The sequence below is a fragment of the Colwellia sp. Arc7-D genome, from assembly GCF_003061515.1.
GTDB lineage: Bacteria > Pseudomonadota > Gammaproteobacteria > Enterobacterales > Alteromonadaceae > Cognaticolwellia.
Genome location: NZ_CP028924.1, coordinates 1,672,471 through 1,730,141, shown reverse-complemented (window position 1 = coordinate 1,730,141; position 57,671 = coordinate 1,672,471). Strand labels below are relative to the sequence as shown.

Sequence of the window (57,671 nt, the reverse complement as noted above, 5' to 3'; positions counted from 1 at the left end):
ATTTCACCTTTAGATTTTGCTTCTTCACGCATAGCATCGACTTCTTCAGCCGTGCTATAACAACGATAAGCATTACCTGAGGCTAATAACTGCTCAATAACTTCTTTATAACGGTCAAAGCGCTGTGTTTGAAAATAAGGCCCGTGAGTCCATGGTAAATCTAACCACTTCATGCCATCCATAATCGCATCAACAGAAGCTTGTGTTGAACGTTCTATGTCGGTGTCTTCTATTCTAAGAATAAAGTCGCCACCATTTTTTTGTGCATAGAGCCAGCTATATAAAGCAGTACGAGCACCACCAACATGTAAATATCCCGTTGGGCTAGGAGCAAATCGAGTTGTTAAAGTCATAAAAGTCTCAATGAAATATGTCTATTTGTTTAAAGGAAAAACTTAAACAAAGGTTTTTAATAAAGTTGCCAGTATTTTATCAGTCAAGCGCAGGAAATACACCTTTTAGCGCGTTAAATTTAATAGTGTTATACGATGACGAATAAAAATAAAGTACACAAAACCACCAGTCTGTCGAAATTTAAAGCGTTCAAGCTAAATAGTTAAAAAAAATATAAAATTTTAATGAGTTTAGGTTGACAGCTTTTTCGATCTCCCTATAATACGCCCCCACAGAGAAGGACGATTAGCTCAGTTGGGAGAGCACCGCCCTTACAAGGCGGGGGTCACTGGTTCAAGCCCAGTATCGTCCACCATATCTTCTCTGAAAGCAGTATTTAATATCGGACGATTAGCTCAGTTGGGAGAGCACCGCCCTTACAAGGCGGGGGTCACTGGTTCAAGCCCAGTATCGTCCACCACTTATTTAAAAGTGACGAAGACAATTTAGTGTGGGAAAGAAATAAGGTCATCACCTTCTACTTTTTATCACCCGCGCCGAATCACTGATTTAAACTCAGTATCGTCCACCACTTCTTTTCCATTAAAGAAGTATAAAATAAAAAATGGACGATTAGCTCAGTTGGGAGAGCACCGCCCTTACAAGGCGGGGGTCACTGGTTCAAGCCCAGTATCGTCCACCACTTCTTTTACCATTAAAAGAAGTATAAAATAAAAAATGGACGATTAGCTCAGTTGGGAGAGCACCGCCCTTACAAGGCGGGGTCACTGGTTCAAGCCCAGTATCGTCCACCACTTTTATTTAAAACCCTTAAAATCTTTAAAATCTTTAAAATCTTTAAAATCTTTAAAATCTTTAAAATCTTAAAATAACAAGTTAAAGCACCTTCTGCTCTTTATCACCCGCGCCGACTCACTAGTTCAATCTCTGTATCGTCCAACACTTTTTATTTAAAATCCTTAAAACCTTTAAAACCTTTAAAAGCAGAGCGTATGAGCGATTGGAAACGCTACCAAATAATTGAACGCGGCAATGCCCGTATGATCACAGATGGTCAATGGAAACTCGTGCGTTATTACAAAAAAGACGCTAGCCCCATTGGTCATTGGTCATTGGTCATTGGTACGATTTAACCCATCCAATGAAAGAGCGGTATATTACTGAACCTCCACGCCAGCAATTCAATTGAAGATGGTATCTGAGTTGGAAGATTTCTTCGAAAAATATAGTGTGCCCGCTCACTCGGGTAAGAATCTTTGGCAGCAAGAGCGACCTAATTTAAATAGTGAAAATCTGATAAACCAATCCTTGTGGCAATAACTTTATCTATAATGCGTCATATTAATAGCGACTAAGGCGTAGCTTCACCCTCCTAGATACGGTTCAGATAAGTCTTTAATTAAAATACTAAATTAAATTATAAATTTGAATTACGCTAAAGTACTGATTTAATTTTAAATAAGCAGTATCTATTATCAATTTTTTCTCAAATGTTCAGGTTGATTAACATACGGCATTGTCACTTTATATTTATTATCAATCATAAAAAACAAAACCTTATGACCATAATATTCAACGCTTTTGGAATTAAAATCAGCAAGTACTGAGATATTGTATTCAGCAAACACGACAGCGCTAACTAACTCAGTTATAATCATTTTTTATTTCAATTTTTTAAAGATCACCATGACCGACACTATTCAAAACATTGATGTTTCAATACAACCCATCGAACTTTGTAAGCTATTAAAAATTGCCAATATGGTTAGTGGCGGTGGTGAAGCTAAAATAGTAATCAGTGAAGGTTACGTGCTTCTGAATAATGAAGTCGAATTTCAAAAGCGAAAAAAAGTCTATCATGACGATATTGTAGAATTTAATGGTGAGGTTATTCAGGTTAATGTCGTTAAACTTGATAAAGAAGATTTGCCTGTAACAACAAAAAAACAAACCGAAAACACCCTTAAAAAGCAGAATACGTTTAAGAAAACTAAGCATAAAAAAACCAAAACTGATAACCAGCCCCAAGCTTTACAAGCACCTGATGCTCCACGCTCAAAGCGTAGACCTATCTCTTTTTAGTTCAACTATTTGCTGATAGATTACTTTAATCATTTTACACCCTACCGCTATAGCTAAAGTGTATTTATGCAAATTGACAGTCTAAAGCCCGACCTACAATTAATGCCTTAAATTTATTAATATTGAAGAATTTATTGTGATAATTTTCGATCTATAGCTAATATGATTCTTTTAAATTTACGCCAAGGCTCAACGCATAAGGTATTTATGGGTCGTAAATATTTCAACTGCTTACTTTCCGAGATGTTTGATGGCTTCTAATGTAGATCAGTGTTTACGACGAAAAGTAGTTAGAGAATTAAGTAAAGAATTAAGTAGAGAATTTACAGTTAGCAAAAATTTAATATCATGAACTTATACGCCTAAATATACTAAACGATTCGACATGTTAACATTCAGCGATTTAACTAATGACTACTTTGCTGTATTACGCCCAAACATGTGAGTACTTTGGGTTTTCTGCATTTACAAAATTTCCATTATATATGTTCTGTACCTCCGCTATATATTCTGTACTTCCACTACAATATCAACTATTTAAATTCTACTATTTATAAATAAAAAAAAACGATAACACCTAAGTATTATCGCTTTTATTATAAATCAGCGTTGTAAAAAGCCAACTTTGTTAACAGATTAGAACTTTACGTTAACGCCTGCGAATGCTCTACGGCCAACTAGGTCGTATATCGCATTAGCTGTGTAACCTGGTGCTAACTTGTCTGTTAAGTTTCTGATACCAGCACTTACTGAAACATTATCATTTACTAGGTAATTAAATGATACGTCGTGTGTTGTTACAGAACCAATATAGGCAGGAGATGTATCTTCTGCTGTATCGCCAGTTGGAGAGATATCTAACGTAAAGCTACGATCGATAAAACGCGTTGAAAAGCTTACTACTAAGTCATCTATTTCATAGTCTAAACCGAAACGAAGTTGAAGACTTGGATCACCAACCTCACCATCTTCAACGTTAATTTCGTCTGGACGGTCTTGGAATTCAAATTGCTCTAGTTCTAGTAATTTACTTACCATTAGGTTAGTTCTTAGCTCACCTGGAAGATCAAAAGAACTTAGGTCTGTCTTGTATCTAAATACAGCTTCAACACCTTTAGTGTTTAACGCTGCAGCATTTAAATAACCAGAACGAACAAGTTCAATGTCGTTAGTAGTTGGATTACGATCGACTTGACTACAGAAACCTTGATCTGGACTACCCGTTGCATCTACACAGTTATCAGCAACATTTTGTGCAGAAACAAATGTAATGGCGTCTGTAATTTCAATATCATAGTAATCAACGGTTACAGAGAAATCCTCAACAAACGAAGGAGTCCAAACAAAACCAACCGTCATTGACTCTGAGTCTTCAGATTGTAAATCAGGGTTACCGCCTGAAAGAAGATCTACAGATACGTTATCGTTTGCTTGAAAGTCTGCAGGAATACCTAATGCAGCACAGTTAGCAGCGCGATCTGGATCGTCTGAAACGTTATCAGCGTCACATGGATCGCTTACGCGGGCAAAACCAGGAGAAACAGGGTCAAATGCTTCTGCAATATTTGGTGCACGTACCGCTTCACCAATCGTACCGCGAATACGTAAATCTTCGAATGGTGCATACATTAAACCAACTTTCCATGCTTCTGCTTTACCTGCATGAGAGTAGTCAGCTGTACGGAATGCTGCATCAACAGTTAGTTCATGTGCAAATTCCATATTGGCAAGTAAAGGTAAGCTTACTTCTACGAAAAACTCAGTAACATCGTATTCGCCGTATGAATCAGGTGAAGCGGCACTGGTTAAGAAACCACGCTTAGTAAATTCATCAGTAATTGACTCTGAAGACTCTTCACGGTATTCAAAACCCGCAGCAAAACCGATGCCACCACCTTGTAATTCCATAAATTCTTTAGTATCAAATGAGATTACACCACCGACAAATTCTTGTTTAATGCTATCTTCACGTGTTACATCTGCAGATACATAGTCACGAGCTTCTTGCGAAGAACTTTGACCAAATGGGTTGAACGCAACACAGTTATTACCATTAACAGAAGCTGGGTCTTGGTAATCATCACCTTGGGCACTAGGCACTTGGCTACGACATGCTGCTTGTCCTGTATTAGGGTCAATTACAGAGTCAACAGCGGCAACGAAGTTATCAGGTATTAAGTCATTAAGTGTTTTACGTTCGTTCGTTGTTTCACCGTTAACGTAATACAATTCCCAATCCATAGCGGTGTCGCTTACTGAAAACTGACCTTCAAAACCTGCCGTATATCTGAATAAATCACGACGGTTAGCCGCTGATCTGTTACCAAGTTCGTCGAAAAATTTAGCCATGCTTACATTAGTTTGGCCAGCATTTAACAATGTTTGACGTAAACCTGCATCTAAAAATGCATTTTCTTCTACATCAATGGCAATGTTACCGAATCTGAATGATGGTTGGAATTGTTGTACAACGTCTGAACGAACGTATTTAAAATCACTGGTGAACGTGATGTTATCGGTAAGGTCAAAGCTTAATGTTGAACCAACGTTAATTTTTTTAACGCCTGGTGAATAGTTTTCGTAATCTTCACCATTGAAACAATACTGACAACCGTCAGGAAAGTTACCAAAAGCAAAACTGTTGGTAAATTCACGATCGGTTTGCACTACAGGGTTGCCTGAAGCGTCAAACACGTAACGACCGGCAGCGCCGCCAAATGGGTTAATAACACCATTTGCATGGATCATTTCTGATGATACATTTCGCTTTCTTAAACGATCAGGAATACCGTCATCTTCGCCCGTATCAGCTGGATTTACTACTGTTCCCCAACCTTCAAATTGGCGAATATCTGCAGACATTACTTCACCCGTACGTTCAACACCGGTAAAAAATGTTACGTTACCTCTACCATCAGCAAAGTCTGTACCTGCTAAAATGTTAAAAGTGTGGTTACGTTCATTAACGCCTTCAGTAGACTTAGTGCCGGTTAAGTTTGCAGTAAAACCTTCAAAGTCTTTTTTCAATATAACGTTAATTACACCCGAAACAGCGTCTGAACCGTAAATAGCAGAAGCACCACCAGTGATAATTTCAACGCGTTCAATTAGTGCGGCAGGAATGGTTGATAAATCAACGGTTGATTCCCCAGGCGTACCAGCTACATGGCGTTTACCATCGATTAGCACAAGTGTTCTAGCTGAACCTAAACGACGTAAATCTGCAGAACTTGTACCTGCTGCAGCATTACTATTATTGTTACCAATTAAGGTGTCTGTTGAACCAATAGCTGGCAATTCACTTAAAATACTACCTAAATCTGGAGAGCCAAACTTCGCAATATCTTTAGCATCAAGTACGATAACTGGCGTTGGTTGTGAAAGTTCTGTACGAGCAATACGTGAACCGGTTACTGAAATGCGCTCTACTTCACTGGTTTCTTGTTCTTCAAAAGCTAAAGCTGGCATAGTAATTATGCTGCCAAACATAGCTAGTGAGATAGCTTTTTTTATTTTTGTAAATTCTCTCATTATTCTCTCTTTTTGTTATGAAATTGATATTGAATTTATTAGTTTATCGAAATAAAACATTACTATAAATCAGCATAAAACTGATGACGAAAATTTAATTTTCAATCGATACTAACATCGACTTTTACAATTTTGAACCAATTTGTAACACAACTGCAACATATAAACAAAGATAATTGTAAACAAAACAATCCATCTTGTTTTTATAAAATAAATTTAACTATTTTGTCTATATATCAGACTAATACTATAAAGCAGGCGCATGTAATTTAAGATAATGGTAAAAATTCATTAGAAAATAATAGCTAGAAAAACGCTTTAACTGGCACATTTTGATGATAATTTGGTAGCTAGATGCCTTAACAATTACTTAAATGTTAATTAGTACAAGCTAGAACCATGATCACTTTATTTCATGGTACGATTGCAATTAAACTTAAATTAATTTTATGAGTCATCAATGCCAACACGACTAACTCTTCTCTTGTTTGCCTTATGTTTTTATCTTTCGACGACAACGCTGAAAGTATTCGCCAATGCTAATCCGCTTAGCGAATTACCGCATGCCGTAAGCAATAATGCTGTTGCACATGTAATGATTAAAAACCAAAACTACTTAATTTCGTTTTCTGGACTTGCAAGTGGTAAAGGCTATCAAGATGTTCATAATCGCACTTATGTTTACAATGTTGCTGAAAATAAATGGTCTGAAAAAACAGCGGTACCAATCGAAAAGCCTATCAATGGTTTAACAGGTCGCCTAGCGAGTGTTGCCACTGCTATAAATGATATTGCCTATGTGTTTGGTGGTTATACTGTTGCCAAAAATCACAGTGAAGTGTCAGTACCAGACGTTTACGCCTATGATGTTTTACAAGATAAATTTCAAGCACTAACTCCCATGCCAGTGCCGGTAGATGACAGTATTGCTTTGGCTTATAAAAGCCGTTACATCTATTTAATTAGTGGTTGGCACAATGACGGCAACGTTAATTTAGTACAACTATACGATACTCACACTGACCAATGGCAACAAGCGTCACCATTTCCTGGAAAAGCAGTATTCGGTCATGCCGGAGGCATAGTTGATAACAAAATGCTTATTTGTGATGGCGTTCGTGTTGATGTTCACCTTAATCAACGTAGAAGTTACGCTGCTGAAGCTGCCTGCTATCGCGGCGTTATTAATCCAACCATGCCCAGTAAAATTTCATGGTTTAAAGTCAAACATCCAACGGGTGAATCACGTTATCGAATGGCCGCTAAAGGACTTAAAAACATGACGTTAAATACAAATGAAATCGTGTTTATTGGTGGTAGCAACAATCCGTATAATTATAACGGCATAGGGTATAACGGCGAACCTTCTTTACCAAGTAATGAAATTTGGCGCTATAACATCGATACTAACATCTGGAAAATAACGCAGAGTAAAACAGCTACTATGGATCATCGAGGCCTATTAGAGCTTGATGGAGATTTGATCACGCTAGGTGGAATGGGCGAAAATCAACAGGTATTAAAGCGTATCAACCATTATTAATATCTCTTTAAGCAATTATTTTTTACTTAATGGGCAATTTAAACCTTTTGTGGCTGAAATTGCCCTGTTAGAATAAGCGCCATATTTTATGCTCGTTTACTAATGGAATTTTTTCTCAATGCGTACAAGCCAATATTTACTTTCAACCTTGAAAGAAACCCCTGCTAGCGCTGAAGTTATCAGTCATCAATTAATGTTACGTGCTGGTTTAGTACGTAATGTAGCGTCAGGTTTATATACTTGGTTACCGACAGGTTTAAAAGTACTACGCAAAGTTGAAAACATTGTTCGTGAAGAGATGGAACGAGCTGGCGCATTAGAAGTATTAATGCCGATGGTTCAGCCTGCTGATTTGTGGGAAGAGTCTGGTCGTTGGGAAGATTATGGTCCTGAATTATTACGTTTAAATGATCGCCACGACCGTGCTTTCGTTTTAGGCCCAACGCATGAAGAAGTCATTACAAAATTAGTTGCTAATGAAATTAACAGCTATAAGCAACTACCATTGAATGTTTTTCAAATTCAAACAAAATTCCGCGATGAAATTCGCCCTCGTTTCGGTGTAATGCGCGGACGTGAATTTTTAATGAAAGATGCTTACTCTTTTCACTTAGGTGAAGAGTGTTTGAAAAAAACTTATCAAGCAATGTTTGACGCTTATTGTCGTATATTCGATCGTTTAGGTTTAGATTATCGCCCTGTTATTGCTGATACTGGTTCTATTGGTGGTGAAGCGTCACATGAATTCCACGTATTAGCTGATTCTGGTGAAGACGACATTGCCTTTAGTGATGGTTCTGATTTTGCTGCTAACGTTGAAAAAGCAGAAGCTTTAGCACCTAAAGGCGAACGCCCTGCACCAACACAAGCCATGACTGAAGTTGCCACACCTAAAGCACGTACGATTGACGATGTTGCTAAATTATTGTCGATTGATGCAACAACCACAGTGAAAACATTGTTGGTGTTAGGTACCGCAACAAAAGAGAACGACGCACCAATTGTTGCGTTAGTATTACGTGGCGATCATCAATTAAATGAAGTTAAAGCTGAAAATTTATCACAAATTGCCTCACCATTAACGTTTGCAACTGACGAACAGTTAACTGCAGCTGCAGGTTGTAACGCTGGCTCAATTGGCCCAGTCGGTTTAACAATTGACGTTATTGTTGATCGAAGCGCAGCACACTTAGCTGACTTTGTTTGTGGTGCAAATAAAAATGACATCCATTTAACGGGCGTAAACTGGGACCGTGATACAACAAACTACAGCGTTGCTGATTTACGTAATGTTGTCGCAGGTGATCCTAGCCCATGTGGCCAAGGTAACATTGAGATTAAACGCGGTATCGAAGTCGGTCATATTTTCCAACTAGGTGATAAATATGCACAGGCAATGAACTGTGGCGTGTTAACTGAAGCGGGTAAAAATCAAATTTTAACTATGGGTTGTTACGGTATTGGCGTATCACGTATTGTTGCTGCTGCTATTGAACAAAACCATGATAAATACGGCATTAAATGGCCTGCAGCTATTGCACCTTATCAAGTAGCAGTAGTACCTATGAATATGGCGAAGTCAGCACGCGTTAAAGAAACCGCTGAAGCATTATACGAGCAGCTTCAAAACGCTGGCATTGAAGTGATATTTGACGATCGTAAAGAACGTCCAGGTGTTATGTTTGCCGATCATGAATTAATCGGTACGCCATTATTGTTAGTGATTGGTGAACGTAACTTAGACAATCAAGAAATTGAAGTGAAAAACCGTATTACTGGTGAAAAGTCTATGTTAGCCATAAGCGATGTCATGTCTTTATTCGCCTAAAGGCAATGAAATAATTTATTGTAATCGTTCTGTTGTTACAGTTAAGGTTATATTTAAATAGTGAAAACGGCTTTGCATATTCTGCAAGGCCGTTTTTATTTGCGCTTAGAAGCCTTAATTTTACTCTTCTTTAACTCTATAAGATCTTTGTCTGAAAAAAGCTTAAACACAATCTACATATCACTAACAGTCAGATAAATCCCAATAGATAACCCGATCAAAAAGTTGGGCAATATTTAGCGATAATGCTTTAAACGTAGTAATACTCTTATTGTTAGTTTGGAAGCACTGCCATATAAATTGGTGGCAGTTATTATCAAATAAGTGATAACTAATAACTTGATATAATTGATCAATAGCTTTTTGTGCGGCTAGTTCACTCACTAATGGCTGACCTAACGAGTCACAGGCAATAAAAATTTTATTTCCTGAACGGCTCTGAGTAAAGCGTTGTGGGGATACCGCTTTCACTAAGCCATTACCATCGACTTCAACAATAGTGTTATCGCCAATCCAAATACCACTATGCTCTAAAACACCACCAATACCACAACAAACTATCGCGCCTATTTCCGGCTTAACCTTTTGTTCGGTATCAAAAACATCAGTTGGATAAGTAGCAATTGGTGATTCATATTGTTCAAGATCAGCAAGGGTTTGAGCACGGTAGCGTTTAAATCGTTTAGTATGTTGAATTTTTCTATCGTCGGCTAATGCTTTTACCGCTAATACTGAAGCAGCAGCTCCTAACCATAATAAAGGTACAGGCATTGTTATCATCCTCATCAGTGTGATATTAAGGGGCATATACAACTGAAAAATTAATCTTAATAACAAGATGTCGTAATTATTTATCATTTGCTATAAAAAAGTTGCAAGTAACTGTTTCAAAGTTAGCCAATATTCGCAACAATGGAGGTAAGGAAGAAATTAAAAATTACGTACATTCAATGACTATCAGTTTTTCTTTAGCTTCATTTTCTGTTTCATATTAACGAACGCAATAACGTTAATTCACTTTTTATCATTTATAAGACCGCCATTATGAAAATTATCAAAAAATCTTCAAAATTAAAAAACGTATGTTACGAAATTCGTGGACAAATTGCCGGTGAGGCCAAACGTTTAGAAGATGAGGGGCATAAAATTTTAAAGCTTAATATTGGCAACCCTGCTCCATTTGGCTTTGAAGCACCTGATGATATTTTAAAAGATGTAATTCGTAATTTACCAACTGCTCAAGGTTATTGTGAGTCAAAAGGCATATATCCTGCACGGGTAGCAGTTATGCAGTACTTTCAACAAAATGGCATTTTAGATGTCAGTGTTGACGATATTTACATTGGTAATGGTGTTAGCGAACTTATTGTTATGGCTATGCAAGGCTTGTTGAATGATGAAGATGAAGTATTAATTCCTGCACCTGACTACCCGTTATGGACAGCTGCAGTTGCCTTGTCGGGCGGTGAACCAATTCATTATCACTGTGATGATGAAAACCAATGGTTTCCTGACCTAGAAGATATGGCGAATAAAATAACACCTAAAACCAAAGCCATTGTTTTAATTAACCCGAATAATCCAACGGGCGCGGTTTATAGTGAAGAAATTCTACAAGGTATTATCTCACTCGCCCGTGAACACAACTTGATCATATTCAGTGACGAAATTTACGACAAAATTCTTTATGATCAAGCCAAACATATTCCTACCGCAAGTTTAGCTAATGACGTGTTAATCATTACTATGGGTGGTTTATCTAAAAATTACCGTATTGCAGGCTTTCGTGCTGGTTGGATGGTGGTTTCTGGTCCTAAATCACATGCTGAAGATTATTTAGAAGGCTTGAATATACTGTCTTCTATGCGCTTATGTGCCAATGTACCGTGTCAGCATGCTATTCAGACCGCACTAGGCGGTTATCAAAGTATTAATGAATTAATACATGCTGATGGTCGTTTACTTAAGCAACGTAATTTAGCGCACAAAATGATTAACGAGATTGATGGCCTTTCATGTAACCCAGCCATGGGCGCATTATACTTATTCGTAAAGGTAGATCAGGAGAAGTTTAATATTAGTAATGATGAAAAAATGATCTTAGATTTACTCAAACAAGAAAAAATATTGTTAGTGCACGGTAGCGCTTTTAATATTTCCCAAAAAAATTATTTTCGCCTAGTGTTTTTACCACACGTAGACGAATTAAAACAAGCAATGGAAAGGCTCGCTAACTTTTTTAGCACCTATCGCCAATAGTCGCTAATTCTTATTTAAGGTTTTACTTAAGGTTTCAATATGCAAAGTACTTTTCTCGCTTGGATGTTCAGAATGCCGCTTATCAAACGATGGGCATTAATGTTTTGTGTTAAACCAGAAAATGTTGCAGAACATTCTCATCAAGTGGCTATCGTTGCCCACTTATTAGCTGTTATTAGAAATGAAAAATTTTCAGGTAATATAAATGCCGATAAAGTTGCAACGGTTGCGCTTTATCACGAAGCCAGCGAAACAAGATTCGGTGATATTGTTAGCCCAACAAAATATGCTAACCCTGAAATTGCACGAGAGTTTAAAAAGATAGAATACATCGCTGAAAAGCAATGTCTTGAATCTTTACCAGAGGAGTTTCAAGCAATATTTTCCGATATCATAGTGCAAGACAATGTTGATGAGCAGTATAAAAAAATAGTCAAAGCGGCCGATATTTTAGTCGCTTATATCAAAGCACTTGATGAATTGAACCATCAAAACCATGAATTTGACCACGTAAAAGAACGCTTAGAATTAAAATTAACTACGCTCAAGCAACAAATGCCTGAAGTAGAATACTTTATGTCGGTTTTTCTAAAGTCATGCTCAGCAACCGTAGATAAACTGACTGAAGTGCAGATTAAAAAATAGTAACAGCGTGGTTTAAATAATATGATTACAATAATAAATTAGGAATACGTGCAAACATTATGATTAAAAAACATCTAGGTTTTTTGTTTAATCTTATCGCTATTGCGCTTTTTATTCCTGGCGTATTGTTACCTATGTTTTCACTAAACATGGCGATGACAGCCAATGTAAGTGGCGCAAAAATCACCAATACTTTAATTGATAAAAACCTTTCTTTATTACAAACAATACAAGAACTTTGGCAAGATGAACGCTTATTGGTTGCCGCTTTAATTTTTTCTTTTTCAATATGTATTCCTGTGGTGAAATTCATTTTACTCACCATCGCTTACATAAAAAAACATTCAAAATTAGAAGTCACTGTATACAAAATAATAAGTAAAATTGGCAAGTGGTCAATGGCTGATGTTTTTGTTGTGGCAATTTTTCTTGCTGTGTTATCAACAAATCATGCTGAGACGGCAACACAACAGAAAATGGTAATATTCGGCTTTAAATTAGACTTTATTGTTAGCAGTGAAACGTTATCTGCTTTAGGCCCCGGTTTTTACTACTTTACATCTTATTGCTTGTTATCTTTATTGGGCACCGCTATTAGTAGCAGCAGTATTAGTACTGAAACTAAAGTATCGGCAAATCCCCCTATAGCGGTTAAAGCTATAGATTAATGAAAACAGTGCAAGTGAGCGTGAATGTGAATGTGAATATGTTAAAAATCAGATAACTAAAGTCACTCAATAAACACCTAGTATTTAGTTTTTAGTTTTTAACAATAAAAAATTCATCAGCACGCTTTACGGTTAAATAAGCATGATTATACTCGCTGAATATGCAAATTGGTCGGCGATGTAATGAACAATATACGTTGCCATCAGCATTAAGTTTGTCATCAGTAATATCAGCACCTTGATGTGGACACCGTGCAGAAACCGTACGATATTCTGTTTCACCATTTGCCAATAATTGTTGATAAATCACCACAGGCTTTTCTACACTGGCTGATGGTAACTTTGCCATAGCAATTAAAACATCATCACGCTGAGTTGACTTAACGTCAATAATTTTAATCTCATGCTCTACTCGTCCACCCGCTGGATAGTATGTATCTAGTGTTAACAAAATTATTCCTAAAAAATTAAAAAACTTGACTGCATTTTTGGACGTTCAATGACTAATTTAATCAATAAATTACTGATTATAGAGAAGGGAAATAGATGTAGAAGTAATAAATTATTTTAAATTTCCGATGTGTTAAGTGCTATATCATAAAGAAATTGAGGTTGAGAAATAGTAAACCCTTGTGAATCTAGCCATACTATTGCGGCATTAACATTATCAAACACACAGCGCTCATAACCAACATCAGTCGTTGGGACCATTTTTTCAAGTTGCATGCTTTTCAGCCTATTACGGCTATAAACATGACAATCTTTAATACAGCCATGTTGTTTAAACCACTGACAAAGTTCAATCACATGATGCTCTATTTCTGGTATACCCAACTCCCACTGTTCAAAAACAGAGATTATGGCCCAATCATCATTAATTAAAGGTGTTACCGCAGCTTTAAATTCTTTGATATAAGTAATTACAGCTTCTTCGTTCCATGAGTCTGCAAATAACTGCATAACAACTTTATCTTCAACTTTTATTTTCCAACGTCCATGTATAGGTAACATGTGAAGTCCATACAAATTAAAAACTATTGGTATAATATACAAATAAAGCACTTTGTGCTAACGCTGTTTATATCTAGAGTGTCGTAACGGTTGTCAAAAAATAAAAAAGGTGACTATACTCTTTTGAAGATCAATAATTTAACTTGGTATTTTTCACATTGAAAAAGCACTTTTATATTTCAGCTTTTATTCTTTTAGCTATAGCAATGACTCATAATTTGTCGTTTGCAGGTGATCAGCGACTCAGTTTCAGCGTTCCACCTTTCTCACCTTTCAATGGGTTTGATGAACAATCTCAATGTAAGGGGATTGGTGTCTTAGCCATTGAAAAAGTGACGAATACTCTTAACACCCCGCTTAAGTTAGCCGCTTTCCCATACGCAAGAATTTTAAATTCGTTAAAAAATGGCGAGCTTGATTTAGCGCTACTATTTAAAAATAACACGGTAACTGAAGACGTTGAGTATATTGGCCCACTATCACTAGAAAAAATTTTTATACTGACTCAACCTGACACCACAATTAAACAATATAAAGATTTATATCAACTTACTAGGATTGCCGTTATTAGAAGTGCGCAATTTAATAAAAAATTTGATCAAGATAAACGATTAAATAAAATTAGCGTGAATAGCTACAATCAAGCTATTCGGTTATTAAAATTAAATCGTATAAATGCAGTGATTGGCTCTAAAGTTGGGCTTGAGTATGCTCTCTACCAAGAAAAATTGGATGAAGACATTATGGCTAATGCCTTTTACCTAGGTACAAAAGAGTTGGGGTTGCATCTAGCGAAAAAGTCGCCTTTTATATCAATGAAACCACTTTTAGAAGAAGCGGTTAAAGAAGCTTACCAAGATGACCTTTTAGAACAACTTTATAGACAACAAATGCAATATTGCGCAAACTTATGATCACAAGCAACATATCACTCAGTATGCTGACAACCACCTGTTTCAATTTGTAAGACGCTGGTTTTAATATCAAATTGTTCTTTTAAAACACGCTCAACTTGAAAACGACAAACTTCATCGTGTTTCTCCAATGTACATTGATGTTTTAAAACAATATGAGCACCAACAACAACTTCGCCGTTGTCACTTTTTACAATTAAATTATGTACATTGTCAATATGCTCAACACTTTGTAATGCCGCTTCAATTTTCTTCAGTGCAGGTAAACGAACACCGTTGAAAAACAAGCCTTTAATACATTTAAAAAGTAACTTAGAGCCCGTAAGCAATACAAATACTGAAATAAGCACACTCGACAAAGAGTCGACCACAGTCCAGCCTGTAGCGTGAATAATAATACTGGTGGCAAAGGTAACTATCGTTGAGAGTAAGTCAAAAAAGGTATGTAAAAATACGGCATAAACATTAACACTATCTTTGCGGCCCTTATATAACACATAGGCCGATGCGCCATGAAATAAAAAGCCTAAAGAGGCAACTGACGACATAACAAAGGTATTTATTTCATGTTCATCGTGATGTTCATGACCAAATAATCTATCCGCACCTTGTAGCAAAATCCAGCAACTAATTAATATATATAAAGTACCATTAATTAATCCACCTGAGAGTTCTAATCGGCGATAACCATCACTAAAGGTTTGACCAAACTTTATGGCAAGCGTTGAGGCAATTAAAGCAATAAATAGAGAGCTGTTATGAACAAACAAATGCCCTGCATCAGCATATACCGCTAAAGAGTTAGCATAGAAGGCACCTACTAACTGTAACAACATAAATACACTGGTAATAGCCAATGCAATAAGTAAACGTCGTTGAGATGATTTATGTGTAGTTAAAGTAGTCATGCAAAAATTTAGCTCGGTTTGGGGATTGGTTTACATTGCTGTGCATTGTGTCGTAAAAATGCGCAGCCATTGTAATCTTATTTGATTTAATAAAATAGTGATTACCACACTGCACATCACAGACCTGTTTTTAATTAAAACCGGCCTTTTACCTATTGAGCCCAATAAGCTTGGTCTAAGCTGTCTTCACGTTCAGGTAAACCACGCGACAAACGTGGAGAATGTTGAACTAACACCTCATAACTTGCTCTATTAGCATATTTGCTCATTTGCGATAACGACGAATAAGTTAGTGCGGGTTGTTCGTGCTTACTAGAGTTTGCCACGGTATTTTTATGATAAACATTTGCGCTTAAATCATGCAATATTGCAGCAAGAGCTGCATCGCCGGCACCGTTGGTATTTTTAATGCTTTCAGGGCCACCCATATAAGGGGCTGAGTGCGTATAAATTCGAATAGGATTTTTACAATCTTTTAAGAACATTGGACGAGAATATTCATAACGATTAAATTCGTGAATTTCACCAGAAAGCAATGGGTATTCGCTTTCTCGCTTAAACACATCATCTACATAACCTGCCATGTATAAACCATCTTTACCGGCAGTGCATATAACCATATCGACCCAATCCAGGCATTTATTAGCAGCAAGAAGTGGATCTTCAATATCAGTAATCGCTAAAGCTTCTTCTTCATTCATCGTGAGTATGTTGACATACTTTTCAACAAAATCACGCCAAAACTCAGGCTCTTCTTCTATTAAAAACTTAGTACCTAGAGTAAGTACAACCGGTACACCTGCAGCGTTAGCACACTTCACTGCTTTTACAGCCGCTTCAGTCATGGTGTCGCCAGGTTGAGTACGCATTAAGTACGAACTAATAACCAATGCAGAAGCGCCAGCGATTAATGCTTCATCTATAGAGTCAGGATGTAAGCGGTTAATTAAACCTGCATTAATACCAAATGTTCGTTCGCCTGTATCATCAATCAAAGTAAAACAGCGACCAATAGGGCCATCTACCGGTTGAAGGTAATTAAGATCAACGCGTGAAGAGGTATTACTGATAAAACGATAAGCATAATCGCCAACATGAATATTTTCAGACATTACGCCAAGTAACACTGAGCGATCATCGGCAAGTACCGAATAATTGTGCATTGTGTTGCCTATTGTACCGCCAGCAAATTCATAATTAATAAGCGACTCATCTTTTAAACGCTTATAAAGACGTTGAGTAACTTCATCTGAAATAACTTGTGACATACCGCGCTGAAGATCAAACTCATCTAAAAAAGCCTGATCAACTTTAGCTTCAATATCGACCAAAACTTGATCGATACCGACAATATAATTTTGCTTAGCATTCGAGCGAGGGTCTACTTGGTTTGTTAACGGGTTTTTATTATCGACAGGGAAATAATGTCTATGTTGACGTCGTCCAGGAAACTTCATGAAGCAATACACGGTTAATGGCAAAAAACGAATTATACCGTAATGCTATTTGGTTTGACCAGAGCACATTAGCTGAAATAGCACAGAAATGCCTATAAGTTTGTACTAAAAGCAAAATAGTAATTCTATTGGCGATTAAAATTGACTAACGAGCGCATAAACAACAAAAACATCCATAATTAGCGCTCGATAATAATTCAATAGTGAAAATATCAATGCGTGACATAATCATCATAAGAAGCGATTTCTCGTTGTGCTCTCTTTTGTTCTTTTAACGCCTCAATTTCACGCCATTTACGTTTGACCTGCTTACTATTTTTTTTATGCTGATACTCAACATAATCATCAAGTTCATCTTGGTTTTCTTCTTTATATTGCTTAAATTGCATAACAAATACTCCTATTGATAATTTGTTTTAAATTAATCAATTTATATGACAGTTATTTGAATGAAAGATGACAATTTAAAGAATTAAGCTAAATTTAGAGAAATGGAATGCTACGTTATAATTGCTCAAAATAATTTATAAAAACAATTAAGTTGAAGCCTAAATATAATAATTTAAACTTAAATTCGATAAGCCCTAATTATTCTATTAAAATTATGCTTAAATGAACAATATAGTGATTAATAACAATAAAATTACATCTATTGGAGAAATAAATGTCGGATAATAAAAAATACCGCTTAGTCACTCGAAGTGATTTCGATGGTTTAGTTTGTGCTATTTTACTTAAACATATTAACCTAGTTAACGATATTCTCTTTGTACACCCCAAAGATATGCAAGACGGTGTTATTGCCGTTGGAGCTGACGACATTTCGACAAACCTTCCTTTTGTTGAAGGTGTACACATCGCATTTGACCATCATCACAGTGAAACAATACGTAACGAAAAACGTGACAACCATGTTATTGACCCCGATGCACCATCTGCTGCACGTGTAGTTTACGACTACTACGGCGGCGCTGAAACTTTCCCAGCTAGCTGGCAAGATATGATGGAAGCTGTTGATAAAGGTGACTCTGCACAATTTAATATGGATGAAGTGCTTCATGCTAAAGGTTGGGAGTTACTTAATTTCATCATGGACTCTCGTACAGGCTTAGGACGTTTTAGAGATTTTAGGATTTCTAACTATGAACTCATGATGGATTTAATCGAGTTTGGTAAAGACCACAGTATTGAAGAGCTACTAGCCCTGCCAGATGTTAAAGAACGCACTGATCTATACTTTGAACACGAAGAAAAATTTAAAGCACAAATTAAACGCTGTGCCACCGTACATGGCAATTTAGTTGTGCTGGATTTAAGAGAAGAAGAGATTATTTATTCAGGTAATCGCTTTGTAATTTATGCTCTATATCCACAATGTAATATTTCAATCCATATTATGTGGGGACTTAAGAAACAAAACACAGTTTTTGCCACCGGAAAATCTATTTTTGATCGTAGTTCAAAAACTAATGTTGGCGAGTTAATGCTGAAATTTAATGGTGGTGGTCATAACGCTGCCGGTACATGTCAGGTGCCTCATGAGCAAAATGAAGCTTGTCTTGCAGAACTTATTGCCACGATTAATGCTGACGGTTAAACGTTTTTAACTACATTTAACACCTTATAAATGCCCCTGTAAGAAAAGCTGTCTGGCTTTACCTTCTTGGGGCATTTTTTATTATTTGCTTATCCAAAAGCAAAATACATTTTTATTATCTTGATCAGCACTTTTGTTAGCAACACCAATGAATGTAAAAAGTATCGCTTAGACAATAATAAAGAAGTGTGAATTAAGCACCAAGCCCTACTTACTCTCTCTCGCAGCGTTTCACACGACACAATATAAAAATATTTTAATTTATGATATACATAACTATATAAAAAATCTTTTGCACTAAACAAGGAACTTTATGCCAGAGTCCCAGTGTTCATCTTGTCAACATATCGTAAAATCAATCGTTCGAAATTGTCCTATGTGTAATGGTGGGATGAAAACGATTGAGAAATCTCAGCTAAAATCATGCCCTCGCTGCGCAGTGCCATTAGATGAATACCTTTATAGAAATCATGAGCTAGATAAATGTGAACAGTGTGAGGGAATTTGGTTACAGCCTGATGAGTTTTCAGTGTTAACGTCTGAGTTTGATGTATATCGTGACGATGAAAGTAATCCATTGTATTTACGACCAGGACTTCCTTCAGCTGAAAACTACCTGCCCTGCGCAAATTGTCAGAAAATGATGTCTCGTCGAAATTTCAAATCAATTTCAGGCGTTTTAATTGACTCTTGCCTACATTGTGGAATTTGGCTAGATAAAGGCGAATTAGCATTTATCAGAAGCTTTATCGCCAGTGGTGGATTAGATAAATCACAAGACCATACGTTAGTAAAACATGAGCTAAAAATAGAAGCACTTGATGACCGTATTTCAGATGTTGAGTTGATGGAGAAGATGCTAAATAAATATAGCTTGAAAAGAATATTCTTTCGGGGTTTTTAATATAATCGTTCAACTATACATAAACTTAGTAGCGTCGCGCTCTACTGCATAGATACAGGAGTTAGAGTAACGCCATTTGTCTTAAAGTGAAGACACAGATTTCGCCCTTGCAGCTAGCACTGTGCCCTACTCAGCTAAAACATTAACAATTTAAGCTTCAATTCCCCAACCGTCAGTATGACCTTTAAACTGAGTTACTACTTTTTCAAAACGAGCTTCTAGCACAATAATGGCATCATAAAGCGGGAGTACTGTTATTGAACAATCTAAAGCCCACACTTTTGGATTTTCATCAATATGAACATCACATGCAATATCAGGTGATACTTCAGCAAGATGATCTGCCATAGCCTGCGCTTGCTCTTGTGTTTCAAATAAGTGGAAAAAAACAACCGTATGCTTCACGGTTAAATCGATACCTGCTTTTTGCATTTCAAACAGTACTTTACCTGTTTCATCTTTTGGGAAGTTCATATTACTCATCATGGCTATAAAATTAATGGCGGTATTATAAACGGCAATGTTTTAAATGAATAGAAAACAAAATATATTTAATGGTTATAGTCATACCTCGATGCTAACAAGTTAGCTGACTCCAAAGGCTAAGTTAATGTAAGTAGACTCTAGTTTAATAAATTGAACAGCTTGGAGTTTAATTTATCTGCTTGGCGTCGCGGTGGCGACAACACGCAAGGGGGAGATAGACACAGATCTCCCCCTTGCATCCCCCACTGTGCCCTGCACAGCAAAACACTCCAACTGAATTTAGGCACGAAGTTTATTCCTGCCGAAAATCGTCCCTTCACACGGCAGTCTACGCCATCGACATGCATGGACGCACTAATGCCGTGAAGGCATGGATGCCTAGGAACGGCCATGGCTCCGATAAACATCGCACTTATCTAAATTCAGTTTCCGTTGCTGTGATGGGATCGGGAGTTTGCTTAACTTGTATTGCCCCATATAAAATCAGGTTCTTAGTTAATGATAAACAACAAACGTGAAAAAACGACAAGTCTGCTTCATTAAACTCCGGAATGATGGCCAATATTCACGTATCACTGGCATGGATGCCAGTGAAAGCGCTGTAGTACATGGATGTACGTTCAGCGCTGGTACGTCGAAGAATATTGGACGTCATGGAGGAAACAAGTTTAATGTAGCAGCGCCGAGGGAGTCCAGAGGGAGGCCGGCGCTAGCCTCCCTTTGGGTGTCGTCGCCACCGCGACAACGGTAGATAAGCGTGCATTAAGCCTTAATGTGTATCTGACCCTACTTAATATTTAACTGAAAAATCAAGTGTATCTGACCCCATTGATTTTTATGGTGTAGTTCTTTAGCAAATCGGTTTATTGAGATATTAAAGAATAAACTCTACAGATAAACCAAACTCCAAGTCTGCTTCATTAAACTCCGGAATGATGGCCAATATTCACGTATCACTGGCATGGATGCCAATGAAAGCGCTGTAGTACATGGATGTACGTTCAGCGCTGGTACGTCGAAGAATATTGGGCGTTATGGAGGAAACAAGTTTAATGTAGTAGCGCCGAGGGAGTCCAGAGGGAGGCCGGCGTCAGCCTCCCTTTGGGTGTCGTCGCCACCGCGACAACGGTAGATAAGGGGGGATATAGACATGATATTATTTAAATGAAAAATCAAATGTACCTGACCCATTTGATTTCTAGAGAGAGTGTCCGTCTAATATTGTCTATGAAAAGTGATTATGAATAGCTTTATAAGCTTATAAAGCTATAAACGAATGAAATAAAAGGTTTACAGCAATCAAATGGAATATATTATAGTCTTTATTCGAAGTATTAAATAAATGGAATTATATGCCTCATTCAGAAAAATCACTATTTCAGCTACTTTCATTCCATATTGCATTATGGGCACCTATAACCATAGCTATTCTGTTTTCGATATATATTTTAAATACTAGTAATTTGATTTTTAAAAGTGGATTTTCTGGATTAAATAATGCGTGGGATATTTTTAAAGTACCTTTAGCTATTTTTTCATTAGCATTCCCAAGTGTAGCTTTAATAACCGCTAATCATAGATCTATTCAAAGTAAAAATCAGATAGAGCTCACTGTTAAGCAAAATATGCTTAAAAATTATTACGACTCCATTGATGATTTTGAACAGTATGTAGAATCATTTACTTTTAAAAGTAATTTAATATATCGGAATAAAAGAGTTTTATATAGAAAAATATTCCCTCTAAATACTCCTAAATCAGTAACGACTACTGTTGATAAAAATACATTGATTGAAATTAAAATATATTATAAAAATGCCGTTCACAATATTTTAAAGGACATTGAAAACCGTATTTATCTTCAAAAAAATCAGATTGAATACGCTGACATTATAGTGATAGTTGCCGAGTTATATAAAAAATTAAAATTGAATTGGTTAATTAATTTTGGAGTCGGGATTGATGAGAGTAGATTTAAAGAGAGTGATTCCGTGATAGAAACTATCCATAACCTTACTAACGAATTTTACTCTCTACTGAGTTATTGCATAGAATATAGTATGACTGAAAACGGTTTTGTAATATCTGAACACCAATCTTTTTTAAATTCAGAGTCGTGGCTAGAGTTTCAACGTAAAATTAAATCAAAATCTACATTCAGTTTAACTCAGATCGACTTAGGGACTATTAATATACCTCCCAAAGAGAATATTAATTTAGTATAAAAAAACCCGCTAAAAGCGGGTTTTTTATTAAGAATTACAAGCTGTAAGCGAATCGCTTACCAACCTGTTTTCTCTTTAAGTGCTTTACCGATGTCCGCTAAAGAACGTACAGTTTTAACACCAGCCGCTTCAAGAGCAGCGAATTTCTCATCAGCTGTACCTTTACCACCAGCGATAATCGCGCCAGCGTGACCCATACGCTTACCTTCTGGTGCAGTAACACCAGCAATGTAAGATACTACAGGTTTAGTAACGTGTGCTTTGATGTATTCCGCAGCTTCTTCTTCAGCAGTACCACCAATTTCACCAATCATTACGATTGCTTCAGTTTGTGGATCGTTTTGGAACATTTCCAATACGTCGATGAAGTTAGTACCTGGGATAGGGTCACCACCAATACCTACACAAGTAGATTGGCCAAAACCAGCATCAGTCGTTTGTTTAACGGCTTCGTACGTAAGCGTACCAGAACGTGAAACAATACCTACTTTACCAGGCTTGTGAATGTGACCAGGCATGATACCAATCTTAGTTTCGCCAGGAGTAATAACACCTGGACAGTTAGGACCGATCATACGAACGCCAGATTGATCAAGCTTAGCTTTAACGTCAACCATATCTAAAGTTGGAATACCTTCAGTGATAGTAACGATAAGCTCGATGCCTGCATCAATAGCTTCTAAAATTGCATCTTTACAAAATGGTGCAGGAACATAGATAACTGTTGCTGTTGCGCCAGTTGCTTCTACTGCTTCACGTACTGTATTAAATACTGGAAGGCCTAAATGCGTTTGACCGCCTTTACCTGGGCTTACGCCACCAACCATTTGTGTACCGTACTCAAGTGCTTGTTCTGAATGGAATGTACCTTGACCACCAGTGAAACCTTGACAGATTACTTTAGTATCTTTGTTAATTAAGACAGACATTATTTGCCCTCCGCAGCTGCTACAACTTTAGTTGCTGCATCAGTTAATGACTCAGCAGCAATGATGTCTAAGCCAGATTTTTTAAGTACTTCACGACCTTCTTCAGCGTTTGTACCTTCTAAACGTACAACTACAGGCACTTGAACGCCTACATCTTTAACTGCAGCGATAATACCTTCAGCAATCATGTCACAACGTACAATGCCACCAAAGATGTTAACTAAAACAGCTTTAACGTTATCGTCAGAAAGGATGATTTTGAATGCTTCAGAAACACGCTCTTTAGTCGCCCCGCCGCCAACATCTAAGAAGTTAGCTGGCTTGCCGCCGTGTAAGTTAACGATATCCATAGTACCCATTGCTAGGCCTGCACCGTTAACCATACAACCAACATTGCCGTCTAATGCAACGTAGTTTAATTCAAAACGTGCTGCATGTGCTTCACGCTCATCTTCTTGAGATGGATCGTGGAATGCGCGCATTTTAGGTTGACGGTATAAAGCATTACCATCGATACCAATTTTGCCATCTAGACAATGAAGATTACCTTCGTCAGTGATAACTAACGGGTTGATTTCTAATAAAGCGAAATCGAAATCTTCAAACATTTGTGCAAGACCTAAAAAGATCTTAACAAATTGCTTCATTTGCGTTGGGTTTAAACCTAACTTGAAGCCTAATTCACGTGCTTGGTAAGGTTGAGCGCCAACAAGTGGATCGATTTCAGCTTGGTGAATTAACTCAGGAGTCTCTTCAGCAATCTTCTCGATGTCAACACCGCCTTCAGTAGAAGCCATGAATACTACTTTACGACTTGCACGGTCTACAACAGCACCAAGATACAATTCGTTAGCAATATCTGTACAGCTTTCTACTAAAATTTTAGCAACTGGCTGTCCATGCTCATCTGTTTGGTATGTAACTAGGTTTTTACCTAACCAGTTTTGAGCGAAATCTTTGATTTCTTGCTTGGTTTTAACTAGCTTAACACCGCCAGCTTTACCACGGCCACCCGCGTGTACTTGAGTTTTAACAACCCACATATCGCCGCCAATTTTATCGGCAGCTTCGGCAGCTTCTTGAGCGGTATCGCAAGCGAAACCTTCAGAAACTGGTAAACCATATTCAGCGAATAATTGTTTCGCTTGATATTCATGCAAATTCATGGTGTTTTATCCATTTATCTGTAGATGAAAATGGCAATAATTATAATTACTACCATCGAAAAGAGTCGACCGATTATAGTATAAAAGCTCTAAAGAACATAGTCCTTAGAGCCTACTACTATAGTCTAAATCAAACCAAAAAATTCAATATTACTACTTACTTGATGTTTAACTATATATTAAGTAACAAGCGTGTTGGATCTTCCAACAACTCTTTAATTGTTACTAAAAATCCAACTGATTCTTTACCATCAACTAAACGATGATCATAAGAAAGAGCTAGGTACATCATAGGTAAAATTTCAACTTTTCCATTAACTGCCATTGGGCGATCTTGGATTTTATGCATTCCTAAGATTGCCGCTTGTGGCAAGTTAAGAATAGGCGTTGAAATTAATGAACCAAAAACGCCGCCATTAGTGATAGTAAAGTTACCACCTTGCATTTCGTCCATGGTTAATTTTCCGTCACGACCTTTAATCGCTAATGAACGGATACCGTTTTCGATACCTGCCATGCTTAGCTGATCTGCATCACGTAGTACTGGTGTAACTAAACCACGTGGTGTAGATACCGCAATCGAAATGTCAAAAAAGTTATGATAAACAATATCATCACCGTCAATTGACGCGTTAATTGCTGGGTAGCGTTTAAGCGCTTCGGTTACCGCTTTAACGTAGAAAGACATGAAACCTAAACGGGTATCATGTGTTTTCTCGAACACGTCTTTATATTGGTTACGAAGATCCATAATTGGCTTCATGTTAACTTCGTTAAACGTGGTTAACATGGCCGTAGAATTTTTCGCTTCTAATAAACGTGTCGCGATTGTTTTACGTAAACGCGTCATAGGTACACGTTTTTGTGTACGCTCACCTAATGCTGCAGAAGCTTGTGCTGCTGGCGCTGGCGCCGCTGCTTTTGCTGGAGCTGCTTTAGGCTTGTTAGCTGCTGCTTCAACATCTTCTTTAGAAATACGACCGCCTTTACCAGTACCAACAACATCGTTAGCTGTAAGGCCTTTTTCTTTCATTAAACGACGTACTGATGGACCAGCAAGTTCGTCTGAACTAATCGCTTCTTCTGCTGAAGCTGCAGGTGCTGCGCTTGCTGCTGCACCAACATTAAGTTCACCAAGTTTTTGGTCGCCTAATACTGTCTCGCCTTCAGCGTGAATTATTTTACCAATTATGCCATCAGCTTGTGCAACAACTTCTAAAACCACTTTGTCAGTTTCAATATCAACTAAGTTTTGGTCAACAGTTACGGTATCGCCTGCAGCAACATGCCATGCAGCTACAGTCGCATCAGCAACTGACTCTGGTAATACTGGTACAACGATATCGATAACTTTAGCATTGCCTGCTGGAGCTTTCGCTTCAGCTTTACTTGCTGGAGCAGCATCGCTTTTAGCTTCAGGTGCAGCTGTTTCAGCCTCACCTTCTGATAAAATAGCAATAACTTGCTCGCCAAGTACCGTAGCACCTTCAGCTTGAGATATATCAGTAATTACGCCATCAGACGTTGCTGGTACTTCAAGAACCACTTTATCAGTTTCAATATCAACTAATACTTGATCACGAGACACTTTATCACCAACTTGTACATGCCAAGTCGCTATAGTTGCATCTGCAACTGATTCAGGTAAAACGGGAACCTTAATTTCGGTTGTCATTTATAATATTCCTTACACACTCTTAATTAATCTCTTTATAAAAAAGAGGGTCTATTCTACATTAAGCGCGTCTTGAACTAGCGCCTGTTGCTCTTTAACATGAACTGACATATAACCTACAGCAGGTGCTGCCGAAGCATTACGTCCTGCATATGTCAAATAAGTATCTGCCGGTATCGCCGCTCTAAAATGATGCTGAGAACAATACCAAGCACCTTGATTTTGCGGTTCTTCCTGACACCAAACGAATTGCTTAACATGCTGATATTTTGCAATTTCAGCTTTAAGCTCAACTTCTGGGAATGGATATAGCTGCTCAACACGAATGATTGCAACATTGGTTTGCTCATTCTTACGACGTTGATCAAGTAGTTCGTAGTAAACTTTACCACTACAAAAAACTACGCGTTCAACTTTGTCAGCATCTAATTCATCAACTTCACCGATAACATTGTGGAATACACCCGTAGAAAGTTCTTCTAATGACGATACTGCCATTGGGTGACGTAACAATGATTTAGGTGACATAACAACCAATGGACGACGCATAGGACGAACCACTTGGCGACGCAGCATATTAAATACTTGCGCAGGTGTTGATGGTACACAAACTTGCATGTTGTGATCAGCACAAAGTTGCAAAAAGCGTTCTAGGCGAGCAGATGAATGCTCAGGCCCTTGACCTTCATAACCATGCGGCAACAACATAGTTAAGCCACATAAGCGACCCCACTTTTGTTCGCCTGAGCTAATGAATTGGTCAAATACAACCTGTGCACAGTTAGCAAAATCACCAAACTGCGCTTCCCAAATAGTTAAACCACTTGGTTCAGCTGTTGTATAGCCATATTCAAAAGCTAATACTGACACTTCAGATAACACTGAATCATGTACGTCAAACGGACCTTGACCTTCACGAATATTTTGTAAAGGTAAATAGCGGCTTGCATCGTCTTGATTATGCAAAACAGCATGACGATGGAAGAAAGTACCACGACCAGAGTCTTGCCCTGTTATACGAACACGCTTACCGATATCAACAATAGAGGCATATGCTAAATTTTCAGCCATACCCCAATCAAGTAACTTTTCACCACTGGCCATTTTTTCACGATCGTCATAAATTTTCTTTACGCGATTGTGAACATGATGTTCAGCAGGAATAGTTGAAATTTTGCCGGCAAGTTCTTTCAACTTATCAAGCGATATTTCTTTATCGTAATCGTCATCCCACTCGTGACCAATATAAGGTGTCCAATCAACAGAATGCTCTGTCATTGGTCGCCACTGTTCAACAGTACATTGACCTTCATCAAGCAATTTACGGTAATAAGCAGTTAACTCATCCGTTTTAGCTTTATTGAGTGAGCCTTCGGCATTAAGTTTATCTGCATAAAGTTGACGAGGCGTAGGATGCTTTTTAACTTTTTTATACATAAGTGGCTGTGTAGCACTTGGCTCATCAGCTTCATTATGTCCGTGACGTCGATAACAGACTAAATCAATAACTACATCACGTTTAAATTCGTTTCGGTAATCTAAGGCAATTTGCGTTGCCAAAATAACCGCTTCTGGATCATCACCATTCACATGTAGAATTGGCGCTGATACCATTTTAGCAATTTCAGTACAATATTCACCGCTGCGAGTATCTTCTGAACTTGACGTTGTAAAACCGACTTGGTTATTCACCACAATACGGATAGTACCGCCAACTTTAAAGGCACGCGCTTGTGACATGTTGAAGGTTTCTTGTACAACACCTTGACCCGCAATTGCCGAGTCACCATGAATAGTAATAGGTAATACTAAATCACCTTCATTACAATCACGTCTGTCTAGTCTTGCACGCACTGAACCGATAACAACAGGGTTAACAATTTCTAGATGCGATGGGTTAAAGGCTAACGCTAAATGAACGTTACCGCCCGGTGTTACGAAGTCAGATGAATAACCTTGGTGATATTTAACATCACCAGAAGATAATATTTCATCATGCTTGCCACCGAATTCATCAAATAACTTAGATGGATTTTTCCCCATCACGTTAACGAGAACATTTAAACGACCACGATGAGCCATGCCCATAACAACTTCTTTAGCGCCTTGTGTACCGGCACGTGTAATAAGTTGTTTCAACATAGGTACTAATGCATCGCCACCTTCAAGAGAGAAACGTTTTGCACCTGGGAACTTAGCTCCTAGGTATTTTTCAAGTCCGTCAGCCGCAACTAAGTCTTTGAAAATTTCTTGTTTCTCTTCAACGGTTAATACTGCTTGTGATTGCACCGACTCTAAGCGTTGTTGTAACCAACGTTTTTCGTCAGTGCTGGTAATATGCATATATTCAGCACCAATAGAACCACAATAAGTAGTTTTAAGGGCTTTATATAGATCACCAAGTTTCATTGAGTCTTGGCCAATTGCCAATGAACCAATGTTAAACTCACGATCAAAATCATTTTCTGATAGATCATGGTGAGACAATTGCAAATCACGTACTTTATCACGTTGCCATAACCCTAGAGGGTCAAGGTTAGCATTTTGATGTCCGCGAAAACGAAAAGCATTGATCAGCTGTAAAACTTTAACTTGCTTAGCGTCACTGCCACCCGAAACAACTACGGTTTTTTGTGTTTGTTGGGCTAGGTCTTTAAATTCATTGCGGATTTCAGAATGCCGATATTCAACGTCAGCACCTTCAATTTTAGGAAGTTGTTGGAATATAGCTCGCCACTCTGCAGTTACAGATTGTGAGTTATCCAGATAAGATTCGTATAATTCTTCAATATAAGCAGCGTTCGCGCCACTTAAATGGGAAGACTCTATCCAAGTCTTCATAGCACCTTCGGGCATTGCCTGTTCCTTTATGGGATAAAAGCAATCAAAAGATATGTCTAAAATAAATTATCCGAGCACACGTTTATTGAGTGCTCGGACGTTTAAATTAAACCGCTCTGGTTAGCAACATTGACTTAATATGGCCAATGGCTTTTGTTGGGTTTAATCCTTTCGGACAAACATCAACACAGTTCATAATACCGTGACAACGGAATACGCTGTAGGCATCTTGTAAATCATCTAGTCGCTCTTCTGTTGCAGTATCGCGGCTATCGATAAGAAAACGATAAGCGTGCAATAAACCTGCTGGCCCGATAAATTTATCAGGATTCCACCAGAAAGAAGGACAAGATGTTGAACAACAAGCACATAATATACATTCGTATAAACCATCTAATTTTTCACGTTCTTCGATAGTTTGTAAATGTTCGCGTGCAGGTTGTTCTTTACCATCATTAATCAGGTAAGGTCTGATTTTTTCATATTGATTGTAAAACTGTGTCATATCAATAATCAAATCACGTACTACTGGCAAACCTGGTAATGGACGTAACACAATTTTATTTGCTGGAACAGCAGATAAAGGCGTGATACATGCCAAACCGTTTTTACCATTCATATTCAAACCGTCAGAGCCACAAACACCTTCACGACATGAACGACGGAATGAAAGACTAGAATCTTGCTCTTTTAGCAAAATTAAGGCGTCTAATACCATCATGTCTGAGCCTTCTGGAATTTCCAGCTCATAATCTTTCATGTAAGGTTTGTTATCAACATCAGGGTTGTAACGGTAAATTGAAAAAATTTGTTTCATCACAACGCTCCTAGTAAGTTCTTGCTTTCGGTGGGAAAGCTTCACGGTGAACCGGGCTCATGTTAACAGAGCGTTTGCTCATGTCTTCTGAACCTGGTGTGTAAATAGAGTGACATAACCAATTTTCGTCATCACGTACTTGGAAATCTTCGCGAGCATGTGCGCCACGAGACTCAGTACGGAAGTTAGCTGCTTTAGCTGTACAAAAAGCGGTTTCCATTAAGTTGTCTAATTCTAAACACTCAATTCTGTGAGTGTTAAACTCAGAAGACTTATCATCTAAATGGGCATTTTGTAGGCGTTCACGAATTTCAGTTAATTCTTTCATGCCCTGTGCCATTGCATCACCTTCACGGAATACCGAGAAGTTAAATTGCATACATTTTTGTAAATCTTTACGAATTTGAACTGGATCTTCACCACTCGTTGATGATTCCCAACGCTTAGTACGCGCTAACGAAACTTCTATATCAGATTCAGAAGCATCTTTACCGGCTTGAGTCTCACTTAAGTAAGTACCTAAGAAGTTACCCGCAGCACGACCAAATACCACTAAATCAAGTAATGAGTTGCCACCTAAACGGTTAGCACCATGTACTGATACGTTCGCAATTTCACCAACGGCAAATAAGCCTTCAATAATTTTTTCTTCGCCCGTTTCTGGGTTGAAGTTAATTGCTTGACCATTAACATTACAAGGCACACCGCCCATCTGATAATGACAAGTTGGTATAACAGGAATAGGCTCAACAGCAGGATCAACGTGAGCAAAAGTTTTTGATAAATCACAAACTCCTGGTAAACGTTTTTCTAGTGTTTCACGACCTAAATGATCAAGTTTAAGTTTAAGATGTGGACCTAAAGGACCGTCGAAACCGCGACCTTCGCGTATTTCAGTCATCATAGAACGAGCAACAACATCACGACCGGCTAAATCTTTAGCATTCGGTGCATAACGTTCCATGAAACGTTCGCCGTCTTTGTTAAGAAGGTAACCACCTTCTCCACGACAACCTTCAGTTACTAATGTGCCCGCACCCGCAATACCTGTTGGGTGGAACTGCCACATTTCCATATCTTGCATTTGTACGCCAGCACGAAGTGACATACCAACACCGTCACCGGTATTAATGTGAGCATTAGTGGTAGAAGCAAAAATACGACCCGCGCCACCTGTTGCTAAAACAGTAGCACGTGCTTTGAAGTAAACAATTTCACCAGTTTCAATGCAAATTGCGGTAGTACCAACAACAGCACCGTCACTATTTTTAACTAAATCTAATGCATACCACTCAGAATAAACGTTAGTTTTGTTTTTAACATTCTGTTGGTATAAACAATGTAGTAATGCATGACCTGTTCTGTCCGCTGCAGCAGCTGTACGTGCCGCTTGTTCACCACCAAAGTTTTTAGATTGTCCACCGAACGGACGTTGGTAAATTTTACCTTCTTCCGTACGAGAAAAAGGTAAACCCATTTTCTCTAGTTCGATGATAGATTCTGGACCCGTTTTACACATATATTCGATTGCGTCTTGGTCACCGATATAATCAGAACCTTTAACCGTATCGTACATGTGTTGTTCCCAATGATCTTCATGAGCATTACCCAAGGCAACAGTAATACCGCCTTGTGCAGATACCGTATGAGAACGAGTAGGGAAAACTTTTGAAATCAAAGCACAAGATTTGCCTGATTCCGATATTGCTAGGGCAGCGCGCATACCTGCACCACCAGCGCCAATGACAATGGCGTCGAATTCACGAATTGGAACGCTCACTTACACACCCCACACAGTTAATAGGCCTGCTGCAAAGTATACGAGCAACAAAACAGAAAAGAAAAATTGTAAACCACCGCGTAAAAGCGCAGGTTTAATGTAATCAGAAAGTACTTGCCAAACACCAATCCAAGCGTGAATTAACAACGCTACAATGGCTAGAATGGTAAATATTTTAGTGCAGATACTACCAAAGAATGCCTGCCAAACTTCAAACGTAACATCAGATGTTATAACGAAAAAGCCAACAAGATAAAAGGTGTAAAGTGCTAAAATAATGGCACTAGCACGAAGAAGAATGAAATCATGTACGCCACTACGGCCTACTGTTGCTGCATTATTTACCATAATCGAACTCCTACTACTACAGTAAGCACCAACCAAAGTGCAATGATAAGTTTAGCCGTAGCATTACCTGACGCTAGTTCTTCAAAATGACCTAAATCCATAAATAAATGACGGATACCGCCAAGTAAGTGGTAGATAAGTGCAGAAAGCGTACCGAGCATAATTATTTTGAAGAATAAGCCGCTAAGTAATGATTCTACTTGCGCGAAACCTTCAGCAGAAGATAGAGATAAAGAAAGCGTCCACAATAAAATACCAATAGCAAATACCATAATTACACCTGAAACACGGTGCAATATAGAAGCATTAGCTGCTGCATGCATTTTAATTGTTGACAAATCTAGGTTTACAGGACGTTGTTTTTTCACGATTGTTGCCTAAGGAGCTCTTAGAGCCTTCAACTTATTTTTTTTACGTCATCCAACCAATATATTAAGTTAGATAACCCCTCTCCGATGTAAATTAAATTTTTGCACTTGATTGATGAATGCTAAAAAAGAATTCAGATCGGCTTGATTATATAGGTGAAAATCATTAATTACAATTTTCTTCCCGACAAGTTTCAGCCTATTTACGAGGCTAGCGACTATTTAACAACCATACGTAACAAAAATTGATAATGACATGTAACTTTAGTCTAAGAGCGAAACAAACAAATTGACTTCTAGGGGGTGATCTGAAGTAGAATAGGGTTAGTTTAATATTCACAAAAATTGACTAAACATTTGGTTTTAACAATTTTCTAGATAAACAAATATAATGGGGACGAAATATATGGCTGATTCAAAAGCCTCTCTTAGTATCGACGGTAATGTAGTTGCGGAATTACCAATTCTTAAAGGTAGTGCTGGTAACGATGTTATAGATATTCGTACACTTGGCAGTGCTGGCTATTTCACCTATGACCCAGGATTTTTAGCAACTGCCTCTTGTGAGTCTGCAATTACGTTCATCGATGGTGGTAAAGGTATTTTACAACATCGTGGTTACCCAATTGATAGTCTTGCTAAACAAGCAGACTACCTAGAAGTTTGTTATATTTTATTGAATGGTGAAGCACCATCTAAAAGCCAATATGATGAATTTACTAATACAATCACTAACCACACAATGGTACATGAAAAATTAGTTCACTTTTTTCATGGTTTCCTACCAGATGCACATCCAATGGCGATGCTTTGTGGTGTTGTTGGCGCTATGTCTTCTTTTTACCACAGTGATTTAGATATTCATGCCGCTGATCAACGTATGCGTAGTGCTCACCGCTTAATTGCTAAAATGCCTACTATTGCAGCTATGGCATATAAATATAGTATCGGACAACCTTTTGTTTACCCACGTAACGACTTAACTTATGCAGAAAACTTCTTGCATATGTTGTTCTCTGTTCCGGCTGAAGAATATGTTGTTAGCCCTACTGTTGCTCGCGCAATGGACCGTATTTTTACGTTACATGCAGATCATGAGCAAAATGCTTCAACGTCTACAGTACGTTTAGCGGGTTCTTCAGGTGCTAACCCTTACGCATGTATCGCAGCGGGTGTTGCTTCACTTTGGGGCCCTGCTCATGGCGGCGCTAACGAAGCTTGTTTAACTATGCTTCAACAAATTGGTTCATTAGATCGTGTTGATGAATTTGTTGCTAAAGCAAAAGATAAAGCTGACCCTTTCCGCTTAATGGGCTTTGGACATCGTGTTTATAAAAACTTCGATCCACGTGCTACCGTAATGCGTGAAACATGTCATGAAGTTTTAACTGAATTAGGTATACAAGATCCATTGCTTGATGTAGCAATGGCACTTGAAAAAGTAGCGCTAGAAGACCCATATTTCATTGAGAAAAAATTATACCCTAACGTTGATTTTTACTCAGGAATCATCCTTAAAGCTATTGGTATTCCAACGAACATGTTCACAGTAATTTTTGCTATGTCACGTACCGTAGGTTGGATTGCTCACTGGGATGAAATGCTTGGTCAAGAAGGACAAAAAATCGGTCGTCCTCGTCAAAAATACACTGGCGAAATTAACCGTAAATTTGTTCCATTAAGTGAGAGATAATTAGCATTAATTAATCGCTTATTATATTCTTTAAAGGCAACCTCTTTGGTTGCCTTTTTTTTTAATGTCATGTTAAGTACATGGTTATTAAATTACTTATATACCTTAAGTTAATAACTTCCGTATACAATTTCTGTACATTCGTATTACAAACACGGTATTGTTACGGCAATATTCTCTCCATACTTTTAACGGTAAAATAACCTTGCTTGAACATATTTTAATTGTCGATGAAAGCCGCTTAGTGCGCGAAGCACTTGCTAAAATATTATGCTCATGTGGTGTTAGTAAGACTGCGATTTCTTGCATTGAAAATATTGAAGACGCCTTAGAGTTTGCACAGTTTTCAACCATCAGTTTATTAATTTGTGCTGATAATGCAACGACAGATAACAGCTTTGAATTTCGCGATGAATTAGTAAAAATATTAAATATTGATCATCTGCCAGTATTGCTACTTTCACAGAAAATTGTTGAAGATATTACTCACAGCCCAGATGTGCAAGTCGGCACTATTTCAGCCATAAATCATAGTATTGCATTATCACCTCCCTTTAAAAGACATAGGGTAATCAACGCTTTATTTAAACTAACGCAAGATCCAATATTTGCGAATTGTAGCGAACAAGTGAATACAAATAGTGCGTCTATAGCTTCTATTGTCAATAATAAAACTGATCTTCAAGAGCAAAAACCAACAATTCTAGTCGTTGACGATGAAAGTAGTAATATAGATGTTGCCGCCGGAAATTTACGAAATCTTTACCGCGTAATAGCAGCTAAATCAGGCCAACATGCTTTAAAAATTGTGGCAAGCAATAACCACAACATAAGTTTAATTTTATTAGATATTATGATGCCGACCATGGATGGCTACCAAGTATGCAAAAGCCTTAAAGAGATAGAAAGCAGTGCAAATATTCCGATAATATTTTTAAGCGCTAAAGCACTCGTTGAAGATATAAAGTACGGTTTTGACCTGGGTGCTGTTGACTACATAACGAAACCGTTAAATGGTGACTTACTCCGTGCACGTGTTGCTACACATATTCGATTACAACAGCAACAACTTGCTTTAGCAGCACAGGTCTCCACACTTAAAGAAAATGCTAAGTTACGAGAAGATATAGAAAAAATAACTCACCATGATTTAAAAGCCCCCCTAAATAACATTTTATTTGAAACTTATCGCCTAACAGACAAAAGTGCGGCTAAATCTATAAATCGCGCGGTAAATAATGTTGTAAACATGGTAAATAACTCGCTCAATTTATATAAAATAGAGCAAGGTATTTATAGCGTAATGCCACAGGTAACAAATTTAAACTTGTTAATTCATGATGCAATTAATGCAGTAACAAAAACGAGTGATGCTAAAAACATTACTTTCGAACTGAGTGGCTTTGATGTTCAACACAACATTTTGGTAGAGCCATTACTCTGCTTGTCTATTTTTAATAATTTAATTAAGAATGCGGTAGAAGCTTCACCTGACGATAAAAAAATAACATTGGCACTAAGCCAACACAATCAATTCATCAGTTTTGAATTAACCAATTATGGCGTTATTCCAGCCCAAATGCGCCCTACGCTGTTTGAAAAATATAGCAGCTCTAATCATAATACCGGTATTGGTTTAGGCACCTACTCTGCTAAATTAATGACAGAAGTACAACATGGTGAAATTGCCTTTAAGATTCTTGATGAACAACAAACTCAGTTTACTGTTAGGTTACCTTCAGCTTAATCATATTTTCTTTTAAGCTTTAAACTAAAATTTGTTTATTTCACCCAAACACCTATGAATGTTTATGCAGATTTAGTGATTAAAAACACCATAAAAATCACTTGTATTAAATGATATTCTCGCCTTAATGGCGCACAATATTAAACTTTATTTGCTCAGTAGATAACGTTTTACTTCTCAATCAATAAGTAAAACAAGTAGAAAAAACCAGAATAAAATGGCTAATTTTATACAATTTATTTTAAATTACTTACAGATTTCTACTGTTTATAAGCCATTTTTTACGACACGCTAAATGCCTAAATCACCTTATATAAATCATAAGCAGTGCCTGTTAATTGATTAAATTTAAGCAATATATTGACGCTATATCATCATTTATTGAGATTTTTCGACTAAAAAAATCAAAAAAATAGTTCAATGTACCTTTAATTTTGCTTTATATAGGCTGTTTTATTCTACTTTTGCTGATCAAATACCAATAATCATTAATTTTTATTAATGTTATTTAGCTAAATTACACTAATAAATGACCATTTTATCTGCTTATTTTAATCCTAATATGATATTTCTTGTAATCAACACCTGAGAGAGTTGAAATAAACACCTATTACAGCTTATTTTTCAACCTAAACAAATCACCGACTATCATTTATTTTAATATCGGGAATAAACATAATAAATACCTGTTATAGGTATATTTAAAATATCTGGTGAATTTTTGTATAAAATAACTTCAGTAAATAGTTAATTACTTACATTCGTAGCTTTACTTTAGGGTACTGCTATAATGCGCAGCGAATTTTCTCGCTAACGGATAAATAATGTCAGATTATCAATTAAGATTTGGTGGTATTGCTCGTCTCTATGGTAATACGCAGAGCGAAGCGCTTCAAAAAGCTCACTTCTGTGTAATAGGTATTGGCGGTGTTGGGTCTTGGGTTGCAGAAGCTTTAGCCCGTAACGGTATTGGCCAGATAACCTTAATTGATCTTGATGATTTATGCATAACCAACATTAATCGCCAAATACATGCACTTACTCATACTATTGGGCAGAGTAAAGTCGATGTGATGCGCGATAGAATTATACAAATTAACCCTGAGTGCATTGTTAATACGATAGAAGACTTTGTGACGTTAGAAAACGTGCGTGAAATTCTGTCAAACTCTTACGATTATGTTATCGATGCGATTGATTCAGTCAATGTTAAGAGTGCTGTTATAGCGCATTGTAAGCGAAATAAATTACCCCTAATAACTATTGGCGGTGCAGGTGGACAAATAGATCCAAGTAAAATTGCTATTGCAGACTTAAGTCAAACCTATCAAGACCCATTATTAGCTAAGGTACGAAACCAATTACGCAGAGAGTATAATTTTTCGCGTAATGTTAAGCGAAAGTTTTCTATTGATGCGGTATTTTCCAGTGAACAGTTACGTTACCCAGACTCAGACGGAAATGTTTGTCATGCAAAACAGTCAAACGATGGCTCTATGCGATTAGATTGCAGTGGCGGCTTCGGTGCAGCAACTCATGTTACCGCATGCTTTGCGTTTTTTGCCGTGGGTAAGTCTATGGAAAAATATTTAAAGAAAGCCCTTAGCTAAGGGCTAACCCTTCATATACATTAGTTATCTTCAAAATCCATCTCGACTAAACAATATATTTTTTTCACAATAGCTAAAAGTCCATTGCCACGCGATGGACTTAAATGTTGCAGTAAACCTAACTCTGTAAAGTAGTTATCCATATCAAAGGCAACAATTTGTGATGCCGTTTTATTATTTACAGCGGCTAAAACAATAGCTAATAGCCCTCTGATCACTTTGGCATCACTATCGCCTTTAAATATAAAGGTGTCGTTATGCTTTTTTTCACACAACAGCCATGCCTGGCTTTCACAACCTGAAATTAAAGACTGATCAGTTTTAACTTCGTTAGGCAAACGTAATTGCTTTTTTCCTAACATCATAATTTCACGATGCTTACTATCCCAACTTTGTGCTTTAGAAAATAAAGTTATGACACTCTCTACATCAAAATCAGCACTAGTATGTGAAATAGAAACAGCATTTTCAATATGGCTTATTTCACTTAAACTGTTTGACGTTTTTGATATGCCAGCAGTTAACTTTTTAATCGCTTGCACAGTAAAATCTATTTCTTCAACATTATTATAAGCAGATAAAGATAAGCGAATACAGCCATCACTCTTTAAGTACTGCATTAAAGGCATTGCACAATGATGCCCAGAGCGTACCGCGATACCTACACTATCTAACGCAGAAGCAACATCATGATTGTGTTGGCCTGCTAAAGTAAAAGAAAAAACAGGAATATCAGGTACATTATTAACAATAAAGCTGAGTCCCTGCACTGTTGATAGTTGCTCGAAGCAATAATTTTTTAATTTATTTTCGTATGCTAATAATGCAAGATGATCATACTTTTCAATAAACTTAATTGCGGCCCCCATTGCTACTACACCGGCAATATTTGGCGTACCCGCTTCAAATTTATGAGGTAATTCATTAAATGTGGTTTTTTCAAAGCTCACGGTTTTAATCATTTCACCGCCCGCTTGATATGGTGGCATACTTTCAAGCAAAACTTGTTTTGCATAAAGTACACCAACACCTGTTGGGCCATACATTTTATGTGCAGAAAACACGTAAAAGTCACAGTCTAACTTATTAACATCAACATTTACGTGAGCAATCGCCTGCGCACCATCGATTAAAGTAAGTGCGTTATATTTTTTAGCAACACGAATAACGTCTTCAATAGGATTAATTTTACCTATTACATTAGAAATATGAGCAAAACATACAATCTTAGTACGCTGGTTAATTACATCCTCAAGTTGGTCAACATCTATTTGCCCCGTTGACGTTAATGGCAATACTTTAATTTTCGCACCCGTTTGCTCTGCAACAATTTGCCAGGGCACAATATTGGCATGATGTTCACTGTAACTTAATACTATTTCATCATTCGGTTGCAAGTTAGAACGACCCCAACTTTGAGCCACTAAATTAATGCTTTCGGTGCTACCTTTAGTCCAAATTATTTCTTTGCTAGTTTTAGCATTAATAAACCTTTTTACTTTTTCACGAACAGCTTCAAAGGCGACTGTAGCTCGGGCACTAACTGAGTGTGATGCCCTATGAACATTAGCATTGTTCGCTTGATAATAATCTTTATGACTATCAATAACGCATTGAGGTTTCTGAGTCGTTGCGGCATTGTCAAAATAGACTAAAGGCTGACCATTTACTAAGCCTGCTAATAAAGGAAATTGTTGACGAAAATGAGGATAAGAAAATTTTTCCATAAAATGTAATAACGATTTCATTAAGTTGCCATAATTATATCTTAAGTTATCACTTTTAAAGTCAGGAAATTCTTTAATTAAGATAAATAAATTCAATATCAATGGGCAAAAATTGAAAACTTACGCTATACCTATAGGGTGTAGATGGATAGGGTGTAGATGGAGGAAAAAATACTATGGCATTATTTTCATGGTTTATTCGAAGAAAAGAACTTAACTGCGCCAAAAACAATCAAGCTACGTTAGAACAAGAGCTCTTAACTTTTAATAACAATACAATGTGGCCGATAGCGAAAGTAAGAAGCAACGTCATATTACAGCAGCAAGAATATGTAAATTCAGCTTCACAATTAAAAAATGAAATTAAGTTAAATGTGCAGGAGGAACCCAGAAAAATCTTACTTAAACAATATGTGAGTTAGCTTCACATAATAAAACAGCATAAAAGCTTAGCTGATGAACGTCTTCTTACAGATGTTCAAATAGCTAAGTTTTAATTAATCAAATAATGTTACCTGCAATACTTTAATCGCATCACTAAATTCGCCCTTTTCAACTAAGTTTTGACTGATATTATAATGATAACTTGGCATGAGATAATGCCGAGGAGCTAATAGAAATAAATTTACATATATTTCTGGCAAAGCCAACTCAAAATATTCTAATTTTGTTCTTCCAGATATGGGCTTAAATGCCTGAACATTACTCCCATTAAGACAAGTATCAGCAATGAACAACCCAATGTCATCTTGATGTGCTTTTGGCGTTGCTAACTGCCAGCCTTGTTCACTTTTCGATAAAATGGGTGTGGTATCTTTTATTAAACTGCGCCATGGAACTTGAGACAAAATACTCTCCCTAAGGGATTTCTTATTACCTTGGTAACTTTCGCTTAATACCACAAGGTTATGAGAAAACGCCTCGCCTTGGACTTGTTGACATTTTTGGTGTTGTTTAGGTAACGGATACTCATCAACAAAACCAATGAAATGGCTAAGTTCATGCACGAGAACATCAAAAGTATCATTTTGGTCAATATACATAATACCGTTATCAACATTGGCTTTTCCCTGTTCAACAATTAAACCAATATAGCGCGCAGTAATATCTTTTCGAGTTAACCAAACACTAGCGTTACAACTTATTTTCTCAACGACTGAATGCTGACAATTTACCGCTTGGATTGGGATATATTTTGGTGCTTGCAAACAAATATATTTTGACAGCTTATGTTGCTTAAATGATGAAATTAATGCGCGGCCATGTCTAAGACCAGCTAAATTTGTTGCAAAAAGTTGAACATCAACTGAACAGTTTGATGTTAATGCTGATGTTGATTTAAGATTTATTGAAATAACGTTATTGTTTTGCAATGCATCTTTATTGTGACTAAACACAGAATATTGCTCAAGCTCCTTGTATAGAGCAGTATTTTCACTTTGCCTTAATTTACTTTTATAAGTATCAATAAATGAAAGGTTACCTTGATATAAAGCTAATCTATATAGCAATACCAATGCTTTTTCATTTGATATTATAGGTAAAAGTAAGGGTTGAATTTCTGAATATTTCTGTAAATCAAAATACACGGTAGATAACGCTAAGCGTGCTTCAATATGCTCCTGACGGACCGCAGATTGAAACCACAGTATGGCTGAGCTTAGGTCTTTATTTTTAAGAAAATAAAGGCCCAGCTGATACGCTGTATTTGAACTTATCTCTGCATGGTACTGTGCTAAATGCAGCCACGCCTTATTATTATGTTCGGCTTGTAATTTAGCTAGCCTTTCATCGGTATTAGTCGCCGTAAATAGATCGAGAGACTCAAGTACGTCTAACTGTTTACGTGTTATGTCAGCATTATCAATTTTTTCATTATACGATACGATTAAAAAAAATAAGCTTAGCAATATTAAAATAACTAAGCTTATAAGTAGCTTTTTAAAAGTATTCATCGTTCACTAAAAAAATGTTTAAAGTGGACTAGATTGTTGCATAGTTTGGCGCATTAAATCTAACTCTAGTTTGGCATATCTATGCTCAACAAACTCATATACGTTAGTGCTTAAGGCAAGTTTAAAGAAGTTAAGTGCTGCATATACATCACCCTGCATTTGGCTATATTTTCCTAAATAAAAGTAAGCCTCACATAAGCGCTCTGTTAATGCTTCACTTGAACTCACATTATCAGCTAATCTATTTATAAAGGCATTTTGGCTCATTTCACCCAAATAAAGTTTAATAATATTTTTAGCCCAAATATCTTCTTCAATAAGCTGAGCATTTAAACTTAATTCTTTACCGGCTTGTAACTTGTCTACTTCTGAATCTGCTAGATATTGCCATAAAACACGGTAAGGATCATCTTGTTGATATTGTCTAAAAGCTTCAAAATCTTCGGAAGCTAAAATCGGACGACCACCATAATACAGCGCGATACCACGATTTAACAAGGCAAATTCATGATCTGGCGCTAACTCTATTGCTGAGTCAAAGGCATCATATGCTTGATTAAATTCTTGTAACTGTGTGAAGTGAATACCGATAAAATTATAAGCGTCTACCATGTCAGGCTTTAGCGTTAAGGCTTGGTTGAAGTCAAAACGGGCTAAGGCACGCAAACCTACTTTGTCGTATTCAACACCACGTTGATAAAGCAACTCAGCTCGCTGTCCATCGCTAATTTCAGCTCGCAACAACACCTGTGTTAATCGAGCTAATGCTATTTCGTTCTTATAGCTAATCGCGATAGGCTCGGCAATGATCAAGTCACCAATTGCAGATTGTTGATTATTTGTTGTTGAACAAGCTTGAGTGAGTAATAAACCTGAAACAAGTAATACTTTGGAAAATAAAGCTTTTGAAAATTGAGTATTAGGAAGTAAGCGCACGAAAAACAAAACCCTAGTAAGTATTTATGTTACTGAGTATATAAAAAAGGGAGCAATTAAGCTCCCTTTTTGTGTACAAGATATTAGCTAAAAAACACTACATACCCGTTGTACTAATATATAACAGTAAAGTTACTCTGCTGAGTCAGTTTCAGGCGCTGCTGCTACTGGCTTTTCCATCGCTTCTTTCATGCTTAAACGTACGCGACCTTGACGATCAACTTCTAGTACTTTAACAACGACATCTTGACCTTCTGTTAAAACGTCGCTTACCGCGTTAACACGTTCTTCAGAAATTTGAGATATATGTACTAAACCATCTTTGCCTGGTAATACGTTAACAAAAGCACCGAAATCAACGATACGTACTACTTTACCAGTGTAAACAGTACCTACTTCAATTTCTGCTGTTAATGCAGTAATACGTGCAATTGCATCTTTCGCTTGATCGCCATCTGTTGCTGCGATTCTAACCGTACCGTCATCTTCAATTTCAATTGTAGTGCCAGTTTCTTCGGTTAATTGACGAATAGTTGCGCCACCTTTACCAATAATGTCACGGATCTTATCTTGTGGTACTTTCATCGTGTGAATGCGTGGAGCAAATTCAGAGATATCGTTACGATGTCCACCAATAGCTTCATCCATAACACTTAAGATATGAGTACGTGCAGCTTTAGCTTGGTTTAAAGCAAGTTGCATGATCTCTTGTGTAATACCTTCAATTTTAATGTCCATTTGAAGTGCAGTAATACCACCAGTAGTACCCGCAACTTTAAAGTCCATATCGCCTAAGTGATCTTCATCACCTAAGATATCTGAAAGAACAACAAAGTTGTCGCCTTCTTTAACTAGACCCATAGCAATACCCGCTACAGATGCTTTAATTGGTACACCAGCATCCATAAGTGCTAATGAAGTACCACATACAGAAGCCATTGAAGATGAACCATTTGATTCAGTAATTTCAGAAACTACGCGAACTGAGTATGGGAATTCTTCAGCTGAAGGCATAACAGCCAACATACCACGTTTTGCAAGACGACCATGGCCAATTTCACGACGTTTAGGAGAACCAACAAAACCTGTTTCGCCAACACAGTATGGAGGGAAGTTGTAGTGCAACATGAAGTTGTCTGTTTTCTCACCCATGATAGTGTCTAAACGCTGTGCATCACGTTGTGTACCTAAAGTAGCAACAACTAATGCTTGAGTTTCACCACGTGTAAATACAGCTGAACCATGAGTACGTGGTAATACGCCTGTCATTACGTCTAATGCGCGGATCATTTCTGGGTCACGACCATCAATACGAGGAGAACCTTGAGTGATACGGCCACGAACAACAGTTTTCTCTAAACCGTGGAATAAATCTTTTGCTTCTTGAACGTCAAGTTCAGCATTATCAGCCAATAAAGATGCAACAACACCATCACGAATTTCTTTAATTTTTTCGTAACGTACTGCTTTTTCAGTAATTTGGTAAGCTTCGTTAACTTGTGCTTCAGAAAGCTCAGCAATCTTAGCGATAAGTTCAGCGTTCTTCACTGGTGCAACCCAATCCCATTTAGGATTGTTAACTTCAGCAGCCATTTCTTTAATTGCTGTGATAGCTGTTTGCATTTGCTCATGACCAAACATAACAGCGCCAAGCATAACTTCTTCAGAAAGTACGTCAGCTTCTGATTCAACCATTAATACAGCTGAGTCAGTACCTGAAACAACTAGGTCTAATTGCGAGTTTACTAATTCAGACTGTAATGGGTTAAGAATATATTTGCCGTCAGTATAACCAACGCGCGCTGCACCAACAGGACCACTAAAAGGCATACCTGAAATAGCTAATGCTGCAGAAGTACCTAATAAAGCGATAATGTCAGGGGCGATTTCTGGGTTAGCAGAAACAACAGTGATAACAACTTGAACTTCGTTAGTAAACCCTTCAGGGAATAACGGACGAATTGGACGGTCAATTAAACGACAGATTAGTGTTTCTTCTTCAGAAGGACGACCTTCACGTTTAAAGAAACCACCTGGTATTTTACCAGCAGCGTAAGTACGCTCTTGGTAGTTAACTGTTAATGGGAAAAAATCTTGACCTGGTTTTGCTTCTTTTTTACCAACAACAGAGACTAATACTGATGTATCGTCCATGCTAGCCATAACGGCACAAGTGGCTTGACGAGCAATTACGCCCGTTTCTAGAGTTACGGTATGTTGACCGAACTCAAATGTTTTAGTAACTGGATTAAACATTTAGTTAGTTCCTTAAATTTCTTTTGATTTTAATCAATCTGTACAATTATTTATTCACTTAGTTAATCACTAAGTATTATCGCGTTACCAATAAGTTACGCGCTAAGTTGAACAAAAAATTATACAGTTTGATTGATTAGCATTTTGTAAATACAAAATTTGCACGACATATTATACTTAACAGTTATATTTTTACTAGCATCAAAGGCAAAATGTTGAAGTTAAAAGAGTAAAAAATGAAGGATTTAATCGATATTAGCTATTTTAACAATTAGCACTACGGTTAATTGGTCTGATATTTGTCAGAGGTAAACATTGTTATCAAAGCAACAGGCTAAATTATCACCGCTGTAGCTAATTTCTAGTATAAAAAAACATTACATTAAGGTTATAAAAAACAGCTATTGGTTTATCTTTCAGTTTATCTAGCGTTTCTTAAAGAATAATAAAAATAAACACTTTAAAGTCGAGATTTAATAACCGCTTAAGAAAACTTATCTATAGGATAGTTAAGCCTTACTACCCTATAAAACAAAGCGCTTTACATGTATTTGATAAGTAACCGTGCTATAAAAAATTTAACACTGCTAAAACGGTTTTTTGAGGATTCTCTTCATGAGGAACGTGGCCTAAATCATCAAAGACAATCAATTGGCTGTTCACTATTTCTTGCTTAAATCTTTTACCAAACTTCAGTGGTATTAATTTGTCTTTTCTACCCCAGATTAAAAGTGTCGGTACATTAATGGTACCAATTTTATCCATTAAAGCTCCGGGGAGTGTTTGTTCAAACCGTGCTTTTAAAGCACTACGATTTCCTTCTCGCAGAGATAATTCGTAGTATCGGTTTACTAATTCATCGGTTACCAAGTCAGGGTTTCCGTAAACATTTTTAACACTTTTTTCTACCATTGATTTAGGTAAAACATTTTTTAATAAGCGACTTGCTAACGGGTTTTGAGACAATTTAAAAGCCAATGGTACTGATTCAGGATCATAAGGATAACCACTAGCATCGACTAAAACTAATTTAGATACTCTATCAGGATGAAATACGGCAGTTGCCCAAGCAATATAACCGCCTAACGAATTGCCCGCTAATACACTTTTATCGATCTTTAATGCATCTAATACGGCAATAACAACTTCAGCGTAACGTTCAATAGAATAATTATTTTGTGGATCGGGTCCTGTTAAACCAAAAGCAGGTAAATCGAAGCGAATAACTCGTCGCTGCTCTTTTAATACCTCTACCCAACCGTCCCAAGTATGTAATGACGCACTAGTTCCATGGATCAAAACAATAGGTTCTTTGTCAGACTTAGGGCCTTCGTCTCTATAGTGAATATTCATCCCTGCAACACTTAAGAATTTTGAGGGCTCAGTTGCCCAGCGTTTACTCAGCTCTTCTACTGATTTGTCGTATGCTATATTCGCATAAAGATAAACACCGAGGAAAACAACCACAATGAGCACAAGGTATAAACTATATTTTAAAATCATCAACTTTAGGTAGGCCTTATAATTAACAGTTTATTTATCAAAAATATTGGAGATAAATAAACTAACCAAAGTGCCGTAGCAAAGCAACACTTACTCTTACTCTTACAACTGTGTTTGTAGCTTTGCTTTTCAGATAACAAATATATAACTAAATTTTATAAATCGATAAGCCAAAAACAAAAAAGGAGCCATTAGGCTCCTTTGAATATTCTTTGTTTAAATCTAGTCTTAACGACGTAGACCTAATTTACCGATTAAAGCAGTGTAACGTTCAACGTTTTTGCCTTTTAAGTAATCAAGTAATTTACGACGTTGGCTTACCATACGTAATAGACCACGACGTGAGTGATGATCATGGATGTGCTGTTTAAAGTGACCTTGCAAGTGGTTGATTTGTACAGTTAACAATGCAACTTGTACTTCTGGAGAACCAGTATCACCTTCAGCTTGGGCGTATTCTGCAACGATTGCAGCTTTTTCAGCAGCGTTTAAAGACATAATATTTACCTTAATTTTAGTGTTTTAAAAATCGCGTCAAGCCGAACACTAAATCAGCAAGACGTTCTAAGAGCGCGTATTCTATCAGTAATTGCTCTAAATGCAACTTTTACTGATGACACCATCTCCTGCATATTAATTAACCAACAACTGTAATTCGTTTTGGGGCAACTAAACCATCATCGTCAATTTCACCAACACCAATAAACTCACCTGTATCGACATCATCACCAATAAAAACCTGTACTAAGCCATGACTTGGACCGCCAGAACATTGAACAGGGTTACCATGACGTAAAAAATTTGCTGACATATCATCAACAAATACCGCTGGTATACCATCGCATGCGGTGGTCATAGGTAATAGCAAAGGGTCTAAATAAACCGACGGAGCTACTTCTTCAGCTTCTGCTTGTGCTAACAATGCCTCTAACGCTGTCATTGTCACCATTCTATCGGTTGGATAATTACCCACAGCACTGCGACGAAGATTGGCAACATGTGCACCACATCCTAAAAGCTCACCTAAATCATCGATAATGGTGCGGATATAAGTACCTTTAGATACATGAATATCTAAGTCGACTTCATCACCTTCAAAACGTAATAAATCTAACCTAAACACTGTTATATCACGTGATTCTCTCGGTACTTCAATCCCTTCACGAGCATATTTATATAAAGGTTGCCCTTGATACTTTAATGCAGAGTACATTGATGGGATTTGTTGCGTTGTACCACGAAAAGTCGCTAATGCTGTGGCGAGTTGCTCAGCTGTAACCTCAACAGGCTTTTCGCTTACCACTTCACCATCAACATCGCTGGTTGTGGTACGAATACCTAATTTCGCAGTAACTTGATAAGTTTTATCGGTATCAAGCAAAAACTGAGAAAACTTAGTCCCTTCGCCCAAACATACCGGTAACATGCCGGTAGCGAGTGGATCTAATGCACCGGTATGCCCTGCTTTTTGTGCAAAGTAAATGTGCTTTACTCGCTGCAATGCATTGTTAGATGACATATCGTAAGGTTTATCGAGTAACAAAACACCGTTAATAGCACGGCCTTTTCTTTTCTTAGCCATTATTATTCACTCTCTGGCTTTTGTGTTTCGTCGATTTCACCTTCGTGATTTTTCATGTCTTCAGCTACGGCTTTGTCTACTAAGTTACCCATGCGAACACCTTCAACCATTGAGCTATCATAGATAAATCTAAGCTCGGGCATAATGCGCGCATTAATACGTTTAGCTAACAAAGTACGAATATAACTTGAAGCTTCATTTAATACATCAATTGAAACATCAACGTTTTGTCCTTCTAATGTAAAGAAGGTAACAAATATTTTTGCATAAGCTAAATCACGGGTAATTTCTACTGCATTCACCGTAACCATGCCTAAACGTGGATCTTTTACTTCGCGTTGAATAATCATCGCGATTTCTTTTTGAATTTCTTGTGCAACTCGATCAGTACGAGCAAATTCTCTTGCCATAAATAATTCCTACAACCTAATACGGGTTCAAGTAATACGGATATAGCCGTTCTCAATTTGAATATTAGGTATATTTTGTAAATGAAAATGGAGGCTAAGCCCCCATTTTAACTAAACCATGAAAACTAAACGCGATTAAAGTGTGCGTTTAATCTCAACCGTTTCAAATACTTCAATTTGGTCACCAACGCGAACATCGTTGTAGTTCTTAACACCAATACCACATTCAGTAGCGTTACGAACTTCTTGTACGTCATCTTTAAAGCGACGTAACGATTCCAACTCACCTTCGTAAATAACGACGTTATCACGTAATACACGAATTGGAGCTGAGCGTTTGATAATACCTTCAGTAACCATACAACCAGCAATCGCGCCAATCTTAGGAGACTTAAATACATCACGAACTTGTGCTAAACCAATGATTTCTTGTTTAAACTCAGGAGCAAGCATACCGCTCATTGCTGCTTTAACTTCATCAATCAATGCATAGATAACACTATAGTAACGTAAATCGATTTTCTCAGCTTCAATCACTTTACGCGCAGTTGCATCAGCACGTACGTTGAAACCAACCATAATCGCATTAGAAGCAGCAGCAAGTGTTGCATCAGTTTCAGTAATAGCACCAACACCACTACCAATAATACGTACTTTAACTTCGTCAGTAGAAAGCTTAGTTAATGAATCAGAAATTGCTTCAAGTGAACCTTGAACATCTGATTTAAGTACAACGTTTACTTCTGAAACTTCACCTGAAGCCATGTTAGCAAACATGTTTTCAAGTTTAGATTTCTGTTGACGAGCAAGTTTAACATCACGGAACTTGCCTTGACGGAATAAAGCAACTTCACGCGCTTTCTTCTCATCTTTAACAACGGTTGCTTCATCACCCGCAATTGGCACACCACTTAAACCAATAATTTCTACTGGAATAGATGGGCCTGCAGATTGAATAGTTTTACCGTTCTCATCACGCATGGCACGAACACGACCGTATTCTAAACCACAAAGTACGATATCACCTTGGTTCAATGTACCTTCTTGAACAAGTACAGTAGCAACTGGGCCACGGCCTTTATCAAGTTTAGATTCAACCACAACACCGTTAGCCATTTTATCAACAACAGCTGTCAGTTCTAATACTTCAGATTGAAGTAATATTGCATCAAGTAATTCGTCAATACCTAAGCCAGTTTTAGCTGATACGTGACAGAATTGAACGTCGCCGCCCCACTCTTCAGAAAGTACGTCGTGTTGTGATAACTCACTCTTAACACGATCTGGATCAGCACCTTCTTTATCCATTTTGTTAACTGCGATGATAATCGGCGCATCAGATGCTTTAGCATGTTGAATCGCTTCAACAGTTTGCGGCATTACACCATCATCTGCTGCAACAACAATAATAACGATATCAGTAGCTTTAGCACCACGTGAACGCATAGACGTAAACGCCGCATGACCAGGAGTATCAAGGAATGTAATCATTCCGTGTCCTGTTTCTACATGGTATGCACCAATATGCTGAGTAATACCGCCGGCTTCGCCGTCAGCTACTTTTGCTTCACGAATGTGATCAAGTAATGATGTTTTACCGTGGTCAACATGACCCATGATAGTTACAACCGGTGCACGTGTAATCGCTTCACCTGTATGGCCACGATCTGAAAGTACCGCTTCTTCAAGGGCATTTTCTTTTACAAGTACCACTTCACGACCCATTTCTTCAGCAACTAATGCCGCTGTTTCTTGGTCAATCACTTGGTTAATGGTTGCCATTGCACCCATTTTAAACATAGCTTTAACAACTTCAGCGCCTTTAACAGACATTTTATTGGCTAGTTCAGCAACTGAAATAGTTTCGCCAATGCGTACTTCGTTAAGCTTAATTTCTACTGGTTTCGTGAAACCATGTTTTAAACTTTGCGGAGAAGATAAGCTTAACTTACCTTTGCCTCTTGCATTACGCCCGCCACGATTATTTCTATCTTGGCCAGCTGGCTTTTTCTTCTTACGTCGACGACCACTTTCATCGGCAGAGTCACTTTTATCTTCAGCTTCTTGCGCGTATTTAGAAGATGTTAAATGTACCACTTCTTTTTCTTTCGCTTTACGCTCAGCTTCTTGCTCTTTCCAACGAGACTCGTTTTCTTCAGCAAGTTTACGTGCAACTTCTGCAGACAATTTAGCTTCTTCTTCAGCTTTCGCTGTTAATTCTGCTTCTTGTTGTAGACGTAATTTTTTAGCTTCTTCAGTTTCTGCAACTACTGGCGCGGCTTTAGGCGCATCTTCAATATTTTTTGCTTTAGTGATTGCAGCTTGCTTAGCTTTAGCTTCGGCTTCAACTTTCGCTTCTGCTTTAGCTTCTGCCTGTACTTCTGCTTTTGCGGCTGCAGCTGCACGTGCATTCTCAGCTTCTTTTGCATCAGCTTCAGCTTTCGCTTTTGCATCAATTTCAGCTTGAACACGTGCTTCTTCTGCAGCTTTCGCTTCAACTTCAGCTTGTTGTTGTTCTTCTAAGTCACTACGTTTTACATAGGTACGCTTTTTACGTACTTCTACTTGAACTGATTTAGCTTTGCTACCGTGGCCTAAAACCAGCGTAGATTTTTTCTTACGGCTTAATGTCATTTTGCTTGGGTTAGCAGTTGAGTCATCACCGTGTTGCTTTTTCAAATAATCAAGTAGGTTTTCTTTTTCTTCTTGCGAAACAGAATCGGTCGCCGATTTGCTCACACCTGAGTCAGCCAATTGGCTAACTAAGCGATCCACCGGTGTACCGATCTCTTTGGCAAGTTGTTCTACTGTTACGTTTGCCATCTATATAATTCTCCCGATGAGTTATTCTTCGTTAAACCAACAAATATTACGTGCAGCCATAATTAGCTCGCCCGCTTTGGTTTCATCTAATTCTTCAATGTCTGATATTTCATCAACGCCTTGCTCTGCAAGATGTTCTAATGTTGTAATACCACGACTCGCTAATACAAACGCTAAATGGCGTTCTAAGCCAGCAAGATTTAATAAATCTTCAGCTGGCTCTGCACCTTCAAGTGTTTCTTCACTTGCAAGTGCTTGAGTAGTAATTGCTGCTTTTGCACGTTCGCGCAATTCTTCAACAATGTCTTCATCCATACCGTCAATATCAAGCATTTCAGCAACAGGTACGTAAGCAATTTCTTCTAACGAAGTAAAGCCTTCTTCTACTAACATCAAAGCAAAATCTTCATCAAGATCTAACTTATCAATAAATAGTGTTAATACTTTATCGTTTTCAGCTTGGTGCTTTTCGTTCATGTCAGCAACAGTCATCACGTTAAGTTCCCAGCCTGTTAACTGGCTAGCTAAACGTATGTTTTGACCACTACGGCCAATGGCCATGGCTAAATTGCCTTCTTCAACAGCGATATCCATCGTGTTTTTGTCTTCATCAACAATGATAGAAGCCACTTCAGCTGGTGCCATTGCATTGATAACGTATTGTGCAGGGTTGTCATCATATAAAACGATGTCAACACGTTCGCCGCCTAACTCACTTGAAACAGCTTGCACACGTGAACCACGCATACCAACACACGCGCCAACTGGGTCGATACGTTTGTCGTTACTTTTAACAGAAATTTTTGCACGAGAACCAGGATCGCGAGCTGCGCCTTTAATCTCAAGCATTTCTTCACCAATTTCTGGCACTTCAACACGGAAAAGTTCAATCAACATTTCAGGTTTAGTACGACTTACAAATAATTGTGCGCCGCGTGCTTCTGGTTTAATTTCATAAAGTAAACCACGAATACGATCGCCTGGACGAAAGCTTTCGCGCGGTAACATGTCATCACGATAAATTATAGCTTCAGCGTTGTTACCTAGATCTAAAATGACACTATCACGGCTTGCTTTTTTGACAACACCAGTGATGATTTCACCAATTTGCTCTTGGTAAGCATCAACGATAAGTCCACGTTCAGCTTCGCGAATTTTTTGTACAATAACTTGTTTTGCTGTTTGTGTTGTTACACGGTCAAACTTAACAGACTCAATTTGGTCTTCAACAAAATCGCCAACGTTTAACTCTGGTTCATCATATTGCGCCGCTGCTAAACTCATCTCAGCATACGGGTTTTCCATCGGTGTTTCGCTTTCATCAACAACTAACCAACGGCGAAAAGTTTCAAACTCACCCGTTGCACGGTCAATACTTACACGAACTAAAATGTCACCTTCATATTTCTTTTTTGTCGCTGTTTCTAAAGCTGTTTCCATCGCTTCAAAAATGCTTTCTCGTGGTAATGCCTTTTCATTAGAAACAGCATCTACGACCAGTAATATTTCCTTACTCATGCTAGTTAGCCTTTCTCATTATTATAAATTATTTGGTGTGGTTATAAACAAGGTGAGCCTTGTCAATGTTACTGATAACAAGTTCATATTCCTCGTTATCAACCATTACAATCAAACTTTCGTTTTCAACGGCAACTAATTTACCTTTGAATTTACGACGACCATTTAATGGCATTGAAATTTTCGCTTCGACCGTTTCACCAACAACCGCTTCAAATTGCACTTTTTCAAAAAGTGGGCGATCAAGCCCCGGTGATGAAACTTCTAAACTATATTCACTACTAATTGGGTCTTCTACATCGAGAATAGCCCCTACTTGACGACTTACTTCAGCGCAGTCATCAACATCGATACCATTTTCATGGTCGATAAATAATCTTAAAACCGAATGGTTGCCGGCACTGATAAATTCAACGCCTAATAATTCCTTACCCGTTTCTTCAACGGCAGGACGTAACATTGCGGTTAATTTGTGTTCAAATTTAGCCAATCACTTTTCTCCAATTTGGAAGAGTCCAGAAACAAAAAAAGGGCTTAAAGCCCAGCGATATACCTTGCTGCTATTGCACCTTTTCACAAAGTTAAGATACAAAAAAGCCCCAATACGCGGGGCTTATTCACTGAACCCACGATGTAAACCAAGCAATAACACTCTTGGTTCTGTACAACAATATCTTAGATTGTTATCAAACTTCGATAAAAAATCTTTTCAGTGAGATATTGCTATATTAAAGCTGCGCAAATTATATAGAGTTGCTGTTTTTATAGCAAGCTAATTTTCACACCGCTTTTAGGTGATGACTATAAACTTATCGCACATGTTATAAAAGAATAGTTACTATTTCCCCTAACATTACTATAATAATTATTGCGGCATTATCAGATAGTTAGTAAATTAGTACAATTTATGATAAAAGTTGTTATCTACGGATAATTTTCAACCCTATTTGAAAGTACATAAAGACACTTTGGAATTATATGTATACATATTCTCGTTTACTATTAAGAAATTTTTTTATTACTTTAGGCTTATGTGCCTGTGTAGCAGTTGCTGGTGTTTTTCTGCTAGCATCGCATACCGCTGAGCAACAAAGTCAACATCAACAAATCTTACTTTCGTTGGACGAACAAGTTAATTTTGGAAGTAATGAACAACTTGCTAGCCAACTTGCTAAGTTTAATCGTTATCAATACATTAATATTATTAATGTAGAGGGTGAGGTTATTGTCAATGAAAAGAGCAAACCTTCCTTTATAGATGAATTTATCCTAGCCCCTATAAGCCAAGTTAAATTAAAAAATTCAAATCTGATCATTCAATTTCAATTAGACCCCAGTACTGAGTTAAGCTTTTTACAAACAACAGTTTTAGCGGTATTTATCATTTCGTTAATCTTCGCTATTTTTACGACACCTTTAAGTATTGCAAAGTCACGTAAATTCGCACAAAAAATTGATGATCAAGTTAAACGCGAACTAGAACAAGTTATTTCAGGTAAGGATAGTGTTGGTAAGATTAATGCTGAAGGAATTGCATTACCTCAAGTTGAACAAAGCATAATTGACCTTAGAGCACTCATTGCAAATAAAATAAGCGCAACAGCTTTACTAGAAAAAGACGCTTACATTGAGCCAGTAACTAAATTAGAAAACCGTAACCGCTTTGTACAGTTTTTTGAAAATGCTGATAGTCGTTCAGATTTCGGTGTTTTATCTATTACGCGATGCTCTGAATTACAAACCATTAATCAGATACATGGTTACCATGAAGGTGATACGTATATCCGAAAAGTTGCGGATATTATGAAAAATGCTGTTAGTCGCTATAAAGGAGCGCAAGTATTTAGATTAAATAGTTCAGATTTTGCGACATTAATCCCTAATATTAGTTTAAAGAGTGCTGAAGCATTTGCGACAGAGCTCACTAACAGTTTTAATAAATACCAACAAGCCTCTGATTTAGACTCTATTGGTTATACCGGTTTGGTTTACTTTGATAATGACAAACCTCTAGGTGAGTTATTAGCACTAGCCGATACCGGCATTAGTGTTGCGCAAACACAAAAAGTTAACGCTTGGTATGCTCAAACCGACACCAGTATTCTTGACAATAGTAGTGCTAGCTACGGAAATCAAAATTGGCGTCAAGAGATTGATAGTGTAATCGCCAATCAAAGAGTTAATTTATTGGTTCAACCCATCAAACCAAGCAGTCCAAACAATCGAGTATACGGTGAAATCCTAACGCGTTTCTTAAATAGTAATGAAGATGTTTTACCTACCGCCTCTTTTTTCGCTATGGCTGAAAAGCTGGATAAAATAGTAGCGGTTGATCAAATGATCATAGAAGCGGCTATAAAAGAAATTGCCAATAGAAATATGCAAGATAACTTCTTTGGAATTAATGTTAGCTCTCGTTCAATTAACGATGGTCACTTTCTTATTTGGCTTGAGAGAAGATTACTACGCGATACGGTTATTGCTTCAAAACTTGTCTTTGAAATCACAGAAAGTGGTTTGCAACATAATATAAAAACCAGCAAAAACTTTATTGATATGGTGCATAGAGTCGGAGCACGAATTACAGTTGAACGTTTTGGTATTGGTTTAACTTCATTTAAATTCTTTAGAGATTTAAAGCCTGATTTTATTAAAATGGATAGTACTTATACACGTGATATCGACGAAGATAAAAACAATCAATACTTTATGCGCTTGATGGTAGATTTAGCTCACAGATTAAGTATCAGTGTATTAGCCGAAAGCGTTGAAAGCCAAGAAGAGAAATTTATGCTTGAGAAACTATTTGTTGATGGTTGTCAGGGTTTTTATATTGGTAAACCAAGAACCATATCTTCTTCATAAACAATTAATAAACTTTTCTTTAAGCCACTAATATATAGTGGCTTTTTTATTTTTTATCACTTAATAAATAGCTTGATGCTTACAAAATTGATTAACTTTAATACAGTTTTTTATCATACATTTAGCTTACGAGGCATTAAAATGAATATCCTTACGGTTCGTATGTTGTTTATTGCTTGATAAACACGGATAATAGTGCGAATTTTCACGGTAATATATTGAGCGAATGACTGATTATCTCTTGCTACTTGTTGGCACAGTATTAGTAAATAACTTTGTTTTGGTTAAGTTTCTAGGCTTATGCCCTTTTATGGGGGTGTCATCTAAAACTGAAACCGCCATCGGTATGTCTTTTGCTACAACATTTGTTATGACATTGGCTTCATTACTAAGCTACATCGTTAACAGCTATGTACTTGCGCCATTAGGCTTAGAGTATTTAACTACCATGACGTTTATTTTAGTGATTGCGGTTGTTGTGCAATTTACCGAAATGGTCGTACACAAAACGAGTGCTAACTTATATCGTCTATTAGGTATATTTTTACCACTTATCACCACCAACTGTGCTGTGTTAGGCGTTGCACTCTTGAATTTTCAAGAACAGCATAACTTTTTCGAATCTATTATTTATGGCTTTGGTGCTGCTGTTGGTTTTTCATTGGTATTAATTATGTTTTCAGCCATGCGCGAAAAATTAGCCAATGCCGACGTACCTACTCCATTTAAAGGCTCAGCAATCGCCATGATCACTGCTGGTTTAATGTCATTAGCCTTTATGGGCTTCACTGGCTTGGTTAAGTTTTAATGACCACACTCATTGCAATACTCGTTGTCGGTTTACTTGCCGCTTTATTTGGTGCATTACTAGGTTTTGCATCGATACAATTTAAAGTTATTGGCGACCCACTTGCTGAACAATTAGACGCCCTACTTCCTCAAACACAATGTGGTCAGTGTGGCTACCCTGGCTGTAAACCCTATGCAGAAGCTGTTGCTAACGGAGAAGCCATTAATAAATGTGCTCCGGGCGGTGAAGATACCATAAAAAAAATAGCTGATTTAATGGGCGTAGAAGTACAGCCTCTTGACGGTAATCATGAAGCAGATAACTCGCCAAAAGTTGCCTTTATTATTGAAGAAGATTGCATTGGCTGCACTAAGTGCATTCAAGCCTGCCCTGTTGATGCCATTATCGGCACCACCAAGCAAATGCATACTATCATTGCTGACGAATGTACTGGTTGTGACTTATGTGTTGCACCGTGTCCAGTAGATTGTATAGAGATGATCCCACTTGCCACAACTACACAAAACTGGCAATGGGATTTAAATAATATTCCTGTTGTACAGATAGATTAAAAAAGAGGTTTGGGTGGAATCGGTAATTGAACGTATCAAGCGCGGAAGTTTCTGGCATTTTCATGGTGGCATTCATCCGCCTGAGCAGAAATTTCTCACTAGCACTAAGCCTATTGCCAGTGCACAAATACCTGAACAGTTAATAATCCCTCTGCGCCAACATATTGGTCAAGCGGGCAAGTTAATTGTCAACGTTGGCGACAAGGTACTTAAAGGGCAAGCATTAAGTGTAAATGATAGCCCAATGTCATTATCTGTTCACGCGCCAACTAGTGGCACTATTACCGCTATTAAGTTAATGGCCATCCCTCATCCTTCAGGGTTAAGCGAAACTTGTATTATATTAACACCTGATGGTGAAGACACTTGGCAATCTCGTCAAATTTGCCCTGACTATAAATTATTAAGCAAAGAAAAAATATTAGAAAAAATAGCTAATGCTGGTATTGCAGGTATGGGTGGCGCTGGGTTTCCAACGCAAATCAAAGTAAGCACTTTAGCTAAAATTAACTATTTAATTATCAATGCTGCAGAGTGTGAACCTTATATCACCGCTGATGATTTATTGATCCAAGAACATAGTCCAACGATTCTAGATGGTATTAAAATTATCGACCATCTATTATCGCCAAAAAATATTCTTATTGGTATTGAAGACAACAAACCCAAAGCTATTGATGCCTTGCAAAAGGCCACGGCCAACATTGACCATATCCAAGTTTGTGTTATACCGACAAAATACCCAAGCGGTGGCGAAAAACAGCTAATTCAAATACTAACAGGTCAAGAAGTACCCTCAGGCGTTTTACCTAGCTCTGTAGGTATAGTAATGCAAAACGTCGCTACTTGTTTTGCTATTGCTGATGCTGTTATTAACGACACACCGCTGATAAAGCGCGTTGTTACCGTTAGCGGGCAAGCACTTGAAAAGCCGCAAAATGTATGGGCACTTATTGGTACTCCTGTTGGATTTCTAACCAACCAATGTGGCTATCAAAACAGTGAAAAACGGCACTTAATTATGGGTGGCCCTATGATGGGCTTTAGTTTACCTCACGATCAAGTGCCGATCATAAAAAGTACAAACTGTATATTAGCCCGAGTGAAATTGAAATTGCCTCACCTTTTTCATCAACCAGCAGTAAAGAAGTAGAATGTATACGCTGCGGACAATGTGCTGATGTTTGCCCTGCACAACTACTACCTCAAGAGTTACAATGGAGTGCTAAAGCAAAAGATCAACCACAGCTAGATAAGCTGAACTTATTTGATTGTATTGAATGCGGCGCTTGTGCTTATGTTTGCCCAAGCCAGATCCCATTAGTACACTATTACCGCGTTGCTAAAG

General features: G+C 37.5%; 47 protein-coding genes, 4 tRNA genes and 1 pseudogene (1 of these 52 running past the window's edge). 24 read left to right on the top strand and 28 right to left on the bottom strand.

Annotation, left to right across the window (positions count from 1 at the left end):
- Positions 1-353: the 5' portion of a glutamate--tRNA ligase gene (gltX, locus tag DBO93_RS07475; RefSeq protein ID WP_108455763.1), read on the bottom strand. Its footprint begins 1,060 nt before the window's first position; the window shows 353 of its 1,413 coding nt (coding positions 1-353); its start codon is at positions 351-353; its stop codon lies off the left edge, out of view.
- A 280-nt stretch (positions 354-633) separates the two neighbouring features.
- Here gltX and DBO93_RS07470 point away from each other — a divergent pair.
- From DBO93_RS07470 to DBO93_RS07445, 6 genes are all read left to right on the top strand, one after another.
- Positions 634-709, top strand: a tRNA-Val gene (locus DBO93_RS07470).
- Between the two features lie 29 nt (positions 710-738).
- Positions 739-814: transfer RNA gene (locus DBO93_RS07465), tRNA-Val, on the top strand.
- Positions 815-960: 146 nt separating this feature from the next.
- Positions 961-1,036, top strand: a tRNA-Val gene (locus tag DBO93_RS07460).
- Between the two features lie 37 nt (positions 1,037-1,073).
- Positions 1,074-1,148, top strand: a tRNA-Val gene (locus DBO93_RS07455).
- 198 nt (positions 1,149-1,346) lie between these two features.
- Entirely contained in the window at positions 1,347-1,487 is a 141-nt protein-coding gene (locus DBO93_RS18695; protein WP_162533744.1) for a hypothetical protein, read from the top strand.
- 553 nt (positions 1,488-2,040) lie between these two features.
- On the top strand, positions 2,041-2,436 hold the full coding sequence (locus DBO93_RS07445; RefSeq protein WP_108455761.1) for an RNA-binding S4 domain-containing protein: 396 nt from the start codon (positions 2,041-2,043) through the stop codon (positions 2,434-2,436).
- 636 nt (positions 2,437-3,072) lie between these two features.
- Here DBO93_RS07445 and DBO93_RS07440 read toward each other — a convergent pair.
- A complete protein-coding gene (locus tag DBO93_RS07440; RefSeq protein WP_108455760.1) occupies positions 3,073-5,967 on the bottom strand; it encodes a TonB-dependent receptor in 2,895 nt (964 codons plus the stop codon).
- 460 nt (positions 5,968-6,427) lie between these two features.
- On the opposite strand from DBO93_RS07440, the gene DBO93_RS07435 reads away from it, so the two are divergent.
- Both DBO93_RS07435 and DBO93_RS07430 read left to right on the top strand, forming a co-directional pair.
- Complete coding sequence (locus tag DBO93_RS07435) at positions 6,428-7,510, top strand: galactose oxidase (protein ID WP_108455759.1); 1,083 nt, start codon at positions 6,428-6,430, stop codon at positions 7,508-7,510.
- A 118-nt stretch (positions 7,511-7,628) separates the two neighbouring features.
- The gene (locus tag DBO93_RS07430; protein ID WP_108455758.1) at positions 7,629-9,338 is read left to right on the top strand and encodes a proline--tRNA ligase; all 1,710 of its coding nucleotides are present in this window, start codon (positions 7,629-7,631) and stop codon (positions 9,336-9,338) included.
- Positions 9,339-9,521: 183 nt separating this feature from the next.
- On the opposite strand, the gene DBO93_RS07425 is transcribed toward DBO93_RS07430, so the two are convergent.
- Positions 9,522-10,109 carry a hypothetical protein gene (locus DBO93_RS07425; RefSeq protein WP_108455757.1) on the bottom strand — a complete coding sequence of 196 codons (588 nt, stop codon included), beginning with the start codon at positions 10,107-10,109 and terminating at the stop codon, positions 9,522-9,524.
- Between the two features lie 273 nt (positions 10,110-10,382).
- Between DBO93_RS07425 and DBO93_RS07420 the strand changes: the two genes are divergently transcribed.
- The 3 genes from DBO93_RS07420 to DBO93_RS07410 are packed head-to-tail and all read left to right on the top strand — an operon-like array spanning position 10,383 to position 12,910.
- A complete protein-coding gene (locus DBO93_RS07420; protein ID WP_108455756.1) occupies positions 10,383-11,597 on the top strand; it encodes a pyridoxal phosphate-dependent aminotransferase in 1,215 nt (404 codons plus the stop codon).
- Between the two features lie 39 nt (positions 11,598-11,636).
- Complete coding sequence (yfbR, locus tag DBO93_RS07415) at positions 11,637-12,242, top strand: 5'-deoxynucleotidase (protein ID WP_108455755.1); 606 nt, start codon at positions 11,637-11,639, stop codon at positions 12,240-12,242.
- A gap of 59 nt (positions 12,243-12,301) precedes the next feature.
- Entirely contained in the window at positions 12,302-12,910 is a 609-nt protein-coding gene (locus DBO93_RS07410) for a paraquat-inducible protein A (protein ID WP_108455754.1), read from the top strand.
- Positions 12,911-13,001: 91 nt separating this feature from the next.
- Here DBO93_RS07410 and DBO93_RS07405 read toward each other — a convergent pair whose 3' ends face one another.
- Both DBO93_RS07405 and DBO93_RS07400 read right to left on the bottom strand, forming a co-directional pair.
- Entirely contained in the window at positions 13,002-13,361 is a 360-nt protein-coding gene (locus tag DBO93_RS07405) for a Rieske 2Fe-2S domain-containing protein (protein WP_108455753.1), read from the bottom strand.
- Positions 13,362-13,477: 116 nt separating this feature from the next.
- Complete coding sequence (locus DBO93_RS07400; protein ID WP_108455752.1) at positions 13,478-13,921, bottom strand: hypothetical protein; 444 nt, start codon at positions 13,919-13,921, stop codon at positions 13,478-13,480.
- A 206-nt stretch (positions 13,922-14,127) separates the two neighbouring features.
- On the opposite strand from DBO93_RS07400, the gene DBO93_RS07395 reads away from it, so the two are divergent.
- Positions 14,128-14,835: a transporter substrate-binding domain-containing protein gene (locus tag DBO93_RS07395; RefSeq protein WP_162533743.1), complete on the top strand. Its 708-nt coding sequence runs from the start codon at positions 14,128-14,130 to the stop codon at positions 14,833-14,835.
- Between the two features lie 14 nt (positions 14,836-14,849).
- On the opposite strand, the gene DBO93_RS07390 is transcribed toward DBO93_RS07395, so the two are convergent.
- The 3 genes from DBO93_RS07390 to DBO93_RS07380 all read right to left on the bottom strand — a co-directional run bounded on the left by DBO93_RS07390 (position 14,850) and on the right by DBO93_RS07380 (position 17,589).
- Positions 14,850-15,743, bottom strand: a complete 894-nt coding sequence (locus tag DBO93_RS07390; RefSeq protein WP_108455750.1) for a cation diffusion facilitator family transporter — start codon at positions 15,741-15,743, stop codon at positions 14,850-14,852.
- Positions 15,744-15,895: 152 nt separating this feature from the next.
- Positions 15,896-17,200: an inosine/guanosine kinase gene (locus DBO93_RS07385; RefSeq protein WP_108455749.1), complete on the bottom strand. Its 1,305-nt coding sequence runs from the start codon at positions 17,198-17,200 to the stop codon at positions 15,896-15,898.
- Between the two features lie 212 nt (positions 17,201-17,412).
- Positions 17,413-17,589 carry a DUF3545 family protein gene (locus DBO93_RS07380; protein WP_108455748.1) on the bottom strand — a complete coding sequence of 59 codons (177 nt, stop codon included), beginning with the start codon at positions 17,587-17,589 and terminating at the stop codon, positions 17,413-17,415.
- 275 nt (positions 17,590-17,864) lie between these two features.
- Here DBO93_RS07380 and DBO93_RS07375 point away from each other — a divergent pair, with 275 nt between their 5' ends.
- Both DBO93_RS07375 and DBO93_RS07370 read left to right on the top strand, forming a co-directional pair.
- Positions 17,865-18,797, top strand: coding sequence for an exopolyphosphatase (locus DBO93_RS07375; RefSeq protein ID WP_108455747.1), 933 nt, complete (start codon positions 17,865-17,867; stop codon positions 18,795-18,797).
- 313 nt (positions 18,798-19,110) lie between these two features.
- Positions 19,111-19,701: a zf-TFIIB domain-containing protein gene (locus DBO93_RS07370; protein ID WP_108455746.1), complete on the top strand. Its 591-nt coding sequence runs from the start codon at positions 19,111-19,113 to the stop codon at positions 19,699-19,701.
- 150 nt (positions 19,702-19,851) lie between these two features.
- Here DBO93_RS07370 and DBO93_RS07365 read toward each other — a convergent pair whose 3' ends face one another.
- Entirely contained in the window at positions 19,852-20,175 is a 324-nt protein-coding gene (locus tag DBO93_RS07365) for a ribonuclease E inhibitor RraB (protein WP_108455745.1), read from the bottom strand.
- Between the two features lie 1,364 nt (positions 20,176-21,539).
- Here DBO93_RS07365 and DBO93_RS07360 point away from each other — a divergent pair.
- Positions 21,540-22,412, top strand: a complete 873-nt coding sequence (locus DBO93_RS07360; RefSeq protein ID WP_108455744.1) for a hypothetical protein — start codon at positions 21,540-21,542, stop codon at positions 22,410-22,412.
- A 56-nt stretch (positions 22,413-22,468) separates the two neighbouring features.
- Here DBO93_RS07360 and sucD read toward each other — a convergent pair whose 3' ends face one another.
- From sucD to sdhC, 8 genes are all read right to left on the bottom strand, one after another.
- Positions 22,469-23,341, bottom strand: coding sequence for a succinate--CoA ligase subunit alpha (gene sucD / locus DBO93_RS07355; RefSeq protein WP_108455743.1), 873 nt, complete (start codon positions 23,339-23,341; stop codon positions 22,469-22,471).
- Positions 23,341-24,507 (bottom strand): ADP-forming succinate--CoA ligase subunit beta, encoded by a 1,167-nt coding sequence (gene sucC / locus DBO93_RS07350; protein ID WP_108455742.1) that lies wholly within the window; start codon positions 24,505-24,507, stop codon positions 23,341-23,343. The genes sucD and sucC overlap by 1 nt, the downstream gene beginning before the upstream one ends.
- A gap of 172 nt (positions 24,508-24,679) precedes the next feature.
- The gene (odhB, locus tag DBO93_RS07345) at positions 24,680-26,182 is read right to left on the bottom strand and encodes a 2-oxoglutarate dehydrogenase complex dihydrolipoyllysine-residue succinyltransferase (RefSeq protein ID WP_108455741.1); all 1,503 of its coding nucleotides are present in this window, start codon (positions 26,180-26,182) and stop codon (positions 24,680-24,682) included.
- 51 nt (positions 26,183-26,233) lie between these two features.
- Positions 26,234-29,038 (bottom strand): 2-oxoglutarate dehydrogenase E1 component, encoded by a 2,805-nt coding sequence (locus DBO93_RS07340; RefSeq protein WP_108455740.1) that lies wholly within the window; start codon positions 29,036-29,038, stop codon positions 26,234-26,236.
- 91 nt (positions 29,039-29,129) lie between these two features.
- Positions 29,130-29,840, bottom strand: a complete 711-nt coding sequence (locus DBO93_RS07335) for a succinate dehydrogenase iron-sulfur subunit (protein ID WP_108455739.1) — start codon at positions 29,838-29,840, stop codon at positions 29,130-29,132.
- 10 nt (positions 29,841-29,850) lie between these two features.
- On the bottom strand, positions 29,851-31,620 hold the full coding sequence (gene sdhA, locus DBO93_RS07330; protein WP_108455738.1) for a succinate dehydrogenase flavoprotein subunit: 1,770 nt from the start codon (positions 31,618-31,620) through the stop codon (positions 29,851-29,853).
- On the bottom strand, positions 31,621-31,968 hold the full coding sequence (gene sdhD / locus DBO93_RS07325; RefSeq protein ID WP_108455737.1) for a succinate dehydrogenase, hydrophobic membrane anchor protein: 348 nt from the start codon (positions 31,966-31,968) through the stop codon (positions 31,621-31,623). It lies immediately after the preceding gene.
- Entirely contained in the window at positions 31,962-32,336 is a 375-nt protein-coding gene (sdhC, locus tag DBO93_RS07320; RefSeq protein WP_108455736.1) for a succinate dehydrogenase, cytochrome b556 subunit, read from the bottom strand. Before sdhC ends, sdhD begins: the two co-directional genes overlap by 7 nt.
- Before the next feature lie 406 nt (positions 32,337-32,742).
- On the opposite strand from sdhC, the gene DBO93_RS07315 reads away from it, so the two are divergent.
- From DBO93_RS07315 to tcdA, 3 genes are all read left to right on the top strand, one after another.
- Positions 32,743-34,029 (top strand): citrate synthase, encoded by a 1,287-nt coding sequence (locus DBO93_RS07315; RefSeq protein WP_108455735.1) that lies wholly within the window; start codon positions 32,743-32,745, stop codon positions 34,027-34,029.
- A 205-nt stretch (positions 34,030-34,234) separates the two neighbouring features.
- Entirely contained in the window at positions 34,235-35,776 is a 1,542-nt protein-coding gene (locus DBO93_RS07310) for a response regulator (protein WP_162533742.1), read from the top strand.
- Positions 35,777-36,600: 824 nt separating this feature from the next.
- Positions 36,601-37,386 (top strand): tRNA cyclic N6-threonylcarbamoyladenosine(37) synthase TcdA, encoded by a 786-nt coding sequence (tcdA, locus tag DBO93_RS07305; protein WP_108455733.1) that lies wholly within the window; start codon positions 36,601-36,603, stop codon positions 37,384-37,386.
- Between the two features lie 20 nt (positions 37,387-37,406).
- Here the strand turns inward: tcdA and DBO93_RS07300 are convergent, their stop codons facing one another.
- Positions 37,407-39,134, bottom strand: a complete 1,728-nt coding sequence (locus DBO93_RS07300) for a SufS family cysteine desulfurase (RefSeq protein WP_239059141.1) — start codon at positions 39,132-39,134, stop codon at positions 37,407-37,409.
- A gap of 155 nt (positions 39,135-39,289) precedes the next feature.
- Here DBO93_RS07300 and DBO93_RS07295 point away from each other — a divergent pair, with 155 nt between their 5' ends.
- On the top strand, positions 39,290-39,535 hold the full coding sequence (locus DBO93_RS07295) for a hypothetical protein (protein ID WP_108455732.1): 246 nt from the start codon (positions 39,290-39,292) through the stop codon (positions 39,533-39,535).
- A gap of 75 nt (positions 39,536-39,610) precedes the next feature.
- On the opposite strand, the gene DBO93_RS07290 is transcribed toward DBO93_RS07295, so the two are convergent.
- The 10 genes from DBO93_RS07290 to rimP all read right to left on the bottom strand — a co-directional run bounded on the left by DBO93_RS07290 (position 39,611) and on the right by rimP (position 52,586).
- Positions 39,611-41,068, bottom strand: a complete 1,458-nt coding sequence (locus DBO93_RS07290; protein ID WP_108455731.1) for a hypothetical protein — start codon at positions 41,066-41,068, stop codon at positions 39,611-39,613.
- 18 nt (positions 41,069-41,086) lie between these two features.
- Positions 41,087-42,004: a lipoprotein NlpI gene (gene nlpI / locus DBO93_RS07285; RefSeq protein WP_108455730.1), complete on the bottom strand. Its 918-nt coding sequence runs from the start codon at positions 42,002-42,004 to the stop codon at positions 41,087-41,089.
- A 132-nt stretch (positions 42,005-42,136) separates the two neighbouring features.
- Entirely contained in the window at positions 42,137-44,260 is a 2,124-nt protein-coding gene (gene pnp / locus DBO93_RS07280) for a polyribonucleotide nucleotidyltransferase (RefSeq protein ID WP_108455729.1), read from the bottom strand.
- 567 nt (positions 44,261-44,827) lie between these two features.
- On the bottom strand, positions 44,828-45,763 hold the full coding sequence (locus tag DBO93_RS07275; protein WP_108455728.1) for an alpha/beta hydrolase: 936 nt from the start codon (positions 45,761-45,763) through the stop codon (positions 44,828-44,830).
- A 228-nt stretch (positions 45,764-45,991) separates the two neighbouring features.
- A complete protein-coding gene (gene rpsO, locus DBO93_RS07270) occupies positions 45,992-46,261 on the bottom strand; it encodes a 30S ribosomal protein S15 (RefSeq protein WP_085330930.1) in 270 nt (89 codons plus the stop codon).
- A gap of 139 nt (positions 46,262-46,400) precedes the next feature.
- Positions 46,401-47,345 carry a tRNA pseudouridine(55) synthase TruB gene (gene truB, locus DBO93_RS07265; protein ID WP_108455727.1) on the bottom strand — a complete coding sequence of 315 codons (945 nt, stop codon included), beginning with the start codon at positions 47,343-47,345 and terminating at the stop codon, positions 46,401-46,403.
- A 2-nt stretch (positions 47,346-47,347) separates the two neighbouring features.
- Complete coding sequence (gene rbfA, locus DBO93_RS07260; protein WP_108455726.1) at positions 47,348-47,755, bottom strand: 30S ribosome-binding factor RbfA; 408 nt, start codon at positions 47,753-47,755, stop codon at positions 47,348-47,350.
- Between the two features lie 135 nt (positions 47,756-47,890).
- On the bottom strand, positions 47,891-50,578 hold the full coding sequence (gene infB / locus DBO93_RS07255; protein WP_108455725.1) for a translation initiation factor IF-2: 2,688 nt from the start codon (positions 50,576-50,578) through the stop codon (positions 47,891-47,893).
- A gap of 21 nt (positions 50,579-50,599) precedes the next feature.
- Positions 50,600-52,096, bottom strand: coding sequence for a transcription termination factor NusA (nusA, locus tag DBO93_RS07250; protein ID WP_108455724.1), 1,497 nt, complete (start codon positions 52,094-52,096; stop codon positions 50,600-50,602).
- Between the two features lie 28 nt (positions 52,097-52,124).
- Positions 52,125-52,586, bottom strand: a complete 462-nt coding sequence (gene rimP / locus DBO93_RS07245; RefSeq protein ID WP_108455723.1) for a ribosome maturation factor RimP — start codon at positions 52,584-52,586, stop codon at positions 52,125-52,127.
- A gap of 488 nt (positions 52,587-53,074) precedes the next feature.
- Between rimP and DBO93_RS07240 the strand changes: the two genes are divergently transcribed.
- The 5 genes and pseudogenes from DBO93_RS07240 to DBO93_RS19185 all read left to right on the top strand — a co-directional run.
- The gene (locus tag DBO93_RS07240; protein WP_108455722.1) at positions 53,075-54,961 is read left to right on the top strand and encodes an EAL domain-containing protein; all 1,887 of its coding nucleotides are present in this window, start codon (positions 53,075-53,077) and stop codon (positions 54,959-54,961) included.
- Positions 54,962-55,187: 226 nt separating this feature from the next.
- Positions 55,188-55,769, top strand: coding sequence for an electron transport complex subunit RsxA (rsxA, locus tag DBO93_RS07235; protein WP_108455721.1), 582 nt, complete (start codon positions 55,188-55,190; stop codon positions 55,767-55,769).
- The gene (gene rsxB, locus DBO93_RS07230; protein ID WP_108455720.1) at positions 55,769-56,323 is read left to right on the top strand and encodes an electron transport complex subunit RsxB; all 555 of its coding nucleotides are present in this window, start codon (positions 55,769-55,771) and stop codon (positions 56,321-56,323) included. Before rsxA ends, rsxB begins: the two co-directional genes overlap by 1 nt.
- Positions 56,324-56,336: 13 nt before the next feature.
- Entirely contained in the window at positions 56,337-57,476 is a 1,140-nt protein-coding gene (gene rsxC / locus DBO93_RS18940) for an electron transport complex subunit RsxC (RefSeq protein WP_239059140.1), read from the top strand.
- Positions 57,410-57,580, top strand: a pseudogene (locus DBO93_RS19185) (4Fe-4S binding protein); the annotation flags it as partial. The gene rsxC and the pseudogene DBO93_RS19185, both read left to right, overlap by 67 nt.
- Between the last annotated feature and the right edge of the window lie 91 nt (positions 57,581-57,671).

Excerpts from the sequence above, each read along its gene's own strand:
- DBO93_RS18695 (WP_162533744.1), top strand. The coding sequence starts at position 1,347 with ATGAGCGATTGGAAACGCTACCAAATAATTGAACGCGGCAATGCCCGT.
- DBO93_RS07445 (WP_108455761.1), top strand. The coding sequence starts at position 2,041 with ATGACCGACACTATTCAAAACATTGATGTTTCAATACAACCCATCGAA.
- DBO93_RS07440 (WP_108455760.1), bottom strand. The coding sequence starts at position 5,967 with ATGAGAGAATTTACAAAAATAAAAAAAGCTATCTCACTAGCTATGTTT.
- DBO93_RS07435 (WP_108455759.1), top strand. The coding sequence starts at position 6,428 with ATGCCAACACGACTAACTCTTCTCTTGTTTGCCTTATGTTTTTATCTT.
- DBO93_RS07430 (WP_108455758.1), top strand. The coding sequence starts at position 7,629 with ATGCGTACAAGCCAATATTTACTTTCAACCTTGAAAGAAACCCCTGCT.
- DBO93_RS07425 (WP_108455757.1), bottom strand. The coding sequence starts at position 10,109 with ATGCCTGTACCTTTATTATGGTTAGGAGCTGCTGCTTCAGTATTAGCG.
- DBO93_RS07420 (WP_108455756.1), top strand. The coding sequence starts at position 10,383 with ATGAAAATTATCAAAAAATCTTCAAAATTAAAAAACGTATGTTACGAA.
- yfbR (WP_108455755.1), top strand. The coding sequence starts at position 11,637 with ATGCAAAGTACTTTTCTCGCTTGGATGTTCAGAATGCCGCTTATCAAA.
- DBO93_RS07410 (WP_108455754.1), top strand. The coding sequence starts at position 12,302 with ATGATTAAAAAACATCTAGGTTTTTTGTTTAATCTTATCGCTATTGCG.
- DBO93_RS07400 (WP_108455752.1), bottom strand. The coding sequence starts at position 13,921 with ATGTTACCTATACATGGACGTTGGAAAATAAAAGTTGAAGATAAAGTT.
- DBO93_RS07395 (WP_162533743.1), top strand. The coding sequence starts at position 14,128 with ATGACTCATAATTTGTCGTTTGCAGGTGATCAGCGACTCAGTTTCAGC.
- DBO93_RS07390 (WP_108455750.1), bottom strand. The coding sequence starts at position 15,743 with ATGACTACTTTAACTACACATAAATCATCTCAACGACGTTTACTTATT.
- DBO93_RS07385 (WP_108455749.1), bottom strand. The coding sequence starts at position 17,200 with ATGAAGTTTCCTGGACGACGTCAACATAGACATTATTTCCCTGTCGAT.
- DBO93_RS07380 (WP_108455748.1), bottom strand. The coding sequence starts at position 17,589 with ATGCAATTTAAGCAATATAAAGAAGAAAACCAAGATGAACTTGATGAT.
- DBO93_RS07375 (WP_108455747.1), top strand. The coding sequence starts at position 17,865 with ATGTCGGATAATAAAAAATACCGCTTAGTCACTCGAAGTGATTTCGAT.
- DBO93_RS07370 (WP_108455746.1), top strand. The coding sequence starts at position 19,111 with ATGCCAGAGTCCCAGTGTTCATCTTGTCAACATATCGTAAAATCAATC.
- DBO93_RS07365 (WP_108455745.1), bottom strand. The coding sequence starts at position 20,175 with ATGAACTTCCCAAAAGATGAAACAGGTAAAGTACTGTTTGAAATGCAA.
- DBO93_RS07360 (WP_108455744.1), top strand. The coding sequence starts at position 21,540 with ATGCCTCATTCAGAAAAATCACTATTTCAGCTACTTTCATTCCATATT.
- sucD (WP_108455743.1), bottom strand. The coding sequence starts at position 23,341 with ATGTCTGTCTTAATTAACAAAGATACTAAAGTAATCTGTCAAGGTTTC.
- sucC (WP_108455742.1), bottom strand. The coding sequence starts at position 24,507 with ATGAATTTGCATGAATATCAAGCGAAACAATTATTCGCTGAATATGGT.
- odhB (WP_108455741.1), bottom strand. The coding sequence starts at position 26,182 with ATGACAACCGAAATTAAGGTTCCCGTTTTACCTGAATCAGTTGCAGAT.
- DBO93_RS07340 (WP_108455740.1), bottom strand. The coding sequence starts at position 29,038 with ATGCCCGAAGGTGCTATGAAGACTTGGATAGAGTCTTCCCATTTAAGT.
- DBO93_RS07335 (WP_108455739.1), bottom strand. The coding sequence starts at position 29,840 with ATGAAACAAATTTTTTCAATTTACCGTTACAACCCTGATGTTGATAAC.
- sdhD (WP_108455737.1), bottom strand. The coding sequence starts at position 31,968 with ATGGTAAATAATGCAGCAACAGTAGGCCGTAGTGGCGTACATGATTTC.
- DBO93_RS07315 (WP_108455735.1), top strand. The coding sequence starts at position 32,743 with ATGGCTGATTCAAAAGCCTCTCTTAGTATCGACGGTAATGTAGTTGCG.
- tcdA (WP_108455733.1), top strand. The coding sequence starts at position 36,601 with ATGTCAGATTATCAATTAAGATTTGGTGGTATTGCTCGTCTCTATGGT.
- DBO93_RS07300 (WP_239059141.1), bottom strand. The coding sequence starts at position 39,134 with ATGAAATCGTTATTACATTTTATGGAAAAATTTTCTTATCCTCATTTT.
- DBO93_RS07295 (WP_108455732.1), top strand. The coding sequence starts at position 39,290 with ATGGCATTATTTTCATGGTTTATTCGAAGAAAAGAACTTAACTGCGCC.
- DBO93_RS07290 (WP_108455731.1), bottom strand. The coding sequence starts at position 41,068 with ATGAATACTTTTAAAAAGCTACTTATAAGCTTAGTTATTTTAATATTG.
- pnp (WP_108455729.1), bottom strand. The coding sequence starts at position 44,260 with ATGTTTAATCCAGTTACTAAAACATTTGAGTTCGGTCAACATACCGTA.
- DBO93_RS07275 (WP_108455728.1), bottom strand. The coding sequence starts at position 45,763 with ATGATTTTAAAATATAGTTTATACCTTGTGCTCATTGTGGTTGTTTTC.
- rpsO (WP_085330930.1), bottom strand. The coding sequence starts at position 46,261 with ATGTCTTTAAACGCTGCTGAAAAAGCTGCAATCGTTGCAGAATACGCC.
- truB (WP_108455727.1), bottom strand. The coding sequence starts at position 47,345 with ATGGCTAAGAAAAGAAAAGGCCGTGCTATTAACGGTGTTTTGTTACTC.
- rbfA (WP_108455726.1), bottom strand. The coding sequence starts at position 47,755 with ATGGCAAGAGAATTTGCTCGTACTGATCGAGTTGCACAAGAAATTCAA.
- infB (WP_108455725.1), bottom strand. The coding sequence starts at position 50,578 with ATGGCAAACGTAACAGTAGAACAACTTGCCAAAGAGATCGGTACACCG.
- nusA (WP_108455724.1), bottom strand. The coding sequence starts at position 52,096 with ATGAGTAAGGAAATATTACTGGTCGTAGATGCTGTTTCTAATGAAAAG.
- DBO93_RS07240 (WP_108455722.1), top strand. The coding sequence starts at position 53,075 with ATGTATACATATTCTCGTTTACTATTAAGAAATTTTTTTATTACTTTA.
- rsxA (WP_108455721.1), top strand. The coding sequence starts at position 55,188 with ATGACTGATTATCTCTTGCTACTTGTTGGCACAGTATTAGTAAATAAC.
- rsxB (WP_108455720.1), top strand. The coding sequence starts at position 55,769 with ATGACCACACTCATTGCAATACTCGTTGTCGGTTTACTTGCCGCTTTA.